This is a genomic window from Vibrio sp. Isolate24, assembly GCF_022398215.1.
Classification (GTDB): Bacteria; Pseudomonadota; Gammaproteobacteria; order Enterobacterales; family Vibrionaceae; genus Vibrio; species Vibrio coralliilyticus_A.
Genome location: NZ_JAKEUU010000001.1, coordinates 1,671,625 through 1,729,295, shown reverse-complemented (window position 1 = coordinate 1,729,295; position 57,671 = coordinate 1,671,625). Strand labels below are relative to the sequence as shown.

Below are 57,671 nucleotides of genomic sequence, written 5' to 3'. Positions count from 1 at the left end.
TATGCTCAGAACATTGTTGGTGAGGTTACGCTTCTCAACATTGCTGTTGATCCTACTCAACAAGGAAAAGGCTACGGTAAACAACTTATCGAGTCTTTCCTAACTATGTGTGAACAGCTCAATGCTGAAAGCGCTTGGTTAGAAGTAAGGGAAAGCAATACACGCGCGGCTAATTTGTACGAGGCGGTAGGTTTTAATGAGGTTGATCGCCGCGTTAATTACTACCCAACGACGACCGGAAAAGAAGATGCCATTATAATGAGCTACATCTTCTTTTAGATTATTTCTGTACCGCTTTGATGGTTGGAGAGCCTTCAACCGGATAGAAGTTTGCTTCAAATCGTGAAATCAATTCTGAGGCAGGAAGAGGCTTGTCGAATAAGTACCCCTGGAATTGATCACAACCGAGTTGTTTGAGGGTATTCAGCTCGTCGGCATCCTCAACCCCTTCTGCGATGACTTCAAGGTTGAGTCTCTGCGCTGTCATGATGATGGTGTCGACAATAGCTTGATCACTTTCATCCATGTGCAACTGAGTAACAAATGAGCGATCTATTTTTAGTACATCAACTGCAAGATGCTTTAGGTATCTCAATGAAGAGTAGCCCGTACCGAAGTCGTCGATGGAAATTTTGAGATTGTGTTGCTTAAGCTTACTCATCTTCTGAATCGCACTTTCGACGTTTTCAAGCAAAAGGTTCTCGGTAATTTCCAGTTCTATATGTTCTCCATCAATATCAGCTTGGGCAAGCACATCATGTATGTGTTCGACAAAACTGTTCTGCGAGAATTGCAGTGGGCTGATATTGATAGCAAGACGACGGAAAGTCTCTGGCAGGACTCCTTGTTTACGCCAGCGTGAGTATTGATAACACGCTTGTTCAATAATCCAGTTACCGATTTGTAAGATCTGTCCGGTTTCTTCAGCGATTGGCATAAATACCCCAGGAGGCAATACGCCTTTCTCTGGGTGGTTCCAACGGATCAATGCTTCGACCCCAATGATTTGTTGTTCGCCATTCACCTGAGGCTGGTAGTAAAGCTCTAACTGACCTTTGTTAAGCGCTTCATGGAGACCTTTTTCTATTTCTAAGAAAGATTCCACCTGAGCCTGCATCTCTGGCTCATAAAACATGTACTTGTTTCTTCCGGCAACTTTGGCTCGGTATAACGCGGTATCAGCCTGACGTAGCACATCAATGTTGGTGGTGCTGACAGAAGGAAATACAGAAATACCGACACTGGTTGTGCAATAGAGTAGGTGATCGTCAATGGAATAGGGATTAGAAATCAATGCCAGCAGCTGTTGAGCTGTTTCATGCGCTTTATCTGGGTGAATTGAGGGCATGAGAATAGCAAACTCATCGCCTCCGATACGGGCTGCGGTATAGTCATCAATTAGCCAAGCTTCGATACGTTTTGAGATCGCTTTGATAAGGTGGTCACCGATAGTGTGGCCTAACGAATCATTAATGGTTTTAAAGCGGTCTAAATCAAGATAAAACAAGACACCGGAAGTATTTGTTTGCTTGGCATGTTCGATCGCCTCTTCCAGCATTTGTAGCAATAAACTCCGGTTGGCCAACCCAGTTAACGAATCATAATAAGCCAATTGGTTCAGCTTAGCTTCTGCCGCTTCTCTGTCTTTCCACAGATTGTGGAACGTTTTCGCCAAGTGTCCGAGTTCATCATCACGATACAAATTCGGCATGGGAACTTCTGCGTTTTTGTCTTGAAGTGAGCGTACCCAATCGATCAAGGTGACCAGAGGTTTGGAAAGCTTCTGGTAGAAGAACAGCAGCAAAATGGTTGTTAGCAGAATGTTCCTGAATAAGTCAAAGAGAAGAATTTGGCTGGTTTTGGCAATAAAGTCTTTGGCAATATTGGCGCCATTCACAGAGAAACTCAATGTGCCGACCACCACGTGGGAATTTGGCTGGTGTAGCTCAGTTTTGTAAACGGGGGTTGTTGGTGTCAAATAATGAGAAAGCGCTTCGGTAAATGAGTTTTCAAGCGATACTCCCCTTTCCCGTTCGGTCAAAGTGTCGCCAAAGTCATCAACAATGGAGACTTTATAGATAGCACTGTCCATCATCAAGCTCGATGCTACTTGTTCGGCTAAAAGCTGATTTAAGTGATATGCAGCCTGGCTGGCATTGGAATAATTCTGTAATAGCTTAAATTGGTAGTGTGCTTCAATCCGCTTTTGTTCCTGATGAAGGTCCACCAAAATTTGATATAAGCTGAAAATGATCCCTAATATCACGGATACTAAAAAAACCGTTTTCGCTTGCCGGAATGCTAATGAGTTTATTTTCTTGCTCGTAGGCATAATTTTATATAGTTCCCTCTACTCCTTTAGTTATAGCCTAAATTTATTGATATTTTAATTTGTATCTTACTTAGATGTGAATTGTTAGGCTTTTATTCGCCTTTGTTGCTCCTAAAGGCAATATAAGCGAGAATACCGCGCAAAACCGAATCAATCTGCCAGCTTATCAGTCATGGTTATCTTGACGATACACTGGCGTTCAGATGAAGAAGATCTTTTGATGTCAAATACAGCATTTATCGGCGAAGTTTCCAAGCGCAGAACGTTCGCTATCATCTCGCACCCGGATGCGGGTAAGACCACCATTACTGAAAAAGTATTACTTTTCGGACGCGCAATTCAAACGGCAGGTACAGTAAAAGGCCGTGGCTCTGCTCAGCACGCGAAATCTGACTGGATGGAAATGGAAAAAGAGCGTGGTATCTCGGTCACCACCTCAGTGATGCAGTTCCCATACAACGAATGCCTAGTCAATCTATTGGATACACCGGGACACGAGGATTTCTCAGAAGATACTTACCGTACTTTAACGGCGGTTGACTCCTGCTTGATGGTGATCGACGCAGCGAAAGGTGTTGAGGATCGTACTCGCAAGTTAATGGAAGTGACCCGTCTGCGTGACACACCGATTGTAACGTTCATGAACAAACTTGACCGTGATATCCGTGATCCCATGGAGCTACTGGACGAAGTCGAAAGTGAGTTAAATATTTCCTGTGCACCGATTACTTGGCCTATTGGTTGTGGTAAAGAGTTTAAAGGTGTGTACCACATTCATCGTGATGAAACGATTCTCTACTCGACAGGCCAAGGCCACACCATTCAGGAGAAACTGGTTGTAAAAGGCTTAGATAACCCTGAACTTGATGAGGCGGTCGGTGCTGAGTTAGCGGATCAGCTACGTGAAGAGCTTGAGCTTGTGATTGGTGCATGCCCTGAGTTTGATCAGGAGTTGTTCCTTGCGGGTGAGCTTACGCCGATATACTTTGGTACGGCACTGGGTAACTTTGGGGTTGACCATATGCTGGATGGCTTGACGGAGTGGGCGCCAGCGCCGATGCCTCGCCAGGCGAATGAGCGTCAAGTCGAAGCGAATGAAGAAAAATTCTCTGGCTTTGTATTTAAGATTCAGGCCAACATGGATCCAAAACACCGTGACCGTATTGCTTTCATGCGTATTGTTTCTGGTACCTATACACAGGGTATGAAGATGAATCATGTGCGCCTTGGTAAGCAAATCAATATTTCTGATGCGGTTACCTTTATGGCCGGTGATCGCTCTCGTGCTGAAAATGCTTATGCGGGTGATATTATTGGTCTGCATAACCACGGTACCATCCAGATTGGCGATACTTTCACTCAAGGTGAAGCGCTCAAATTCTCCGGCATTCCTAACTTTGCCCCTGAGCTATTCCGTCGTATTCGTCTTAGAGATCCATTGAAGCAGAAGCAGTTGCTAAAAGGTTTGGTACAGTTATCTGAAGAGGGGGCGGTGCAAGTGTTCCGTCCGCTACAAAATAATGATCTTATCGTAGGTGCAGTCGGTGTGCTTCAGTTTGACGTCGTTGTTGCGCGTTTAAAAGCGGAGTACAACGTAGAAGCGATTTACGAAAGTGTTAACGTTGCAACTGCTCGTTGGGTCGAGTGTGAAGATGGCAAGAAGTTAGATGAGTTCCAGCGTAAGAACCAAGCCAATCTAGCACTGGATGGGGGCGATAACCTGACGTACATCGCGCCAACAATGGTCAACTTAAATCTGGCGAAAGAGCGTTTCCCAGATGTTGAGTTCCGAGCGACTCGCGAACACTGATCTTCGTCACCTTTGACGCGATAGCGGTGTTGACTGCGTAACCTCATCTTAGCTAGCGCCAAAGGACTTGGCAGATCTGATTACTCAATACCGCCTCTGTTTAAAGGCGGTATTTTTGTTTTTAGCAATGAGGATGCGCTTTTAACCGATCGAAAATAAAAGGGCTGATGCTCTCACATCAACCCTTTAGTGTTGTTAGCTTGTCGCTACTTTTTCTTCTTTGCGACTTTCTTTTTGCCTTTCGCGGTGGACGCTTTCTTGTCGTCTTTTTTCTTTTTCTTGAATGTAGGTTTCTTGTGCTTAGGGCGAAGCTCTTTAATGAAGCGCTCTTTGATCTCTTCTTTTACGTAGCGAGCCACGCGATCCATCATGGGTTGGTCGTGGGCCTCGACGAGTGAGATCGCATTGCCTTTCTTACCAGCACGAGCAGTTCGGCCGATGCGGTGAAGATAAACATCAGCGCTTCGTGGCATGTCGTAGTTGATAACATGGCTGACATCTGGCAGATCAATGCCTCGCGCCGCCACATCAGTGGCAAGAAGCACATTGACTGAGCCATCGCGGAATCGTGCAATGGCGTTGTTACGACGATCCTGTGGCATTTCACCTTGAATCCAGGCACATGGAATTTGGGCTTTTTCCAACTCTACGCGTAGCTCGGCTAATCGTTCCCGAGTTTTAAGGAAGACAATAGAACGCTCTGCTTGGTCATTGATGATTTTTTTCAGTAGCTCCAGTTTATGCGACATATCATCGGCACGGTGATACCACTGAGCAATCTTTTTACGCTCGCGACGAGAAGGTTCGGCATCTATCTCTGCGGGCTCTTTGAGTAGATCAGCGGTAAAACCTTCTACGCCTTTCCCTTCAAGTGTCGCAGAGAAAAGTAAGGTTTGTTTTCGCCAGCGACATTCAGAAGAAAGACGATCAACGGTCGGGCCAAAGCCCATGTCGAGCATGCGATCCGCTTCATCTAGGATCAACCATTCGATTGCTCGGCAGTCGAAACGTTCTGCTTCGATGTATTCCATCAAGCGTCCTGGGGTCGCAACCACGATATCTTGGGTTTTGGAGAGAATATCAGCGTGTTCCTGATACTGTACTCCACCTGTGATGGTGAAAATGTTTAGGCTGGTGTGTTTGGCGAGCTCACGAGCTTGGTCAGCGACTTGCATAGCTAATTCGCGAGTCGGAGTCAGGATCAGCACACGAGCAGGCCCCGGCTTACGACGAGGGAAGTCTTGCAAATATTGCAAAGCGGGCAAGACAAAAGCGGCCGTTTTACCTGTGCCAGTCGGCGCCGAAGCGAGAATGTCTCTGCCGTCCAAAGCTTGTGGAATGGCTTCAGCCTGGATCTGGGTTGGGCGGGTATAACCCATTTCTTCGATTGCAACGAGCAAGTTGTTATCTAGCTCTAGTTCAGCAAAATTTCTGATCACTCTGGTGTCTCCACAAGCTGGTAAGTGAGAACGATAAATTTAAGGGAACGTATTATAGAGGGTTCGGTGATAAGGATCACACCTTAATTTCTACATCTTCAAATAAAACGCTTTCGTCAATGCGATAAACTCGTCGCTGTAGCCATTATCATCTTGAATTATCAGTGTTTCTACCTTCGTATTTGATGGGTGTTGGCTAAGCTCAATCAGCAACCGGCTAACGGGTTTCTTCTCTGTGGTGTGTACCTCACATAAACTAGCTAGGTGCCAACTAAGTGTTTCCGCTAAGGAGATAAAAAGCCTCCCTTCCGTTTCAGGAAGTACAAACCAAGCTCGGCCGTCAGCGTTCAGTAACTTTTGGCATTGCTGAAGTAACGCTTCGTGGCTCAAGGTTAAGGTATGCCTTGCGGTCGCTCGTTGCTGATTTTGGGCATGCTCCCCTGAATTGAAATATGGAGGGTTACATACAATAGCGTCATAGCTTGTTCCGAATGGAAAGTTGAGCACGTTGCCTTCCAGTAATGTTAGTCGGGAAGACCAAGGAGAAGAGGTGAAATTGTCTTCAGCAGCTTGTAAGGCATGTTGGTCAATATCGATAGCATCAATAGTAGCGGATATATTTCTTTGCGCGCACATTAAGGCTAGTAAGCCTGTGCCTGTTCCAATATCTAAAATGGTATTCGCCTGTTTAATATCGCACCAAGCTCCGAGTAACACGCCATCAGTGCTGACTGGCATGCCTGAGTAACCACCAGAAATTTTAAACTGCTTGAATGAAAAGTCTTTCGTCTTGGTTTTTGTGTTTTTCATTTTATTCTGTGCGTGGTGAACAATTGAGTGATTCAGTCTATTGTTGGATATTTGTATGGTCTTTTGTTCTATTATTGTTGCATTTGTTTTATTTATTGATCCATATATTAAACTAATATTTCTTATTTTAATGGTCGATATAACTGGTTGTGAGTTGAAAGTATAAATTTATATGGCGTTTTTGGCCCTAGGGTTGCGGATGAGTGTGTGTTTCGTCATTATTCGCCTCCAAATTTATAGATTGGGTAGCCATCACGGACTACTCAGCATGCACAACATCAATCAAAAAGTTAAAGGGTCTCTTGTGAATCAGACTTTAAAATTAACAGATATTATCGCGGTAGGCTTTATGCTTTTCGCCTTCTTCTTAGGTGCGGGTAACATTATCTTCCCGCCACTGGCAGGACAACTTGCAGGTGAAAACCTTGTTCCTGCGATGACTGGTTTTCTTCTCACTGCGGTAGGTCTTCCTCTTATTACGATCGTTGCTATCGCCGTTGCAGGGGGATCTTGGGATCATCTCACCAAAGATTTACCTAAGCGTGTAGCAATGACCATAGCGGTACTGATTTTTATCATTATCGGTCCTGCATTTGCCGCGCCACGTACCGGTTTGGTGGCTTATGAAATGGCGGTGAAGCCATTTTTTGCTGATGCCGCACAACTTCATCTGACGGTTTTTTCCATCCTATTCTTTGTGGTTGCGATGTCTTTTGCTTGGTCTCAAGGCAAGCTGATTGATGTGATTGGAAAAATACTGACACCAGTACTTTTCCTAGGCCTAATTGTGCTTGCTGTCGCTGTGTTTATCGACCCTCAAGGAGAAATGATCGCAGCGCAAGGTGAATACCTTACGCACCCACTGCAAAAAGGTTTCCTTGAAGGTTACAACACCATGGATACCTTCGCCTCGCTGATGTTTGGCGGGCTTATCGTCGATGCACTTCGTCAAAAAGGGATTTCTGATCAAAAAGCGACCGCCAAATACCTGATCAGAGCCGCATGTGTTGCTGCTGCGGGTCTGGCTTTCGTATACGTATCTTTATTCTACCTAGGTGCAACCAGTGCGGCTGTGGCTGCTGGTGCAGACAATGGCGGTGTGATTCTTAGCGTGTACGTTCAATCTCTGTTTGGCCCGTATGGTCAAATTGTATTGTCAGTGATTGTGCTTCTTGCGTGTTTAACGACGGCTATCGGTATTATCTCAGCGTGTTCTGATTACTTTAGCTCGCTGACTCCAGTGTCTTACAAAGCTTGGGTTGTGGTTAACGGTGTGGCGTGTGCAGTCGTTGCCAATGTTGGTCTTTCCCAACTGATTGCCTTGTCTGTTCCTGTGCTATTTGCACTATACCCAGTGGCTATCGCTTTGGTCGCACTGACGTTTATTCGCAAGATGCTACCAAACCCACAAGTGGCTTACCGTGTCGTTATCCTTGTGTCACTGCTGTTTGCTCTGATTGATGCAGCAAAAGTCGCGGGTGTGGATGTGTCTGCGCTAAGTATGTTACCGCTGTTCGATATTGGCATGGGTTGGTTGCTGCCAACCATTGCTGCCATGATCTGCATGTTTTTCATTGGAAAATCAGCTCAATCAGAGCTAGCAGAAGAAGCAGCTTAAGTCGAAACGCACAATAGATAAAAATCCCCTGTCATGCCTCGTGTGACAGGGGATTTTTCGTTGAATCGTCGGTAGGTTGTAGTGCAAAAAATTCCTGTATCTTCATCACACTTTTCAGTACAATTCTCCGGTTAAATTCTACTCATAAATGTTGAGCAAACATGTTTGAAATCAATCCTATTAAAAACCGCCTTAAGGACGTGTCTGAGCGCACTAATGTCCTGAGGGGGTACCTTTGACTATGACGCCAAACAAGAGCGTCTAGAAGAAGTCAACGCAGAACTAGAACAACCGGATGTGTGGAACGAACCTGAGCGTGCGCAAGCGCTAGGCAAAGAGCGTTCTGCTCTAGAAGCGGTTGTGGAAACGATTGATCAACTTGAGCAAGGTGTGGAGGATGTTGATGGTCTTCTAGAGCTTGCGGTTGAAGAAGAAGATCAAGAAACCTTCGATGAAATTGAGCCAGAGCTTGCTGAGCTTGAAGCTAAGCTAGAAAAGCTCGAATTCCGTCGTATGTTCTCTGGCGACCATGATGCATCTGACTGCTACATTGATTTGCAGTCAGGCTCTGGTGGTACGGAAGCGCAAGACTGGACATCGATGATGCTACGTATGTACTTGCGTTGGGCTGAAGCAAAAGGCTTTAAGACGGAAGTGATCGAAGTCTCTGAAGGTGAAGTTGCTGGTCTCAAAGGTGCAACGGTTAAGATCTCCGGTGAGTACGCTTACGGTTGGCTACGTACGGAAACAGGTGTTCACCGCTTGGTTCGTAAATCGCCATTCGATTCAAGCGGTCGTCGTCATACATCGTTTGCTTCTGCGTTTATCTACCCAGAGATTGATGACAACATCGACATCGACATTAACCCTTCTGATCTACGTATTGACGTATACCGTGCATCCGGTGCGGGTGGTCAGCACGTTAACACCACGGAATCGGCGGTACGTATTACTCACGTTCCAACCAATACTGTGGTTCAGTGCCAGAATGACCGCTCTCAACACAAGAACAAAGATCAGGCAATGAAACAGCTTCGTGCGAAGCTATTTGAATTAGAGATTCAAAAGCAAAATGCAGAGAAGCAAGCCAATGAAGACGCTAAGTCGGACATTGGTTGGGGTAGCCAGATTCGTTCATACGTACTGGATGACTCGCGCATCAAAGATCTGCGTACTGGTGTTGAAAACCGTAACACTCAAGCGGTTCTTGACGGCGATCTAGACAAATTTATCGAAGCTAGCCTGAAATCAGGCCTGTAAGCTTTTCACCGAAAAACTATTTTCATAAAGAAAGACAGGATACATCAAAAATGACTGATGCTGTTCAAAACGACAATGTACAAGAAGAGAATAAGCTGATTGCAGAGCGCCGCGCTAAACTGGATCATATCCGTCAGAGCTGCAAAGCAAACGGCCACCCAAATGACTTCCGTCGTGAGCACCTAGCTGGCGATCTTCAAGCAGAATTCGGTGAAAAGACGAAAGAAGAGCTAGAAGAGCTAAACCATGTTGTGGCTATCGCTGGTCGTGTTATGGCTAAGCGTGGTCCTTTCCTAGCGATTCAAGAAACCTCTGGTCGTATCCAAGCCTACGCTGCAAAAGAGGTTCAAAAAGAGCTGAAAGAGAAGTACCAAGGTCTCGATATCGGTGACATCATCGGTGTGAAAGGTGCACTTCACAAGTCTGGTAAAGGCGACCTTTACGTGAACATGGAGTCTTACGAGCTGCTAACGAAAGCACTTCGTCCACTTCCAGAGAAATTCCACGGCCTGACTGACCAAGAGATGCGTTACCGTCAGCGTTACGTTGATCTGATTGTAAACGAAGAGTCTCGTAACGCATTTATCGTGCGCTCTAAACTTGTATCATCTATCCGTAACTTCATGAGCTCTAAAGGCTACCTTGAAGTGGAAACGCCAATGATGCACGTGATCCCTGGTGGTGCAACGGCTCGTCCATTCATCACTCACCACAACGCACTAGACATCGATATGTATCTACGTGTAGCACCGGAGCTTTACCTTAAGCGTCTGGTTGTCGGTGGTTTTGACCGCGTATTCGAGATCAACCGCAACTTCCGTAACGAAGGTCTTTCTCCTCGTCATAACCCAGAATTCACCATGATGGAATTCTACCAAGCATATGCTGACTACAAAGATCTAATGGATCTGACAGAAGAGATGTTAAGCACAGTTGCAATGGACGTTCTAGGTTCAACGTCTATGCCTTACGGTGATGAGACAGTTGAGTTTGGTGGTAAGTACGCTCGCATGAGCATGTTTGAAGCAATCAAGCACTACAACCCAGAGCATGCAGAAATCCAAGCGCTAACAGAACAAGACCTGACTAACCGTGACAAGATGGTTGCGATTGCTAAATCAGTACACGTGGAAGTTGAAACTTTCTGGACATGTGGTCAGCTTCTAGAAGAGATCTTTGGTGAGACTGCTGAGCCTCAGCTAATTCAACCAACCTTCATCACTGGTTACCCAGCGGATATTTCTCCTCTTGCCCGTCGTAGCGATGACAACCCATTCTTTACTGACCGTTTCGAGTTCTTCATTGGTGGTCGTGAAGTAGCGAATGGCTTCTCTGAGCTTAACGATGCAGAAGACCAAGATGCACGCTTTAAAGCACAGGTTGATGCGAAAGACGCTGGTGATGACGAAGCTATGTACTACGATGCGGACTACATCACAGCTCTTGAGCACGGTTTACCGCCAACGGCAGGTCAAGGTATCGGTATCGATCGTCTAGCGATGCTGTTTACTAACACGCACACCATCCGTGATGTAATTCTGTTTCCGGCGATGCGCCCACAAGCTTAATTGCTAGTGTAAAAACAGCGAAAAGGCCGATATCACAGAGGTGATATCGGCCTTTTTTATGACGTAAAGATCAGAGGTTTTTCACTTCCAGCCCAGCGAGCTGATGCCAGTAACCATTACATTGGCGGTTATCAATTTTCATTGGGCTTTGCCCAGATTCGTTAGCCCGAAAATGGTTTAATTCTGAAAGGGTTTCGATTCCAAGTGGACTAAGGCGAACGACATCGACTAGCCCGTGCATATTTGGCAAATCATTGATCAGGTTGTAGCAATATCCGGATTGAGTCTGAATGCCGTTGAGGTTAAACACTTGCTGTCCTTCCTGACTGCTCACCTTTATGCCTGTGGGGTATTTGATACAGCAGGTTTCGCAATCGTCTTTAGCTCGATTTTCAGCACGAGCGGTGAAGCAGCGTGCAGAGTAGGCCAGTGGCAAATAGCCATGGCTGAATACCTCGACTTCAAATTTACCTTTAATACCTATTTCATCACATTGGTTAAGTACATTACCTAACCATTCTCTAGATAGCTCGACTGGCATACACCAGCGCGTCATACCCTGTTTAAGAAATAGTTTCAGCGTGTGTGCGTTGTAGGTATTCACCGCAGGGCCGACGACAAACGGCACTTTGTGCTCTGCGGCCAGCTGGATGGCAGAGACATCGTTGGCTTCGATAGCGAATTCGCCATTATCAATGTACTTCTTCATGATGTTGACTTCACTAGGCGCTTCAAGCAACGCCATGGTAGACAGAACCACTTGCTTGCCGGATTGGTTGAGCGATCTTGCAATATCCATCCAATGTGCAGGTTTCATTTCTCGGCGTTTAGAGCAGACGCTCTCGCCAAGGTAAATGATGTCGGCGGAGCTGGATGCGGCTTGCAGATAAAAGGCTTCAACATCTTGCTTAGGCCAGAAGTAAAGCAGAGGGCCAAGGGCGTATTTCATCGTGTTTTCCTTACTGCCATTTACGGTGGTATGCACCGAGGGTGGTCTGAGTGCCTTCTGAGACGTTAGCCAGTGCAGCATCCCAGGCTGCTTCAACTTGATAAGCTTCTGGATTGGCTAAGTAGCGGTCGATAGCTGCACGCCAGGTGCGAGTCACTTGCTCGACATAAGCGGGGCTTCGTTGACGGCCCTCGATTTTTACAGAAGCCACATTTGCGGCAAACAAGTCTGGCAGCATGGAGAGTGTGTTCAAACTGGTTGGCTCTTCTAGTGTATGATAAGCCTGAGTTTGCTTGTCTAGCTCGGCGGTGAAACGCCCCTTACAAAGAGTAGGGTAGCCAGCATTTTCACCATCACTGTAGCGGTCGATAAGAATATCATTGAGCCGAGATTCTAGCCCTTGCTCAGTCTCCTGCCAACGAACAAATCTCGCAGGCGAGCAGGCGCCGACAGTATTGGGAGATTCGCCTGTCATATACGAAGAAAGGTAGCAGCGTCCTTCAGACATAATGCACAAGCTACCGAAGGCAAACACTTCCAGTTTGACATCTTGTGGAATAGTACGTGACAGCTGTTTGACTTGATGGATGGATAGTACGCGTGGCAGAACCACTCGCTTTACATTGAAATTACGCTTATAGAAATCGATGGCCGCGACATTGGTTGCAGATGCTTGTACTGACAAATGCAGTTCGAGATCCGGATATTTATTGGCGGCATAATCCAAAACGGCAATGTCAGCAATAATTAACGCATCAATACCACTTTGGGCAGCGCGATCGACGGCGTCAGTCCAACGCTCAAACCCGTCTGGATGAGCAAAGGTATTCAGCGCGACGTGAATTTTTTTCTTATGGTCATGAACATACTGAACCGCTTTGTCCAGTTTTTTACCTGTGAAGTTGAGCCCAGCGAAATGGCGTGCATTGGTATCGTCTTTGAAGCCGATATACACAGCGTCAGCACCACAATCGATGGCTGTTTTGAGAGCCGGTAAATTACCCGCAGGACAGAGGAGTTCCATTGTGCTTTCCTATCCGTTTATAACTGCTTTACGAAAATTGCTCCGCATTTTATGAAGGAACACGAGTGTCGAGTTTGATGTAAGGCAGGTTTAGGTAAGTTTCTGAGTCAAATACTCATTTAGAGTGAGTGACAATCAGTTTTTATGGCGACGATGTTGGGCAAACAGCTCTTCGACCTCTTGCTTAGGTTGAGGGCGATAAAAGTGGAAACCTTGGATTGAGTTACAATTGAGATTGGAAAGTAGAGTAGCTTGCTGCTGGGTTTCAACCCCTTCGGCCACTACGGTGAGATTAAGTGATTTGCCTAGGTTAATGATGTTCTCGATAACCGTGACTTGTTTAGGTAATGTATCGATGTCATTAATGAAGGCGCGGTCAATCTTAAGCTCATCTAACGGGAATCGAGCCAGATAAGACAGTGATGAGTAACCAGTACCAAAGTCATCGATAGATAAAGCAAAACCAAGTTTTTTGATTGCGTTAAGCATTTGCAATGTGTGTTCACTGTCACTCATTACCGCACTTTCGGTGAGCTCAAACGTGATGCAACTAGGGTCAAGCTCAGTGGTACGCAGTAGCTTCTCCATATAATCGATCAATTTCGGATTACCAAACTGCTCAGGTGATAAGTTAATCGCCACACGCCCCGGCAGAATACCTTGGAGTTTCCAGCGTTTTACAGTGTTGAAAACTTCTCGCATGACAACCCGGCCTAAGTGTTCAATAAGGCCGGCTCGCTCTGCGACAGGAATGAAAGCTCCAGGGCTGATATAGCCTTCGACGGGGTGTTTCCAACGGATAAGAGCTTCAGCACCGTTAATACTGAAGTCACGAGCGTTAACTTTAGGCTGATACCATACTTCTAAGCCATTTTGCTGTAAGGCTTTTTGCAGCTCAATTTCCAGCCATAAACGCATACGCGCTTCTTTGTTCATCTGATCATTAAATTTAATCAGGCGGTTACGGCCTCTGTCTTTGGCTTCGTACATCGCGGTATCGGCATTCTGCAGTAGAATACGGGCGTCATTGCCATCTCCAGGATAAGCGACGCTACCGATGGAACAGGCTAGACGCTTACTGAAATGGTGTAAATCAAATGGCTGGTTAATGAGAGAAATGATTCGTTCCGTAAGAATTTCCGCCATTCGATTATTTTCTGGCTCCGGCAGGATTAAGCCAAATTCATCACCGCCTAAATGTCCAATGACGGCGTGTTGCGGTAAAAGGCGTTTAAGACGTGATGACACTTCTTTGATCACTTTATCACCGATGTGATGACCTAAAGAATCATTAATGTTTTTGAAGTTATCAATATCCAAATAAAGCAGTAACAGTGGTGTTTCATTGTGAATGAACTGCTCTAAGCGTTTGGTAAAGCCAAAGCGATTGTATAGACCTGTGAGGGAGTCTATGTGAGCATCTTCAAGCGGCTTGTTGCTGAGCTGTTTAGGTGCTTCATTCGCATCTTGGATAAGGACCAGCTGTGAATTACTACCTAGAACCATTGCATTGTCAGCGTGCAAATGCACTCGGCGCTCGAAACCACACCTTGGTCCAGTCAGGCAAGTCAGAGGGTTTTTGGCAAGTGAATGGCTTAGTGATTGATTGAAGACAGTTTTGGTTTTTTCATCAACAAACAGGCGTGAAAGCTCTTCGCCTAGCAAATCCCTGCTGCTTTCGAAGCCCAACAACCGCACTGCTGCCGGGTTGGCGAAAATAATACAGTCTTCCTCAACGATCAAAAGGCCATCAGGCAGCAAAGTCGTCAGAGTAGAAAATTTACCTTCGGATTCTTCTAACGAACGAACAAGAATGTGTTTCTCTGAAGTATCTACAGCGTGAAAAACCACGTGTTCAATGTTGTTGTCGATTTCTACAGGGGTGAGGCTGAAATGTAGGCTGGTCTCGAGATCGATTTCATTGAGCGTAATTTCTGCTTCGAGAGATTCTCCTTTGAACGCTCGTTCATAATAAGGCTTGAGTTGATTATAAAAATGCTTACCCAGAGTTTGAGTATCGTTCATACCAACTAGCTCTTGATTGGATAGCCCCGCGATATCGCAATAGCGGCCATTAACCATGGCATAGTTATGTTGGTTATCTAAGATAGCGAAAAAAAACGGACTATTCGCCGTCATCTTCATGAACCAATGCTGTAGTTGTTGCGAAAGCATCAAAGGTATTACCGACTCTCCCAAGAGCAATACGAGTCACAGAGCTGTGAACTGAAGCGATATCAATAACTATAACTGTGATTGCCGCTAGATTAAAGGTTTAGGGGCATTAGACGAAATTTTGATACACAACAGGAATCGCTCCATCATCATCCATTATGATGAATTCCTTATTTACAAAGTAACGGATAACGCGCGTGATTAACAAGATTCGTACCCAACTAGTTCAAAATGCTGCATCAATTTTGCGATCTCCAGTCCACTTATTACCTAAAATTGTACAAAAAAAAGTCTTATTAGATGGGCTAAAGAGTGTGTTTAAAGAGGCCTTAGAGGATGGTGACTTTGAGTTCCTCCAAGGTAAGTGGTTGAAAGTTGAAGTAAAAGATATGAATCTGAGTTGGTATTTTAGCTATCAAAAGGACAAGTTGATTGTTGCGGATTCGCCGGTTCAAGAAGATGTAGCTTTTGGAGGAAATCTAAATGATCTGGTGTTAATCGCAGGAAGAAAGGAAGATCCGGATACATTATTTTTTCAGCGTCGGCTGTCTATAGAAGGTGATACTGAGCTGGGGTTAGAAGTAAAAAACCTGATGGACAGTGTCGATCTTGAACAACTGCCTAAAGCGATGCAAACGCTATTAAATCAGCTAGCAGACTTTGTGCAGAAAGGGTTACAATCGCCTATTGCACAAAGTGAGGTTATCAATGCTTATTCGAACTGAAGCCCCAGCGGATATTCTCGCCGTGGATAGACTGCTAAAATCTGCCTTTGAGACAGAAGCAGAAGCTGATTTAGTGATGCGATTAAGAGAAAACGGTCGAAGAACGTTGTCGCTGGTGGCCTGTAATGATGAAGGGGAAGTCGTTGGGCATGTTATGTTTAGCCCAGTGACTCTAAATCACGAAGAGTTGAGTTGGCAAGGGTTAGCACCGCTGGCGATAAAAGAGGGTTATCGACGCCAAGGTTTAGCGGCTGAGCTGGTAAAAGAAGGATTTGAGTCTCTGAGAGAGTTCGGCTATCCAGCTTGTGTGGTACTCGGTGAACCAGATTATTACTCGCGATTTGGTTTTGAAGCGAGTGAAAATTATGGCTTTCATTGCCAATGGGAAGTGCCTAAAGGTGCGTTTCAGGTGATAGAGTTATCGCAGGGTGAGTTTTTGGGCCGTAGTGGCTTGATTGAATACAGCCCAGAATTTTCAGCATTTTAGGCATAAAACCTAGGCGAATAACGAGAAAAGTATGACTTTTGTCCTTTTTTTGACCGCTTAGGCATCAAGTCGTCTTTTTTTGAAAAATTCTACTTGTCAGCGTAATAACGTTTCGCTAGTATTGCTCGGCCTTCGATAAGGAGGTCGCTAGCCTTGTTCAAAAACATCAAAAAGTTTTCGAGCGGCGCTGGCTCAACAATTTGGAACATAGGTGGAAATCATGTTTACAGTTCTACTTGTGATTTACCTGTTGGCAGCGGTTGGTGTAATCGGCCTCGTGCTGATTCAACAAGGTAAAGGCGCAGATATGGGAGCCTCATTCGGTGCAGGCGCATCAAACACAGTGTTTGGCGCAAGCGGCTCAGGTAACTTCCTAACCCGAATGACTGCAATTTTTGCAACAGTATTTTTCATCCTTAGCTTAGTGCTAGGTAACATGTCGACTCATAAAACTGAATCTCAGTGGGTTGACCCGACTCAAGGTCAAGTTATCCAACAAGCTGATGATGCTGCGAGTGAAGTTCCAGCCCCAACAGGTGACGAAATTCCTCAATAAGCTAAAGATTTAGCTGCCGAGATGGTGAAATTGGTAGACACGCTAGCATGAGGTGCTAGTGCCTTAGGTGTGAGGGTTCGAGTCCCTCTCTCGGCACCATTGTTTACAAACTTGTAAAACACCTTGGAGAGCGTATAATGCTCGACAAGTCGGACGCGGGGTGGAGCAGCTTGGTAGCTCGTCGGGCTCATAACCCGAAGGTCGTCGGTTCAAATCCGGCCCCCGCAACCAATCCTTTACTGGATGTGGACAAGTTTGCACAGTCGCTAATAGCAACTGTGAGTTAAGCAAACTTTAATTGCTTAACACATCAGGGTCCAGCATCAAAAAACCCCGACTTTCGGGGTTTTTTGTTATCTAAATTTCTGTATTGCAGAAATTTAGACATTGCTTGGAATTTAAATTGGGCTCTGAGCCCTTTTTTTGTTTCTGGAGTGGTTTAAATGACTGGTTTAGAAAGACAACTTACTGAAATGCTTGAAGCTCCAGTAGCAGCATCAGGTTATGAGTTAGTTGGATTAGAATTTATTCGCGCAGGCGAACATTCAACGCTACGTATCTTTATTGACCATGAAAATGGCATCACTGTGGATGACTGTGCAGAAGTTAGCCGTCAGGTTAGCGCAGTAATGGACGTTGAAGATCCAATCACCGTGGCTTACAACCTAGAAGTGTCTTCTCCAGGTTTAGAAAGACCACTTTTCAAAGCAGCACACTATGAACAATTTATTGGTCACGAGGTAAGCATCGTTTTGAAAATGGCTGTTGGCAACCGTCGTAAGTGGAAAGGTATTATCCACGCTATAGAAGGTGAAACAGTAACAGTTACTGTGGACGGCAACGCTGAAGAGTTTGCTTTGAGCAACATTTCAAAAGCTAACCTGATCCCTAAATTTTAATTAAGGTCTTAGAGGCTATTTAAAATGAGTAAAGAAATTTTAGCGGTAGCAGAAGCGGTATCGAACGAAAAAGGGGTACCTCGTGAGCGCATCTTTGAAGCCCTAGAGATTGCTTTAGCTACATCTACAAAGAAAAAGCACGAAATCGAAATCGATGTTCGTGTTGAAATTGACCGTAAGACCGGAGAGTTCGATACTTTCCGTCGTTGGTTGGTTGTTGAAGACGTTGAAAACCCAACAAAAGAAATTTCACTTGAAGCTGCACAGTTTGAAGATGAAACTATTGAGCTGGGTGCATATGTTGAAGACGAGATCGAATCCGTCACGTTTGACCGTATTACGACGCAAACTGCAAAGCAAGTAATTGTACAAAAAGTACGTGAAGCTGAGCGCGCACAGATCGTTGAGCAGTTCATCGACAATGAAGGTGAATTGGTTACTGGCGTAGTGAAAAAGGTTAATCGCGATACCATCGTTCTTGATCTAGGTAATAATGCTGAAGCGGTAATCTTACGTGATGACCAGCTTCCTCGTGAAAACCATCGTCCAGGTGACCGTGTTCGTGGTCTTCTTTATCGAGTAGCGCCAGAAGCGCGAGGTTTCCAACTATTCATCACGCGTTCTAAACCAGAGATGCTGGCAGAACTATTCCGTGTTGAAGTGCCGGAAATTGCAGAAGAGATCATTGAACTGAAAGCTGCAGCTCGTGATCCAGGTTCTCGTGCGAAGATCGCTGTGAAAACAAATGACAAACGTATTGACCCTGTTGGTGCGTGTGTAGGTATGCGTGGTGCACGTGTACAAGCGGTTTCTGGCGAGCTAGGTGGCGAGCGTATTGATATCGTGCTTTGGGATGATAACCCAGCTCAGTTCGTTATCAATGCAATGGCTCCGGCTGATGTGGCTTCTATCATTGTTGATGAAGATGCGCACGCAATGGACATCGCGGTTGAAGCGGATAACCTAGCACAAGCAATCGGCCGTAATGGTCAAAACGTCCGTTTGGCTTCTCAACTTACGGGTTGGGAACTGAACGTGATGACAGTTGAAGACCTACAGAAAAAACATGCTGAAGAGTCTCAAGCGTCGATCGAAAACTTCATGAAGTATCTAGATATCGAAGAAGATTTCGCTCAATTATTGGTTGAAGAAGGCTTTTCTACTCTGGAAGAAGTCGCTTACGTACCTGTAAACGAACTTCTTGAAGTGGATGGCCTAGACGAAGACTTAGTTGAAGAACTACGTAGTCGTGCTAAAGATGCCCTTACCACCCTAGCACTAGCTCAAGAAGAGTCTTTTGAAGGCTTAGAGCCAGCAGAAGATTTGCTTGGCCTTGAGGGGCTAGAGCGTGAGATGGCATTTAAACTAGCGGCTAAAGGTGTAGCAAAACTGGAAGACCTAGCAGACCAAGGTATTGATGACCTAGAAGGTATCGATGGCCTGACTGAAGAACGTGCGGGTGAGCTTATTATGGCAGCTCGTAACATCTGTTGGTTCGGCGAAGACGCATAATATTCAGCAAGGAGGAAGCGGCATGACACAAATTACTGTTAAAGCACTGAGTGAAGAAATTGGTACACCAGTTGACCGCTTATTAGAGCAACTTGCTGATGCTGGTATGACAAAAGCGAGTGCAGATCAGGTGACTGAAGAAGAGAAGCAAAAGCTTCTTACTCACCTGAAAAAAGAGCACGGTGATACTTCTGGTGAAGCTGAGCCAACTCGTTTAACTCTACAGCGTAAAACTCGCAGCACACTCAGCGTTAATGCTGGTGGCGGCAAGAGTAAGGATGTTCAAGTAGAAGTGCGCAAAAAGCGCACTTATGTGAAGCGCAGCACTATCGAAGACGACGCAAACCGCGAGGCTGAGGAAGCAGCAAAGCGTGAAGCTGAAGAGCTTGCGAAGCGTGAGGCTGAAGAGCTTGCAAAACGTGAAGCTGCAGAGAAAGCACAACGCGAGGCCGAAGAAAAAGCGAAGCGAGAAGCGGACGCAAAACGTGAAGCTGAAGAAAAAGCCAAACGCGTACAAGCTGATAAGGCTAAGAAAGACATGAATGCAACAAAAAGTGCAGAAGTGAACGCGCAAGCGAAACAAGAAGCTGACGAACTGAAACGTCGTCAGGAAGAAGAAGCACAGCGTAAAGCGGAACAAGAAGCAGCTAAGCTTGTTGAAGAAGCTCGTAAGCTGGCTGAAGAAAATGAAGCTCGCTGGAGTGAAGCGGAACAGAAGAAGAAAGAGCTAGAAAACTCTGACTACCATGTCACGACTTCATCTTATGCACGTGAAGCAGAAGATGCCGCTGACCGTCGTGAAGAAGGTGGCCGTCGTAAGAAGAAGAAGAAAGCTTCTGGCAACGATGAGCAAAACAACCGTGGTGGTCGTAACCAGCGTGGCGGTAAGGGCCGCAACAAAGGTAAACTGGCGAAACCTGCTTCAATGCAACAAGGCTTCGATAAGACAGCAACGGTTGCTAAAGCGGACGTTGTTATTGGTGAAACTATCGTGGTTTCTGAGCTGGCAAGCAAAATGTCAGTAAAAGGCACGGAAGTCATCAAAGTTATGATGAAGATGGGCGCTATGGCGACTATCAACCAGGTTATTGACCAAGAAACAGCGGCACTTGTTGCTGAAGAAATGGGCCATAAAGTTATCCTGCGCAAAGAGAATGAGCTTGAAGAAGCGGTATTGTCTGATCGTGATAACAACGCAGAAGCGGTTCCACGTGCACCAGTTGTGACTATCATGGGCCACGTTGACCATGGTAAGACATCGACACTAGACTACATTCGTAAAGCACACGTTGCTTCAGGTGAAGCGGGCGGTATTACACAGCACATCGGTGCGTACCACGTTGAAACTGAAAACGGTATGATCACTTTCCTTGATACTCCTGGACACGCGGCGTTTACCGCAATGCGTGCTCGTGGTGCTCAAGCGACAGATATCGTTGTTCTAGTAGTTGCAGCAGACGATGGCGTAATGCCACAAACCATCGAAGCAATCCAGCACGCGAAAGCGGCAGGTGTTCCTCTGATTGTTGCTGTGAACAAGATCGATAAAGAAGATGCGAACCCAGATAACGTGAAGAATGAGCTAGCTCAGTATGACGTTATTCCTGAAGAGTGGGGCGGTGAGAACATGTTTGTTCACATCTCTGCCAAGCAGGGTACCAACATTGATGGTCTACTAGAAACTATCCTTCTACAGTCTGAAGTTCTTGAGCTTACAGCGGTAGAAGAAGGCATGGCATCGGGTGTGGTTGTTGAATCTCGCTTAGATAAAGGTCGTGGTCCTGTTGCTACTGTACTGGTTCAGTCTGGTACGTTGAACAAAGGCGATATTATTCTTTGTGGTCAAGAATATGGCCGTGTTCGTGCAATGCGTGACGAGAATGGTCAAGAGATCTTTACTGCGGGTCCATCTATCCCTGTAGAAATCATCGGTCTGTCAGGTGTGCCAGCATCTGGTGACGAAGCAACCGTTGTACGTGACGAGCGTAAAGCGCGTGAAGTTGCTAACTACCGTCAAGGTAAGTTCCGCGATGTGAAACTAGCACGTCAACAGAAAGCCAAACTTGAGAACATGTTCTCTAACATGGCTGCTGGTGAAGTTGCTGAGCTTAACGTGGTACTTAAAGCTGACGTTCAGGGTTCGGTTGAAGCAATCGCAGATTCTCTAGTGAAACTTTCTACTGACGAAGTGAAAGTGAACATTGTGGGCTCTGGTGTAGGCGGTATCACGGAAACGGATGCCGTTCTAGCAGCCGCGTCGAATGCTATTATCCTAGGCTTTAACGTTCGTGCTGATGCGACCGCTCGTCGTGCTGTAGAGAACGAAAACCTTGATCTACGTTACTACTCAATCATTTACCAATTGATTGATGAAGTGAAACAAGCCATGGGTGGTATGCTTGCTCCAGAATTTAAGCAAGAGATCATTGGTCTTGCTGAAGTACGTGACGTGTTTAAGTCACCGAAACTGGGTGCTATCGCAGGTTGTATGGTTACGGAAGGCCTTATCAAACGTAACAACCCTATCCGCGTACTACGTGATAACGTTGTTATCTACGAAGGTGAGCTAGAGTCACTGCGTCGCTTTAAAGATGACGTTCAAGAAGTTAAGAACGGCTACGAATGTGGTATCGGCGTTAAGAACTACAATGATGTTCGCGTTGGTGACCAAATCGAAGTATTTGAAGTCGTTGAAGTGAAACGTACTCTAGACTAATTGACTATAATTACAGGCTTACTTATTGATAGTTAAGCCGTAATTGGTTGTTGAATACGCCATGGGGGGGTTGGAATTTATCCATCCCCCCATTCTTTCTAATAAGAGAAAAGATATGTCAAAAGAATTTAGCCGAACGCAGCGCGTTGCACAGCAGCTGCAAAAAGAACTTGCGATGATCCTTCAGCGTGAAGTTCGTGATTCTCGCTTAGGTATGGTGACCATTTCTGATGTAGAAGTGTCGCGTGACCTAGCTTATGCCAAAGTGTTTGTCACTTTCCTTTGTGTGGGCGAGCAAACACCAGAGTCTTGCCTAGAAGCACTACGTGAGCATGAAGTGCACATCCGCATGATGCTAGGTAAGCGTATCCGTTTACGCTTGACTCCTGAAATTCGCTTCCATTACGACAATACACTTGTCGAAGGTATGCGTATGTCTAATTTGGTCAGTGAAGTGATCAGTGAAGACAAACGAAAACAGCAAGATGCTGGTCGTGAAGATGAGAATTCGGAAGAAGGTAATGCGTAATGGCTCGTCGTCGTAAAGGTCGTCCAATTAATGGTGTTGTCCTTTTAGACAAGCCAACAGGTATTTCATCGAATGATGCTCTGCAGAAAGTAAAGCGCATCTATTTTGCTGAAAAAGCCGGACATACCGGCGCTCTGGATCCTCTCGCGACAGGCATGTTACCCATCTGCCTTGGTGAGGCAACCAAGTTCTCTCAATTTCTATTGGATTCAGATAAGCGTTATCGAGTGATCGCTAAACTGGGTGAACGAACTGACACCTCTGATTCCGATGGAGAAGTGGTTGAAACTCGTCCAGTTAATGTTTCATTAGAGCAACTTGAAAAGTGTATTGATAAGTTCCGAGGTGAATCTGATCAAGTCCCATCGATGTTTTCAGCATTGAAATACCAAGGGAAGCCACTTTACGAATATGCTCGTCAAGGTATTGAAGTACCTCGTGAATCGCGAAAAATCACTGTATACGAAATTATTCTGCATCGTTTTGAGGGTGATGAAGTTGAAATGGAGGTCCACTGCTCAAAAGGGACTTACATTCGTACTATCGTTGATGACCTCGGTGAAATGCTGGGATGTGGTGCCCACGTTACTATGCTACGTCGTACTGGGGTTGCGAAATATCCATATGGGAAGATGGTCACTTTAGAGCAGCTTAATGAACTTTTAGAGCAAGCGCATCGTGATGAAGTCGCGCCTAAAGAGTTGCTTGATCCTCTACTACTGCCAATGGACACTGCTGTTGAAGATTTACCTGAGGTGAACCTAAACGCTGAGCTAACAGATTTAGTGCAGCATGGTATGCCAGTACAAGTACTCGGTGCTCCAGAAGGGACTGCGCTGCGTATGACGTCTGGTGACGAGAAGCTTTTTATTGGTGTTGCTGAGGTTAATGATGATGGTAAAGTTGCGCCAAAGCGTTTAGTTGTCTTTCGTGGTGACGCTGAGTAATCACTAATTACGAGTACAAAAACCGAAGCTTAGTGCTTCGGTTTTTTATTGTGCAAAGAAACGCTTTACTCTATAAGGTTGCTGGCTTGAAGAGCTTCTCTCAGTTGTTCAGCACGTTTACGGTTCACGCCAAAGTCTGAATAGCCAACGCGAGACTCGGAACGAACAATCAACTGATTAGCCTCTATTTTTAGCTCTAAATCGTCCACAAAGCGCATGATCTTGGATGTGCACTCGATTCGCAGATAATTGCCTTCTTTCACCGCTGCCTTCGCGCCTGACAGTTCAAGTGCCACTTGCTCAATGACATCGATGTTTGCGGATTCGGTTAAGGTGAATGGTGCTAGGTTGTATTCTTCACGTGTGTCTTGGGTAGAAACGCAGTTTGGTTTGTCACCACAAGGTAATTGAGAACGATCCGTCATGGTTGTGACTCCTTGGCTACAAGCAGTTAAGCCGAGCAAAGTGATAGAAAGGAGAGCGGCTTTTTTCATTGTTTTATTCCTTATATTACGAACTTAATTATATGTAATAAAAGAAAAAAGGATCCAATTGTAGGATCCTTTTTGAGACGTTAGCTGGGATTAAACTTCAAGGTAATCGAGAATGCCTTCCGCCGCTTTTCGACCTTCATCAATCGCAGTGACGACTAAATCTGAGCCTCGTACCGCATCGCCACCCGCAAAGATCTTTTCGTTGCTGGTCTGGAATTGGAACTCTTGTTTCGCAGGAGCTTTGATACGCCCCCATTGATCCAACTCGACATCAAATGGTGCTAGCCAATCCATTTTGTGCGGCTGGAAACCAAACGCCATGATCACGACGTCTGCTGGTAGAACGTGCTCACTGCCTTCGACGGGTTCTGGACGTCGGCGGCCTGCATCATCAGGTTCACCAAGGGCAGTTTTCACCACTTTGACCCCTGAGACTTTGCCTGACGCATCCACTTCAATTCCTAAAGGCTGAAGGTTGAACATGAACTTCACGCCTTCTTCCTTGGCATTTTTCACCTCGCGACGAGAGCCTGGCATATTGGCTTCATCACGACGGTAAGCACATACAATGCTTGACGCGCCTTGGCGGATAGAGGTACGAACACAGTCCATCGCGGTATCACCACCACCGAGTACCACTACGCGTTGCTTTGCCATGTCGATAAAAGGTTGGTCGTGCTCCAAGCTCATGACCTTGTACGTATTTGAAATCAGGAATGGCAGAGCATCGTAAACGCCCGGTGCACCTTCATTTTCTAGTCCCGCACGCATGTACTTGTAAGTACCAACACCCAAAAAGACCGCATCGTACTCATCAAGTAGCTCTTGCATTTGCACATCTTTGCCTACTTCGATGTTCATCTTGAACTCCACACCCATCTCGGTGAAGACGCGACGGCGATTTTCCATCACGCCTTTTTCAAGCTTGAATGAAGGGATACCGAAGGTCAGTAGGCCTCCAATTTCAGGGTAGCGATCAAATACGACAGGTTTGACGCCATTGCGCACTAGGATATCAGCAGCGGCCAAGCCGGCTGGGCCTGCGCCAATGATGGCGACCTTTTTATCGGTCCATTCCACCTTCGACATATCTGGCTTCCAACCCATTTCGAAAGCTTTGTCGGTAATGTATTTTTCAATGTTACCTATAGTGACAGCGCCAAAGTCATCATTGAGAGTACAAGAGCCCTCACACAGGCGATCTTGTGGACAAACTCGACCACAAACTTCAGGCAAGCTGTTGGTTTGGTGGGACAGCTCAACAGCTTCAAGAATACGGCCTTCATTGGCAAGCTTTAGCCATTGTGGGATGTAGTTATGGACAGGGCACTTCCATTCACAGTAAGGGTTACCACAATCTAAGCAGCGATCCGCTTGTGCAGTCGCTTGTTGCTTGGTAAATGGCTCATAGATTTCAACGAACTCGATCTTCCGAACTTTGATAGGCTTCTTCGCAGGATCTACGCGTTGAACATCGATAAATTGATAAACGTTCTGACTCATGATTCAAACATCCTCCATGATTACTGGGCTTGAACGCGCAGTTCTGCGGCACTGCGACTCTGGTGACCAAGTAGCGTACGCAAATCCGCCGCTTGAGGCTTCACCAAGTAGAACTTTGGAATCCATTCATCAAAGTTCGCCAAGATATTTTCTGCGTGGCTAGAGCCAGTTTCTTCAAGATGCTCGGCAATTAGACCACGTAAGTGCTCTTGATGTATGTAGAGATCCGACAAAGAAATCGCTTCAACGGATTCATTGTTCACGCGACCTTGGAAGTCTTGGTTTTCATCCAAGACATAAGCAAAACCGCCCGTCATACCTGCGCCAAAGTTCACACCGGTCGCGCCAAGAATGGCAACAATACCTCCGGTCATGTACTCACAAGCGTTATCGCCAGCGCCTTCAATGACGGCAATCGTACCTGAGTTACGTACGCCGAAACGCTCACCGGCTTTACCTGCGGCAAACAACTTACCGCCAGTTGCCCCGTACAGACAGGTGTTACCAATGATGGTCGCCTCATTACACTTAAATGCAGTGCCAAGGTGAGGTTTGATAACTACCTTACCGCCAGCCATGCCTTTACCTACGTAGTCGTTTGCATCACCAGTGAGGTAAAGCTCTGCGCCACCCGCGTTCCAAACGCCAAATGACTGACCTGCAGTACCATCTAAGTGCAGTTTGATTGGCGTTGCCGCCATACCTTGATTGCCGTAGCGCTGAGCGATTTCACCGGATAGGCGAGCACCCACAGAACGGTCGGTGTTGATCACGTTGTAGAAGAAGCTAGCAGATTGACGTTTCTCAACCGCTTGCAGCGCATCTTCAATGATCTTGTTGTTTAGCTCTGCTTTATCAAATGGTGTGTTTGGCTGTGTCCAGTAAAGAGGGTGTCCTTCTGGAGAGACTGGTGCCTCAAGGATATTCGACAAATCCAGCTTGGTTTGTTTTGCTGTCAGACCTTCAACGGTTTCCAACAAATCGGTACGACCAATCAAGTCAGTCAGCTTTTCAACGCCAAGTTCAGCAAGTAATCCGCGCACTTCGTCCGCCAGACCGATGAAGTAGTTCATCACCATTTCCGGCAGGCCTTTGAAGTACTCTTTACGCAATGTCTCGTCTTGAGTTGCAACTCCTGTGGCACAGTTGTTGAGGTGACAAATACGTAGGAACTTACAACCCATTGCCACCATTGGCGCAGTACCAAAACCGAAGCTTTCCGCACCGAGAATCGCCGCTTTCACCACGTCTAGCCCCGTTTTTAGACCGCCATCTACTTGTAGACGGATCTTATGGCGTAGACCATTGGCAACCAGTGCTTGTTGTGTCTCTGCCAGTCCCAATTCCCAAGGGCTACCTGCGTATTTCACTGAAGTTAATGGACTTGCTGCGGTACCGCCGTCGTAACCCGAGATGGTAATAAGATCAGCGTAAGCTTTCGCGACACCTGTTGCGATGGTGCCAACGCCTGGTTCAGAAACTAATTTCACCGAAACCAGCGCATTTGGATTGACCTGTTTTAGGTCGAAGATAAGCTGAGCTAAATCTTCAATCGAATAAATATCATGGTGCGGAGGAGGGGAGATCAGAGTCACCCCTTGTACCGAATAACGCAGTTTCGCGATTTCTGCGGTGACTTTGTGTCCCGGTAACTGGCCACCTTCACCCGGCTTCGCCCCCTGTGCCACCTTAATTTGCAGTACATCTGCATTGGTAAGGTAGTGAGGCGTTACACCAAATCGCCCAGAAGCAATCTGCTTGATACGTGAGTTACGCTCTGTACCGAAGCGACGTGGATCTTCACCACCTTCACCAGAGTTAGAGTAGCCACCGAGACGGTTCATCGCTGTTGCAAGTGCTTCGTGCGCTTCTGGGCTAAGTGCGCCAATGGACATCGCCGCAGAATCAAAGCGTTTGAAGAGCTCAGTGCTAGGTTCGATTTGCTCAAGTGGTAGCGGTGAGTCTGATTTTTTCAGCGCCATTAAGTCACGCAGCATGGCAACAGGGCGTTGGTTCACCTGCTTAGCAAAGCTCTGATAATCGTTACTTTCACCTGATTTCACCGCAGTTTGCAGTGTGCCAACCACGTCTGGGTTGTAGGCGTGATATTCACCACCGTGGACATATTTCAATAAGCCACCATGCTCGATGGCTTTTCGTTTCGCCCAAGCTTTACGAGAAAGGTTGTACAAGTCTTGTTGGAAGTCGTCGAAGTTCGCGCCTTCAATACGAGTCGTCACGCCTTTAAAGCATAAGTCGACCACTTCTTGGCTTAAGCCAACCGCTTCAAATAGTTGTGAGCAGCGGTAAGAGGCGATGGTAGAAATCCCCATTTTCGACATGATCTTGTACAGACCTTTGTTGATGCCGTATTGGTAGTTTTGCATCACATCGCGATAGTCTTTTTCTAGCGCTTTATCATCAATCAGCTTACCTAGCGCTTCATAAGCAAGGTATGGGTAAATAGCAGTGGCACCAAAGCCAAGCAAGACGGCAAATTGGTGTGGGTCACGTGCAGTGGCTGTCTCAACAACAATGTTGGCATCACAACGTAAGTTGGCATCAATCAAGCGAGTTTGAACCGCACCGACTGCCATTGCTGCAGGAATTGGTAGCTTGCCTTTGACTAAAGCGCGATCCGAAAGCACCACTAGCACAGTGCCTTCACGTACGACCTGTTCGGCTTGCTCACACAGATCATCAATGGCTTGTTTAAGATCTTTCTGTTGTGGATCGTAGTTGATATCGAGAATGGTATTACGGTAGTGATCATCACCAAGCTCGAGTAACTGCTGCATGTCTGAGTAAAGTAATACTGGTGAATCGAAGGTCACTCGGTAGGCGTGGCCATCGGTTTCACAGAAGACGTTCATCTCCTGACCAATACTGGTCGCCAGTGACATAACGTGTTTTTCACGCAATGGATCGATTGGCGGGTTGGTTACCTGAGCGAACTTTTGGCGGAAGTAATCCGTTACCAAGCGCTCTTTAGACGATAAGACGGCCATCGGGGTGTCATCACCCATTGAACCGACCGCTTCTTGTCCCATATCACCAAGGACACGCAGTACTTGATCGACTTCTTCATTGCTCATGGCAAATTGCTTTTGATAAGTCTTGAGTAAGTCTTCATCAAAGCTGCGCTCACCCACTTGGTCTTCAGGTAGCTGAGCAAAAGGAGTGAGTTTGCGAACGTTGTTTTCCATCCATTCGCGATAAGGGTGACGAGATTTCAGATCGTTATCAATTTCGCTCGATTGCCAAAGCTTACCTTTTCTAGTGTCGATAACCAGTAGTTCACCTGGACCAACACGGCCTTTCTCGGCAACTTCATCTGGAGCGTAATCCCAAATCCCCACCTCAGAAGCCAGAGTGATCAACTTGTCTTTGGTAATCACATAGCGTGCAGGACGCAGACCATTTCGATCTAGGTTACAGGCAGCGTAACGGCCATCGGACAGTACGATACCTGCCGGGCCATCCCATGGTTCCATATGTTTGGAGTTGAAGTCGTAAAACGCTCGCAGATCCGGATCCATATCTGGGTGGTTTTGCCATGCTGGTGGCACAAGCATGCGCATCGCACGGAAAATATCCATACCACCAGCTAAAAAGAGATCCAGCATATTATCTAGGCTGGAAGAATCTGAACCTGTCTCGTTCACAAATGGCGCCGCAGTTTGTAAGTCAGGTAGCAGTGGTGATGAGAACTTGTAAGCCCGAGCACGAGCCCATTGGCGGTTACCTTCGATAGTGTTGATCTCACCATTGTGAGCAAGGTAGCGGAATGGTTGAGCCAGCGGCCAACGAGGTTGAGTATTAGTTGAAAAACGTTGGTGGAACAGGCAGATAGCGGATTCCATGCGTAGATCAGCAAGATCAAGATAGAAGCGCGGTAAGTCCGCCGGCATGCACAAGCCTTTGTAGACCAGAACTTGTGTTGACAAGCTACAGATGTAGAAATCTGGATCTTCGGTGATTTGTTTCTCGATTCGACGACGTGCGATGTAGAGGCGACGTTCAATGTCACGCTCGCGCCAACCTGCCGGAGCAGAGATAAAGACTTGCTGAATGTTTGGAAGTGAATCGGCGGCTATTGGGCCGAGTACTTCTGAATTGGTTGGTACTTCACGCCAACCCGCAACAGTTAACGTCTCTTGTGCGAGTTCTTTGTTGACGATGTCCTTGGCAAGTTGGGCTTTGACCGGGTCTTGATTGAAGAAAAGCATCCCTACGGCATATTGCTTGCCAAGGTTAAAGCCACTTTCTTCAGCGATAAGGCGTAAATAGGAATCGGGCTTTTGTAATAGAAGGCCACAACCATCACCGGTTTTACCATCAGCGGCGATACCACCACGATGAGTCATGCGATCTAATGCCGAAATTGCCGTACGAACCAGTTTGTGACTTGGTTGCCCATCCATGTGCGCAATCAGACCAAATCCACAGTTGTCTTTCTCAAGACTAGGATCATATAAAGCCATTGCAATTCTCCCTTTGCTTCTCTGTCTTCTAGACAGAACTACCAACATGATAAGGGTTGGTATATATGACTAACTATGCTTTTAATTTGTTGAATTTTGCATAAATAAACACAAAATCTTCTTTATTATTTTACAAAATAAGATGAATTCATTTTCATCGACTTCACAACGTATAGCTTATGATAGAAAAGGTCAAGTTTTTGGTGATTTATCACGCCAATGTTCTATTTACCACTTAATAATCTGAAAACTTCTTTCTTATCATATAGATATATTTTTCATTGTTACACTATTTTAACAATTGAATCTGGCTTAAATAAAAAAGACCAGCACATTGTGCTGGCCAGAATGGAAAGTTTGGAAGGATTGATTAGCTATTTATTTAATACCCAGAATCATTCATTATTGGTTAGTTCTGGGGATTATTTGGTTTACGCAGACAGCATCAGTGAATCCGCTTTTGCTTCTAGGTTTGTGCCACCCATTAGGTAATCATCGATAGCACGGGCACATTCGCGACCTTCGTTGATACAACGAACCACCAAAGATTGGCCTGTTCGCATATCTCCAGCAGCAAATACACCTTCTTGGTTGGTAGCAAAATCTTGAGTTGCTACGTTACCACGATCATCTAGCGCGATATCCAGTTGAGCAAGTACGCCTGTTGGTTCTGGGTGTAGGAAGCCCATCGCTAGAAATGCCATATCACACGGGATAACACGCTCGCTGCCTTCTACTTCTTTAAAGCTTGGACGCTCGCCAGGCTTCGCATCTTGCCAAACGATATCAGCTAGACGAAGGCCAGTGACTTCACCTTTGTCATTGCCAATGAACTCTTTGGTTAGGATGTTCCAGTGACGATCAACGCCTTCTTCATGAGACGTCGAAGTACGCAAGATCATTGGGTACTGTGGCCATGGCATATTAGCAGGGCGTTTTTCTGGTGGAATCGGCATGATTTCAACCTGAGTGATGCTTGCTGCGCCGTGACGGTTTGATGTACCCACACAGTCTGAACCAGTATCACCACCACCGATAACCACAACATGTTTACCCGCAGCGTGAATTTCTTCCGTTTTCAGGTCCATGTTATTGGCGCGACGGTTGTTTTGACCTAGGAATTCCATCGCGAAGTGAACGCCTTTTAGTTCACGACCCGGAACGGGCAAATCACGTGGAACGGTTGAGCCACCAGTTAGTAGAACCACATCGAACTCTTGACGCAGTTGCTGAGCATTTACATCAACACCAACGTGTTGGTTTACTTTAAACTCAACGCCAGCTTCTGCCATGAGGTTGATCTTACGATCAATCACGTCCATACCCAGTTTGAAATCTGGAATACCAAAACGTAGCAGACCGCCTACTTTCTCGTCTCGCTCGAAGACGGTCACAGTATGACCTGCGCTGTTTAGCTGCTCAGCAGCCGCAAGACCAGCAGGGCCCGAACCGATGATCGCAACGGTTTTGCCTGTGCGAGAACGTGGTGTTTTTGGTTTAGCGTATCCTTCACGATACGCCGTTTCTACGATGGTTTTCTCGATATTACAGATAGTGATTGGGTCTTGGTTGATGCCAAGTACACAAGCACTTTCACATGGAGCAGGGCAAACACGACCAGTGAACTCTGGGAAGTTATTGGTTGAGCTTAGAATGTTCCATGCTTCTTCCCAGCTATCACGATAAACCGCATCGTTAAATTCTGGGATGATGTTACCGATAGGGCAGCCGTTATGACAAAACGGCACACCACAATCCATACAACGAGCAGCTTGAGTATTGATCTTGTCACCAAACTCCTCGTTCAGAACGAACTCTTTGTTGTTCTTGATGCGTTCAGCTGGGTCGATCTTCTGTGGTAGTTCACGACCATGCTCTAAAAATCCAGTAGGCTTACCCATTATACGGCCTCCACTTGAGTTTCGTTTCCTTGAGACTGTGCTTCAGCTTTACGCTTTTGAAGAACCGCTTTGTAGTCACGCGGCATTACCTTAACCATAGAGGCTAGGCTTGCTTCAAAGTTGTCTAGGAAAGACTGAGCGACTTCACTTCCTGTGAATTGAACATGCTTAGTTAGCATGTCGAGTAAGAGATCTCTGTCTTCTTGCTCGATTGGATCTAGGTCTACTAGCTCTGGGTTCAGCTTTGACTCAAAGTCACCTGATTTATCCCATACGTAAGCCACGCCGCCACTCATACCTGCGGCAAAGTTACGACCTGTTGAACCAAGGATGATGGCTGCACCGCCAGTCATGTATTCACAACCGTGGTCACCGACGCCTTCTACTACGACTTTCGCGCCTGAGTTACGAACACAGAAACGTTCACCAGCCATACCGCGAATGAAAGACTCACCCGAAGTTGCACCGTAGAAACACACGTTACCAACTACGATGTTGTCTTCCGCGACAATGCTCGATTTCGCGTCTGGGTAGAGCACTAAGGTACCGCCAGACAGACCTTTACCCCAGTAGTCGTTAGCATCACCTTCCACTTCGAACTTCACACCCTTAGCTAGGAATGCGCCGAATGACTGACCCGCAGAACCGTTGAACTTCACGTTCATTGGCTGAGGTAGACCAGCATCTTTGTACACTTTCGAGATTTCGTTCGACAACATGGTACCTGCAGAGCGGTCCGTGTTGACGATAGGGAATTCGGCATTTACCGCTTCGCCTTTCTCGAGAGCAGGAATCGCTGCTTGAATCAGCTTGCGGTCTAGTACTTCTTCTAGATTGTGGTTCTGCTGAGCTTGGTTGAATACGCCATCGGCTTCGCGAGCTTGCTCCACGTGCAGAACAGGAGATAGATCTAGGTTCTTGTATTTCCAGTGAGATACATCTTGGCGAATCTTCAGCTTCTGACCTTGACCGACCATCTCATCGATAGTGCGGAAGCCAAGTTCAGCCATGATTTCACGCAGACCTTGTGCCATGTATTGGAAGAAGGTTACTACGTCTTCTACGCGACCATCAAAGCGCTCACGAAGCGTCTTGTTTTGAGTCGCGATACCGACAGGACAAGTGTTCTTATGACACTTACGCATCATGATACAACCTTCAACCACCAATGCTGCGGTTGCCACGCCCCATTCTTCTGCACCAAGTAGTGTTGCGACTGCAAGGTCGCGAGGTGTCTTCATCTGACCATCCGCTTGAACCACGATACGGTTACGCAGACCGTTCTTCAGTAGCGTTTGGTGTGTTTCTGCCAAACCAAGTTCCCAAGGTAGACCTGTATGACGGATTGAAGACATTGGTGATGCACCAGTACCACCGTCGAAACCTGCGATTAGTACAACGTCCGCTTTCGCTTTCGCTACACCAGAAGCGATCGTACCTACGCCTGCTTCCGATACCAGTTTCACGTTTACGCGGCCCGCGCGGTTCGCGTTCTTCAAGTCGTAGATCAGCTGAGCCAAATCTTCGATTGAGTAGATATCGTGGTGTGGCGGTGGAGAGATAAGACCGACGCCCGGAGTTGAGTGACGCGTTGCACCGATCCAGTCGTCTACTTTATCGCCTGGTAGCTGACCACCTTCACCTGGTTTCGCACCTTGAGCCATCTTGATTTGTAGCTCATCAGCGTTGGTTAGGTAGTAAGAGGTTACGCCGAAACGACCTGAAGCCACCTGCTTGATTGCAGAGCGTTCCCAGTCGCCGTTTTCTTTGCGTTCGAAACGCATTGGGTCTTCACCGCCCTCTCCAGAGTTCGACTTCGCGCCAAGACGGTTCATCGCCACCGCCAGCGTTGAGTGCGCTTCATAAGAGATTGAACCGAATGACATTGCACCAGTCGCAAAGCGTTTTACGATGCTTTCAATTGGTTCAACTTCATCGATAGAGATAGAGCCCGCAGGGTTCTTGATGAATTCAAGTTGGCTACGTAGTGTTACCGCATTGTCACCTTGCTTATCTACCGCTGTTGCGTACTGCTTGAACTGCTCGTAATCTTTGTTGCGAGTCGATTGTTGCAGCAGAGAAATCGTTTCTGGGTTGAATAGGTGCTTCTCACCACGCTGTTTCCATTGGTAAACACCACCAACATCCAGCATTTGAATTGGGATTTCGCGTTGTGGGTAACCGATGCGATGACGGATCAGCACTTCTTTGGCGATATCATCAAGGGTGAGACCTTGGATACGAGAAACCGTACCTGTGAAGTATTTGTCTACAACAGACTTATGGATACCCAAGGCTTCGAAGATTTGCGCACCATGGTATGACTGTAGCGTAGAAATACCCATCTTCGAGAAGATCTTCAGAAGACCGCCATTGATCGCTTTACGGTAGTTGTTGAACAGATCGCGAGGGTTCGCTTCTGGATCCAACTTCTTCGTACGTTGAAGTTCAATGATGGTTTCAATCACTAGGTAAGGGTTAACCGCATTCGCACCGTAACCAAGTAGCGTTGCAAAGTGGTGCGTTTCACGCGCGTCACCGGTTTCAACCACGATGTCACACTTCGCACGTAGGCCTTTGCGGATCAAGTGGTGGTGAACTGCGCCCACTGCCAGCATTGCTGGGATCGCCGCGTGGTTTGAGTTCACTGCACGGTCAGTGAGTAGGATGATTGAGTAACCATCGATAACCGCGTCTTCTGCGTATTGGCAGATACGTTTTAGTGCGCGCTCAAGCTTGCCTTGATCTTCATTGGCTTGGAACACGATATCCAGTGTCTTCGCTTGTAGGTGCTCGTTATCGATCGCACGCAATTTCTCAAGCTCAGAGTTCGCCAGAACAGGCGATTCCAATTCAACTTTCTGACAGTGAAGTGGTGTTTCAGTCAGAAGGTTTTGGTCTTTACCCAAGTAAGTGTTCAGCGACATAACCATACGCTCACGGATCGGGTCGATCGGTGGGTTGGTCACCTGTGCGAACAGTTGCTTGAAGTAGTTTGAAAGGTGCTGAGACTGATGAGAGAGAACCGCAAGAGGCCAGTCGGCACCCATTGCTGACAATGGTTCTTTTGCCTCATTCGCCATTGGAACGATGATTTCGTTCACTTCTTCAGTGCTCACACCGAAAGCTTGCTGACGATGCAGCAAACGTTCTGGAGAAGGTTGGCTGAACTGGTTGCTCGCATCTGGCAGCTTCTTCAAGCTCAGTAGGTTTTCTTCTACCCACTTCTCGTAAGGCTGCGCTGTTGCGATGGTGTCTTTCACTTCTTCATCAGAGATGATGCGACCTTGCTCTAGGTCTGCAACGAAGATACGACCTGGTTGTAGACGACCGCGGAACTCTACGTTCTCTGGCTCAATATCCACAACACCGGATTCTGATGCCATTACTAGGAAGTTGTCTTTGGTCACAGTGTAGCGAGAAGGGCGCAGACCGTTACGGTCTAGTGTCGCACCAACTTGAACACCATCAGTAAAACATACTGAAGCTGGACCATCCCATGGTTCCATGATGTTCGCGTGGTACTGATAGAACGCGCGACGTTTAGGATCCATGTTTTTGTTTTCTTGCCATGCTTCCGGGATCAACATCATCAATGCGTGTGGCAGGCTGCGACCAGAGAGAACTAGGAGCTCAAGTGCCATGTCAAAGTTAGATGAATCCGAGCTGCCTTCCTGACAGATTGGAAGAAGCATGTCGATTTCAGCCTGAGTAAACAGGTCTGATTCTAGGATTGCTTCACGGGCTTTCATCCAGTTCAAGTTACCGCGAACTGTATTGATTTCACCGTTGTGGGCAATGTAACGGAAAGGCTGTGCAAGACGCCATTTCGGGAAGGTATTAGTAGAGAAACGAGAGTGTACCAGTGCCAGTGCGGTCACCATGGTCGGGTTTTGTAGATCAAGGAAGTACTGAGGTACTTGCTCGGTCGTTAACTGACCTTTGTACACCAATGTCTTGTAAGACATTGAGTTAATGTAGAAGTCGTCACCAATGTTCGACACGCTTTCTAGGCAAACTCGTACTGTGTAGTTACGAAGTACATACAGTTTGCGCTCTAGCTCTTCCGGTGTGATGCCAGGGCCACCAGAGATAAACACATGCTCAAACTGAGGCTCTGTGCTTAGTGGGTCAGCACCGATCATTGAGTTGTCGGTTGGCAATGCACGGTAGCCGATAACTTCAAGGTCTAGGCGCTGTGCGTTGCGTTCTAGAATATCTCGGCATTGTTCGCGTTTGTATTCGTCCTTCGGGAAAAGAACGACACCGACACCATACTTTTCAAACGAAGGCAGTTTAATGCCTAACTTAACGGCTTCTTCTAATAGGAATTCATGAGGTTTTTGTAGCAAGATACCTGCACCGTCACCGCTGCATGGATCACAACCTTGACCACCACGGTGCTCCATACGAGCCAGCATATCCAATGCTTGAGTCACAACTTCATGAGATTTACGGTTTTTCAGGTGAGCAACAAAACCGATGCCACAAGCGTCATGCTCCAGCTCAGGAGTATACAGACCTTGCGAATTTTGCTCTCTATCTACCATAGATACATCCTTCCAGTTTAATAGGCGCAAATGAGCTAGTCGAAACCAGTTTTGCGTCCAGTCCTTTATTTTTTATGATTCGAAGTCTTCCGAAGTTGGCGACTTTGATTCCATTCCGTATCTCGCAGGAAAAATATTGCGAGAAAAACAATCCTTGGTGTAATCCATGTTTTTTGTATCACTATTTAGTGATTTATATAGGTGGGAGTTGGAAAACACCGACGTTTTAGTAAATGATTGTGTAATTAAATACACAAATAAAACTAAAATCTGAAATTATCCTACAATTTTGTCCAGCTTAATTGCAATCAAAATTCGAGGAAGTCGAGTAGTTTTTCAGGTCCTGTTATTGTATTTATGTTTAACTTTTGCTTAACAATTGCTTTTTGTGCTTAATTTTATGCATTTTTATTGATTTTAGATAAAGCTTATCTGTTTTAAATCTTTAAATTCTGACCTGTTAATTTTTCATTGTTGTAATTTAATTACACAAATCGAAATGATAGTTATTCCTATTTGGTGTGTAAGAGAAATATGCAGCTACATGAGATGGTCAATACGATTGGGCAAGATCTACAGCGACGATATGGAGAGAAGGTCCATAAACTGACACTGCATGGCGGTTTCAGTTGCCCAAATAGAGATGGCACGATAGGCAGAGGTGGATGTACATTCTGCAATGTTGCTTCATTTGCTGATGAAAAAAGCCAGATTAAGAGTATTGGTGAGCAACTGAATGATCGTGCCAATGAAGTTCGCAGAGCGAAGAAGTACTTAGCGTATTTTCAAGCTTACACCAGCACCTATGCAGAAGTGCAAGTGCTGAAAAATATGTATGAGCAGGCCTTGAAAACAGCCGACATCGTTGGGCTTTGTGTCGGGACAAGGCCTGATTGTGTACCAGATGCCGTGTTAGAGCTTTTGTCTGGTTATGCTCAACAAGGTTATGAAATTTGGTTGGAGCTGGGCCTGCAAACTGCTAATAATGAGACTCTGAAACGTATTAATCGTGGTCATGACTTCGAGTGTTACGCTGAAATTACTCACCGTGCGCGGGCTATGGGCATTAAAGTGTGCACTCACCTGATCGTTGGCCTACCAAAGGAGACTCATGAGGACAATCTGAGCACGCTGAGTAAAGTGCTAGAGGTAGGGACCGATGGTATTAAGCTTCATAGTCTGCATATTGTTGAAGGTAGTACTATGGCTAAAGCTTGGAAAGCGGGCAGATTGGATGCGCTATCATTAGAACAATACGTTGAAACCGCAAGTGCGATGATTCGGATGACACCTCCAGAGGTTGTCTTTCATCGAGTGTCGTCTGCGGCCCGTCGACCTACTTTGCTTGCACCTTTGTGGTGTGAGAATCGTTGGCTAGCGATGACAGAGCTTGAACAGACACTTCAACGTGATGGTGCACAAGGTTCATTAATTAATCAGCCGTTTGTATATATAAAACCATTAATAAATACAGAAAAATCAGCAATAAGCTGATATCTTTTGTAACCTTAGTATTAGGTTGCAGATGGACATAGAGTATTAGAATGGAGCAGGTACTTTACTGGCTATGGGATGTTTCCCGTGGACATGGTTTTAGCCTTGTCGTCATCCTGCTCTTTGTTATTTTATCCTCAGTGCTCTATTCGCGATTGCAAAAGCATATCGAGTTGCTGTTTCAGGATACCCCCACAGCCTTGATTCTCGTCGAGGCTCAGTCAGGAAAGTTGCTTCTATCCAATAAGAGTGCCATGCAGTTGCTTGCTATTCGACGCATGGGGAAATCGTTTCTTCTACCTGATACTGTTTCACGAGAATTCTTACTATCGACAATTAACCAGTTTGCAGGAAATGGATTTAAGAGTTTTCCCATTGAATGGAGTGTTTCGAGAAATACGCGTATTAAAGTAGAGATGACTGGGCGTAAGACTGTCTATCGAGGACGTGCATCTTGGTTACTCTATTTATCACCGCACCAAGCTTCTCACGAGGAAATGGCACGTGAGATTCAATCTCTTTCCATCGCCAAAAGTGCGTTAAATAACCTTTCAGAACTGGTGTTTATCAAGAATAACCAAGGTGAGTTGATTTTTACTAATCGAGCATTTGAACGTTTTTGGGATGGACGTGAACTGGAAGGCAGCGCTGATATTAAAGGTGTCGTTAAAGGGCGAGCGAATAAACGGCGCTGGACTGCAGACTGCGATGGGCGAAGTTGCCTCCTCGAAACCTATCAGAATATCTTGCTTTCCTCTACGGGAGAAAAAATGGGCAGCATAGGTATCAGCCATGACGTAACGGACTGGCATAATATGCAGCAAAGCCTTCGTGATGAGATGGATAAACGTCGCGATACTGAAGTGGCTTTGGCGCAACGCGATACCATTTTACAGAATATTCTTGAGTCTAGCCCAGATGCTATCGGTATCTTTAACGAGAACATGGTCTACCAAGCCTGTAACCTACCTTTTGTACGCGCCCTCGGCATTTCTGAGGTGGATGAGCTCATTGGTAAGCGGCTTCAAGATATCATCCCAGATGATGTCTATAGCCGTTTGTCTGAAACGGATAAGAAGGTTTTATATGAAGGGAAATCATTACGTTACATCGATAAAGCGATCAATAGTAATGGAGAGTTTACTTGGTATGATGTCGTGAAATCGCCGTTTCGTGATCCCGCTTCTGGCACTAATGGTGTATTGATCATGGCGAGAGATGTCTCGGATCGTTATCTTGCGGCACAAAAACTGGAAGAGGCCAATCAAGAGCTAGAGAGGTTGAGTTTTCTTGACAGCTTGACGCAAATTTCCAATCGACGTCGATTTGATGAGCAACTCGCTATTTTATGGCCTTTACATATTCGAGAGCGTCAGCCGCTGAGCGTTCTCCTGTGTGATATCGATTATTTCAAAGGCTTCAATGATTATTACGGTCACCAAGCTGGTGATGACGCTCTGATTCGAGTGGCTGAGGTGTTTAAATCAGTGCTATCTCGAAATAGTGATTGTGTGGCTCGATATGGCGGGGAAGAGTTTGGATTCATTTTGCCTAACACAACCGTTGAAGGTGCGTGGCAGATTGCTGAAAAAATCCACCAAGAGGTGAAACGGTTGGGGCTAGAACATGCAGCCTCTGAAGTCTCTTCGAGCCTGACCGTAAGTATCGGGGTTGCCACGCTTGTCCCTAATCCTATGGATAACAGAGAAAGCTTGATTGCGTTGGCAGACAGTGCCCTGTATCAGGCGAAAGCAAACGGGCGTAATCAAACTTGTGTCCATCACACATCAGAAAATTAACTTCTCCAGATTTTAGGTTCTCTTAGCCGTGGGTAGTGAAAACAGGTAGTATTTACCTAGTCTTATCGTACGGAGCGCCCAATGAAACCTATAAAGAATCTCGCTCAGTATTATGTCGATCTTCTGGTCAAGCTTGGCATTTTGCGTTTCTCTATTTTACTCGCTTTAGCGCTGGTTGCCTTGGCTGTTGTGGTTCAGGTTGGCATCACCTTAGTGTTGAGCGGACATGTGGATGACATTGATATTGTTCGCTCAGTGTTTTTTGGTCTGCTAATCACGCCTTGGGCTGTGTATTTCTTATCTGTGGTCGTCGACCAACTTGAAGAGTCACGCCAGCGTTTATCAAAGCTCGTATCTAAGCTCAAAGATATGCGTTCTCGAGATCAAGAACTGAACCATAAGTTACAGCAGAATATTGCTAAGCTGAATCAGGAAATTGAAGAGCGGATTAAAGCTGAGGAAGCCCGTGAAGAAGCGATGAAAGATCTCGAAAACGAAGTCTACCAACGTGAGCGTACGCAACTGGAGTTGGCGGAAAGAACCGCACTTCTACGTTCATTTATTGATGCGTCTCCGGATCTTATTTATTACCGCAATGCTGAAGGGGTATTTTCCGGTTGTAACCGTGCCATGGAAGAGCTAACGGGTAAAAAAGAAAATCAGCTGGTGGGGCTCACCCCTTGGGATGTCTACAGCAAAGAAGTGGCTCAACAGATTGTTGATACGGACGAAAAGGTGTTTGCGGATAACCAAGCCTTGACTTACGAGCAGTGGCTGGAATACCCAGACGGCCGTAAAAATTACTTTGAGCTACGCAAAGTCCCTTTTTATAGCAAGGATGGCCGCCATCTTGGGTTAGTCGGTTTCGGGCGTGATATTACTGAGCGAAAACGTCACGAAGAATCATTGAAGAAAGCCAGCCGAGATAAGACGACTTTCATTTCAACCATCAGTCATGAGCTACGTACCCCACTAAACGGCATCGTTGGTTTGAGCCGTATGTTGCTTGATACGCCATTAACGGATGAGCAACGAAACCATATGCAGACCATCAATGTCAGTGCGATTACCCTAGGTAATATTTTCAACGACATTATTGATATGGATAAGTTTGACCGTCGCAAGTTAGAGCTGTTCCCATCTCCACTGAACTTTGAGGAATTTGTGGCTGAAATGGAGAGTATTTCTGCCCTCATGGCCTCTCAAAAAGGTTTACGTTTTGATCTAGAGCGTTTAAGCGAACTTCCAACAGCAATAGAAGTCGATGCAACCCGTTTGCGACAGGTACTGTGGAACCTGATCAGTAATGCTATGAAGTTCACCAAAGAGGGGGGTGTTGTGATGACCGTCGATGCTGAAGTCGATGGTGAACTTGCCAATATCACCATGGAAATTGAGGATAGTGGTATTGGTATTCCGGAATCTGAGCTTGAGAAGATCTTTGCGATGTACTACCAGGTTAAATCCGGTAAGGATAACCTTCACGCAGTTGGCACAGGCATTGGTTTAGCGGTATCTAAACAACTCATTAAAATGATGGATGGAGATATTACCGTCAGTAGTGAGGAAGGGTTTGGCAGTACTTTTACGGTGACCATACGTGTTCCTCTTTCTGCTCACGAGCAGCCACTTGAAAGCGATCCAATGGAGCGTAAAGAGCTCAATATCTTTATGGTCGAAGATATTGAACTCAATATTACTGTAGCGCGTTCGCTCCTAGAGAGTATGGGGCATGAGGTTAGTGTGGCCATGACCGGACAGGATGCGATTGAGATGTTTGATCCGGAAATTTATGATCTGGCGTTCTTGGATATCCAACTTCCAGATATGACAGGTTTTGATGTTGCTGATTTTTATCGTAAAACCTATAAAGATTTGCCGCCATTGGTCGCCCTTACTGCTAATGTACTGAAGAACAAAAATGAATACTTGGAAAAGGGCATGGACGATGCGATCAGCAAGCCTCTATCCGTGACGGCTGTTCAGGAAGTTATCGCGAAATTTACCTCCGATGAAGAGTATCAACAGCCACTGACGATTGAAGAGCCAGTTGTGGCGGAAAGTAACGACTTATACAGCCGGGTGTTGGATTTGGAGATGCTGGAGTCTTATGTCGGTATAGTGGGCTCTCAACCGGTACTGGATAGTATCGAGATGTTTGAAAATATGATGCCAGAGTATGTCGAAGTGCTTAATTCTAATATGACGGCGAAACACCAAGACGGTATTGTTTCTGAAGCCCATAAGATTAAAGGTGCGGCTGGTTCTATTGGTCTTAAACATATTCAGAAAGTCGCACAAAAAGCTCAGTCTCCTGATTTGCCAGCATGGTGGGAAAACATAGATGATTGGGTTGAAGAAATAAAAAATGAATATCAGAATGATATTCAAACTCTCAAAGAGTGGTTGGCTCAAAGGTGATAACAATGAAAAAATATGCAGTAGTGGTGTTGGGAGCTGTGCTGCTAGCTGGCTGTGCATCGACTCCAGTGGGTTGGGAGCAGGATGAACAGGTTGCTATTGAAGGGGCTACGGTTCGGCTAAAAAGTAATTTATGGCTAAACAAAATGCCTACCTTAGGAGAAGTTCAGGACCAAACGCTCCATGGCGCGCTCTACCTAGAATCGGATAAAATACTACCTGCCACTTTGGAAGTGGACAGTATTTCTATTAAGCAAGGTGAAGAAAGTTGGGTTATCGATGGTGATTTACTGGATTTACGTACTCACAATCAAAGCCGTTGGGAAGTGGCATTTGTGTGGCAATTCGCGGTAGAGACAGAAAAACCAGTCGATGTCGCCTTAATGCTTAAGAATGGTGACAAGGTCGAGTGGCTGGTAGAAAAAGATGTTGTGATAGATACGGTGTACTAGTTTTTGAGATAGGCAAGAACTAAAAAAGGTTGATGTGAAAGCATCAACCTTTTTACTTTTCCGTGTTAGCTGTTAGCTGTTAGCTGTTAGCTGTTAGCTGTTAGCTGTTAGCTGTTAGCTGTTAGCTGGAGCTTCTTTCAGACCAGCATTGATATCTAGGATATCTTGCTCGCTTAACGTACCGACTGCTTGACGAAGCTGTAGCACGCTGAGAATGTAATCGTAACGTGCGTTCGATAAGTTCTTATTGGCATCGTACAAGTTACGAGTTGAATCAAGAACATCGACAATGGTACGTGTACCGACATCAAAGCCCGCTTCAGTGGCTTCTAACGCTGAACGTGCTGAAACTACGGTCTGTTCATAAGCGCGTAGCGCACCAATCGAAGCACTGATGTTGTTATTAAAGGCACGAACGTCTTTCACCACACTGCGGTAAGTCGCTTCTAAATCTTGGCTTGCCGCTACGTAATCAAATTCCGCTTGCTTAGTCAGAGAGGTTGTTGAGCCACCGCTATAAATTGGCACAGACAGATTTAGCCCGACATTGAAATTGTCCGAGTCATAATCACTTGAACTGGATGTACTGTTCTTTTGTTCGGCCAATGTATAGCCGCCATCTAAAGTCAATGAAGGAAGGTGGCCTGAGCTCTGCAGAGAAATATTATCTTTAGCGATGTCTTGGGCGATGCGTGAAGAAAGTAAGTTTAAGTTCTTCTCTTGGGCCTCTTTAACTAGAGAGTCTACTGGCGATTGAGTCTTGGTCGCAGAGAAACGGTCAATGTCTAATACATTGAGATCATCATGCTCTATGCCCGTGATTTCGCGTAAACCTTCGTAGCTGTTGATCAGACTGTTTTCGGCCAGCACTTCATCTGCTAAAACAGTATCGTACTGTGCTTGTGCATCATGGACGTCTGTAATCGCAGAAAGTCCTACTTCAAAACGCTGTTTGGTTTGTTCTAGTTGACGACCCACAGCCGCTTTCTCTGCTTGGACAAAAGCTAAGTTATCTTGTGCTCTTAACACTTCAAAATAGGCGGTAGCGACGCGAAGAATAAGATCTTGCTGAGCAGCCGCATAGGTTGCATCGGCCTGGCGTGCCGTTTTCTCCGCTGTATCTAGAGTGAGCCAGCTAGAACGTTTATACAACTCTTGAGTAAAACCTAGTTTAGCTGTCCAAGTATCCTTGTCATTGTCTGCGTCATTGTACTCACCGCGATCAAAGTCGTAGCTTGCTGTCAGATCAACTTGAGGGAGCAAAGTGGCACGGCTAGAAGTCACCGCTTCAAATGCAGAGTCGCGGGTAGCAGCTGCGCTAAGTAATGTTGGGTCGTTTTCTTTTGCTTGATTGTAAATTTCCGTCAGTGTGTCAGCAAAAGCGTTGGTGCTTAAGCTGCCAAGTGCTGCACTGATAAATAGTGGAAGCAGTTTTTTCATAGGTCCTATTCCTGCCAAAATATGAAAAAGGTGACTGAGCGAGAGTTTAACTCATACTGATGCTAATTCACGCAAAACTTTGCAAATTTTTACACTTAACTATCCACCTGTGCAATATACTCGATTCGCAGATTTAACTCAGAATATAAAAATTGTATAAAAAGTTGAGCCATGTCCTTGGAAGTTAAGCTTCTGTCTGAGTAAACTATAAGATTCACTCACTGAGGTGCCAAATGCAACTATCTGATAGTCAACAAAGTGAATTTACTCCACAAGATGTAGAAATCATCTCAAAAGAGACACTATTTAAGGGCTTTTTTAGGATGATTAAGTATCGCTTTCGACATAAGTTGTTTGAAGGTGGCTGGAGTGAGGTTATTGAGCGTGAAATGTTCGAGCGAGGGCACGCTGCGGCATTACTGCCTTATGATCCAGTAACGGATCAGGTTGTATTGATTGAACAGATTCGTGTCGGTGCGCTGGAACATGATCACCCTTGGCAATTTGAAATTGTGGCGGGGGTGATTGATACCAATGAATCTTCAGAGCAGGTAGTGCGTCGCGAAGCGGTTGAGGAAGCGGGGATCTCCGTTGACGATGTAACCAAGGTGACGTCTTATTACCCTTCTTCTGGTGGTTGCTCCGAGAAACTGGATGTTTACGTTGGGAAAGTGGATGCATCCACCGCTCAAGGCGTTCATGGTTTAGACTATGAAGGTGAGGATATTCGAGTTCATGTGGTCAGTCGTGAGACCGCCTATCAATGGGTCACAAACGGAAAATTTGAAAATGGCGCTTCGATTATTGCACTGCAATGGTTGCAGCTGAATTACCAAACGCTAAGAGAACAATGGCACAAGTAGCAGTAAAAAAGCCGTATCACGTTGATTTATCAGAATTGATGCGGACTTATGAAACCAATTACGCCAAATTAAATGCTTTGCTTCCAAGTAGAGCAAAGGTTGGTAATGTGCGCTGCTATCAGGCTGCTAACATGACATATCAAATTCAAGTGGTCGAAGTCACAAAGTACACAACTTTGGTCGATATTTGTCAAAGTGATGATATCCCGGTGTTTCCATTGCCAAAAATGTCTGTCAGGCTCTACCACGATGCTCGCGTAGCAGAGGTGTGTGAGTGTGAGCATTTAAAACGAGTGAATGCTCGATACGAATACCCCAATGACAAAATGGTTCAGCAAGATGAAAAAGTGCAACTGAACCGTTTTTTGGGTGATTGGTTATCTTTTTGTTTAAGGCATGGTATTAGCCGGACGCCGCTCAATATTTAGGTTTTAGTTTTGAAAGTAACGTCGAGCTCATCAGATGGTCGCATCAGGCTGCTTCAAATTACAGATACTCATCTGTTTGAAGCAGCAGATGGAAGCCTATTGAGTGTGAATACAGGTGACAGCTTTAAGGCTGTCGTTGAAGCTATTGTCGAAGAAAATCCTGCCTATGACGCTGTTTTGGCGACAGGGGATATTTCACAGGATCATAGCGAAGCGTCATATCATCGTTTTGAGCAAGGTATTGTACCGCTCAAGAAAACCTGTTTTTGGCTCCCTGGCAATCATGATTTTAAACCGAGCATGACCTCGGTGATTCCTTCTCCACAGATTCAGCAAATTGAGCATGTACTGCTTGGTGAAACATGGCAGATGATTATGCTTGACTCTCAAGTCGTGGGAGTGCCTCATGGTCGTTTGAGCGATAAGCAATTTGCACTGCTGGAAGAAAAATTAGTTCAGTATCCAGAACGTCACGCTTTGATCCTATTGCATCACCATCCCATGCTTGTGGGCAGTGCTTGGTTAGACCAACATTCTTTGAAAGATTCAGAGGATTTTTGGCAATTGGTCGATCAGCATAATAATGTCAAAGCGGTCTTGTGTGGCCATGTGCACCAAGACATGAATGTGATGAGAAATGAAGTGCGGGTAATGGCCACGCCTTCAACCTGTGTACAATTTAAACCCAACTCAGATGACTTTGCTTTGGATAACCAGTCTCCGGGGTGGCGTGAATTATTGCTCCACGATGATGGAAATGTGACTACCGAAGTGAAACGTCTACCCGCAGGTAGGTTCCAACCTGACTTTAACTCAACGGGTTATTAACCTTGAACTCACCTGATTAAGGACCATTATGCAACCTTCATTACTGCTTTATATTCATGGTTTTAACAGTTCTCCTTTGTCTCATAAAGTTAATGTTATGAAGGAGTATTGCCAGCAATATCGTCCTGATATTAAGGTTGTTGTTCCTCAATTACCTTGTTTTCCCAAGCAAGCTGCAGAATGTTTGCTGGACATTATTGAAACGCACCTTAACGATTATCAAATTGGCTTGGTGGGCAGTTCTCTGGGTGGGTATATGTCCATGTGGCTTAATGCTCAATTTGGTTTTAGAGCAGTGGTGGTTAACCCTGCGGTGAAACCTTATGAGTTACTTTCTGACTATTTAGGCGAGCAGGAAAACCCCTACACACAGCAACGCTATGTTTTAAAAGACACCCATATTGATGAATTAAAAGTGTTGGATACGCCGGTCATCAAACAACCGGAAGATTTCTGGCTTTTACAACAAACAGCAGACGAGGTGTTGGATTATCGTCAGGCGGTTGAAAAGTTTAGCGGAGCTAAACAAACCGTTGAACAGGGAGGAGATCATAGTTTTGTCGACTTTGAACGCTACCCTAAGCATATCATTGAGTTTCTCCAGCTATAGGCTCATTGAGGGAAAAGTCATAATTTTAGTGGTTACTTAGTTATCTCACTTGACATCATTCCCTCTCTTCCAGACTATGTTTCCCTTGTACTGAGCTGGATGTGAAACGACGAGAGTTTGGTCGTTTTTGCTACTTTTTAGACTAATTAATAAAAAGAACAAAAGCTTACCTGCTCAGTAACCCATTTATTTTCTATAACGATATTCCGTATTATGACTGAACAATATAATGCTGGGGCCATTGAGGTTCTTAATGGTTTGGAGCCAGTACGTCGCCGACCAGGGATGTATACGGATACAGCGCGCCCTAACCACTTGGGACAAGAAGTCATCGACAACAGTGTCGATGAAGCGCTAGCCGGACACGCTTCAAAAGTTCAAGTAATTCTGCATGCCGATCAATCACTCGAAGTGATCGATGATGGCCGAGGCATGCCTGTTGATATTCACCCGGAAGAGAAAGTCTCCGGCGTTGAACTTATTCTGTGTAAACTCCACGCGGGTGGTAAGTTTTCCAATAAAAACTATCAATTCTCTGGTGGTCTTCACGGTGTAGGTATTTCGGTTGTAAATGCCTTATCAAAACGTGTGGAAGTAACGGTACGTCGTGAAGGACAAGTGTATGAAATTGCATTTGAGCACGGCGATAAAGTGTCTGACTTAACGGTCACTGGCACTTGTGGACGTCGTAACAAAGGTACCAGTGTTCACTTCTGGCCTGATGCTGAATATTTTGATTCTGCCAATTTCTCCGTCACTCGTTTGGTGAATAACTTACGAGCTAAAGCGGTACTTTGCCCAGGGTTAGAAATCACTTTCTCTGATAAAGTGAACGGCAACGAACACAAATGGCTGTACGAAGATGGACTGAAAGACTATCTAACAGAAGGTGTGAAAGGTTATACCGTCTTGCCTGAAGAGCCGTTTACTGGAGAATTCTCTGCGGAGACCGAGGCGGCTAATTGGGCGGTGATTTGGCAGCCGGAAGGTGGTGAGATGATCACCGAAAGTTACGTAAACCTGATCCCGACAGCTCAAGGCGGCACCCACGTAAATGGATTGCGCCAAGGCTTGCTTGATGCGATGCGAGAGTTTTGTGAGTTCCGTAACCTGCTTCCTCGTGGTGTTAAGCTCACGGGGGACGATGTCTTTGACCGCTGTTCCTACGTATTGTCGGTTAAGATGCAAGACCCTCAATTTGCCGGTCAAACCAAAGAACGTCTGTCTTCGCGTCAAACCGCTGCCTTTGTTTCTGGCGTGGTAAAGGATGCGTTTAGCTTATGGCTGAATGAGAAGCCGCAACTGGCTGAACAGCTGGCAGAAGTTTGTATTGCCAATGCACATCGCCGAATGCGTGCAAGTAAAAAAGTGGTACGTAAAAAAGTGGCTTCAGGGCCAGCCTTGCCGGGTAAATTAACGGACTGCTCAGTACAAGATCTAAACCGTACCGAAATCTTCTTTGTCGAGGGTGACTCGGCTGGTGGTTCAGCGAAGCAGGCTCGCGATCGAGAGTTTCAGGCTGTCATGCCGCTTCGCGGTAAAATTCTTAATACTTGGGAAGTGTCTGCTGACCAAGTATTAGCCTCTCAAGAAGTCCATGATATTTCGGTTGCGCTGGGTATTGACCCAGACAGTGATAACCTTGAAAGCTTACGTTACGGCAAGATCTGTATCTTGGCCGATGCCGACTCCGATGGACTACATATTGCAACATTGCTCTGTGCATTGTTTACCCGCCACTTCAGAGCTCTGGTAGAAGCGGGTCATATCTATGTGGCTATGCCACCACTCTATCGTATTGATTGTGGTAAAGAAGTCTTTTATGCCCTTGATGATGATGAGAAAGAAGGCATCTTAGAACGTTTGTCGAAGAAAAAAGCTAAGATCAATGTCCAGCGATTCAAAGGTTTGGGTGAAATGAATCCACTTCAGCTACGTGAAACGACTATGGATCCAAATACTCGCCGCTTGGTTCAGCTCACGATTGATGACTCTCAGGCAACCATGGAAATGATGGATATGCTACTTGGTAAGAAACGTGCTGATGATCGCCGTTCTTGGCTACAAAACAACGGGGATTTGGCAGAGGTTTAACGAATGTCTACGGAAATTACATACGATGGCGTTGAACAGTTGCCAATGCGCAAGTTCACTGAAGACGCTTATCTCAATTACTCGATGTACGTCATCATGGATCGCGCCTTGCCATACATTGGTGATGGCTTAAAGCCGGTTCAGCGACGAATCATTTATGCGATGTCAGAGCTGGGGCTCTCGGCAGCAGCAAAATACAAAAAATCCGCGCGCACGGTTGGCGATGTGTTGGGTAAATACCACCCTCACGGCGACTCCGCATGTTATGAAGCTATGGTGTTAATGGCTCAGCCGTTCTCTTATCGTTACCCATTGGTTGACGGTCAAGGTAACTGGGGTGCGCCGGATGATCCTAAATCATTCGCTGCGATGCGTTATACCGAAGCGAAATTGTCCAAGTTTGCAGAAGTTCTGCTTGGTGAACTTGGACAAGGAACCGTTGAATGGCAGCCGAACTTTGACGGTACGATGAAAGAGCCGCAAATGCTGCCAGCGCGACTGCCACATATTCTACTCAATGGCGTTACGGGTATCGCAGTAGGGATGGCGACCGATATTCCGCCACATAATGTGCGTGAAATTGCTGATGCCACTATCCATCTGATCGATCATCCTAAGTCCGAACTGTCAGATGTGATGAACTTTGTTCAGGGGCCGGATTACCCAACGGAAGCTGAGATTATCTCGCCAAAAGCTGAGCTGGAAAAAATCTACCGCACTGGTCGCGGCAGTATCAAAATGCGCGCAGTATGGCATAAAGAAGGCAGTGATATTGTTATCACGGCACTGCCACATCAGGTATCGGGTGCCAAGTTACTTGAGCAAATTGCTAGCCAAATGCGAGCCAAGAAACTGCCAATGGTCGATGACCTACGTGACGAATCGGATCACGAAAACCCGACGCGTATTGTTGTGGTTCCTCGCTCAAATCGTATCGACTGTGATCAGTTGATGAACCACCTGTTTGCGTCGACGGATCTTGAAAAAAACTTCCGCGTTAATCTCAACATGATTGGCTTGGATAACCGTCCTCAGGTGAAAGGTCTGGTTCAGATCTTATCAGAGTGGATTGAGTTCCGCCGTGCGACCGTTCGCCGCCGTTTGCAGCATCGCTTGGATAAGGTCCTTGCACGTTTGCACATTTTAGAAGGTTTGTTGGTTGCTTACCTTAATTTGGATGAAGTGATAGAGATCATCCGTACGGAAGATGATCCCAAAGCAGTGCTGATGGCACGCTTCGGTATTACGGATATTCAGGCGGATGCGATTCTTGATACCAAACTTCGTCACCTTGCCAAGCTGGAAGAGATGAAGATCCGTGGTGAGCAGGAAGAGCTAGAAAAAGAACGCGAAAAGCTTGAACAGCTTCTAGGCTCTGAGCGTCGTCTGAATACGCTATTAAAGAAAGAAATCAAAGCGGATGCGGAAAAATACGGTGATGATCGCCGCTCTCCTCTTGTTGAGCGTGCGGAAGCCAAAGCCTTGACTGAGCGCGATCTTGTTCCGAGCGAACCTATTACCGTTGTGCTTTCAGACAAAGGGTGGATCCGCCACGCGAAAGGTCATGATGTTGATGCTGAAGGACTGAATTACAAATCGGGTGATAAGTACTTAGCCCATGCTCGCGGTAAGAGTAATCAACAAGCCGTCTTCTTAGGCAGTGATGGTCGAAGCTACTCGTTAGAGTCACACTCATTGCCTTCAGCGAGAAGCCAAGGTGAGCCTATCACGGGACGTCTGAACATTAATGCAGGGACTAACATTCGCCATGTGGTGATGGGGGAAGAAGACCAGTTATGGTTGGTCGGTTCTGATGCCGGTTATGGCTTTGTGTGTAAAGGAAGTGATTTACTGTCGAAAAACCGTAGTGGTAAAGCACTAGTCACGTTGCCTCAAAATGCTGAGGTCTTGAGCCCGGATGCGATCCGTAGCCTGGACCAAGATGAGATTTTGGCTATTACCAATCAAGGGCGAATGTTGTTATTCCCTATCAAGGATTTACCTCAGTTAGGCAAAGGTAAGGGTAATAAGATTATCAATATCCCGGCAGCTAAAGCCAAAGAGCGGGAAGAAGTGGTTTCTCATCTGATGTCGTTACCTCAAGGGGCATCGGTGACGCTCTATGCCGGTAAACGTAAACTGGGCTTGAAGCCAAACGACCTGGATAATTTCCGCGGTGAGCGTGGTCGTCGAGGTAGTTTGCTACCGAGAGGTTTACAGCGGGTAACCCGTATTGAAGTTGAAACTTCTACCACAGAAGAAGACAGCGAATAAAGTAAAATCCCATGCTATCGAGCATGGGATTTTTCTATCTAGGTTTTTAAATTTCTCGGGTATCTTCTGCGATCGTCACGCTAAGTGTTTGCTCTTTGCCCTTACGTAGGATGAGCACATCGACGGTTGTCCCCGGCCTCAACTCAGTGACAATATCCATTACGCTCTGGCGACCATTGATTTTTTGTCCATCAATTTTGAGAATAATATCCTGAGCCTGAAATCCTGCATCGGCGCCAGGTCCGTTAGGATCGACGCCTAACACGATAATACCCCCTAAATGTTCATTACCTAGTAAGCGGGAAGTGACGGAGTTGATGTCCTGACCATCAATACCGATATAACCTCGGATCACGCGACCATCGGCTATGATTTTTTGCATGATTTTATTGGCAAGAGCATAAGGGATAGCAAAAGAAATGCCGTAAGTTTCCAGTTCTGTTGCTTGCTGAAAGGAGGCTGTGTTGATACCAACCAGTTCACCTCGTGTGTTAACCAGTGCCCCACCAGAGTTGCCTTCATTGATGGCAGCATCAGTCTGAATAAAGGCTTGTCGTCCGCCGGCACTGATGGAAGAGCGACCAGTTGCGGAAATAATGCCGAAAGTGGTTGTTTGGCCGAGGTTGTATGGGTTACCGATGGCGAGTACGACATCACCAACGGTTGGGGAATAGTTTGGATTGAGTGGTATGACAGGAAGATTACTACCTTCTACACGTAAAACCGCAATATCGGTTCGCTTATCAGTACCGACCAATTGAGCGGCAGCGACGCGCCCATCTTGCAGTGCTACTACCACCTGATCGGCTTGAGCAACAACATGATAGTTAGTGATGATATAGCCTTTGTCGCTAACAATAACCCCAGAACCCAGCCCCTGAGTCAATAGCTTCGAACGATCATCCTCTTTGTACTTTCGGCTGTAAATGTTCACAACAGCAGGCGCAGCCTTATGTACTGCACTGTTAAATGAGATTTCTTGCGCCGAAGTAATACTGATTTCATCGCTCAGTGTCTGAGGGAGGATAGTAGAGCGTAGAGAAGGGATCGCCAATAGTAATAATGCTGCTGTTGCCAGCCCTAAACCTATTGAACGCAATAAGAATTGCAGCATATCTTCCTAACCACTCTAAATATCAGACAAGTGGCGAAAGGATAGCATTAGATGAGAAAATAATAAAAGGACGGCAGGAGATCCTACCGTCCTTTGACATTGAGCGTCCGTTTTTAACGTACGACTAAATAAATAGTCCGTTCGCCACGTTGAATGTTCAGAGCCAATACACTTGGTTGCTTCTCAAGGACTTGTCTAAACTCAGCAAGGTTTTTGACTCGTTTACGGTTTACACCAATAATGATGTCACCTTTCGCGAGCTGATATGCCTCAGCTTTTGAGCCTTTCTCTACGCCAGCGACTTTAATGCCTTGTACAGGATCGCTTGAGGTTGTATTGGTGAGTTCTGCACCAGAAAGACCGTCATGAAGTTTGTCGGCTGAGGCTTTGACATTTTGCTGCTCACCTAATGTCACATCAAAGTTTTCCTTCTTACCATCGCGGACCACTCCGAGCGAGATTTGTTTGCCTGCACCAAGTGTTGCAACTTTTGCGCGCAGTTCACTGAATGAATGAATGCTTTTGCCGTTGACGGATACAATGACATCACCCGCTTTGAGCCCTGCTTTATCTGCTGCACTGTCAGGCACCACTTGACTAACAAAAGCCCCTTTACTGGACTCATAGCCGAGTGCATCAGCAAGCTCTGAAGTAATTTCTCCACCTTGAACACCTAACATTCCGCGTTTAACTTCACCAAACTCAAGGATTTGTGCTGTTAGGTTGTTCATCATATTTGATGGAATGGCAAACCCAATACCAACATTACCGCCATTTGGTCCCAAAATAGCAGTATTGATACCAATCAACTCACCATTTAGGTTCACCAAAGCACCACCAGAGTTACCACTATTGATAGCGGCATCGGTTTGAATGAAGTTCTCGAAATTTTCAATGTTCAGGCCGCTGCGTCCTAATGCGGAAACAATACCGGAGGTGACCGTTTGTCCAAGACCGAATGGATTACCGATCGCAACAGCAAAGTCACCGACCCGCAAGGCATCCGAATCTGCAATCTGAATTTCCGTGAGATTCTTGGCTTTTTCTAACTGCAGAAGCGCTACATCTGACATTTGGTCGCCGCCCACTAATTCAGCGTCATACTCTCTGCCATCGTGTAGCTTAACGCGAATTTTTTCAGCACCATTGATGACGTGATAGTTAGTCACGATGTAGCCTTTATCGGCGTTGATGATGACACCCGATCCAAGACCTCTAAATGGACGTTCCTGTAATTGCTCGGTTGGAAACTCTGGGCCGAAAAAGAAACGGAATTGTTCAGGGATGCGCTGCTTCGAGACTTGGGTACCTTCCACAGAGATGCTGACGACAGCAGGGGTAACCTTTTCCAACATTGGAGCCAAACTTGGCAATTGCTCTCCATCTACTGAAAGCGGCAGGGCAGCAGTGGCTGGTATGGGGGTGATGATTGAACTTAAGCTTAAAGATAGGACGGTTAAAGCAAGCAAAGGTTTTTTCATCTGATAACTCCTCGTTAAGTTAAGGCCTGAGATTTAATATTTGGTTAAAAAATAAGAAATCAATCGACGCTTATTGGAGTTTAAGACTAAAAAACCTTTATAAAGTTCAGCAAGTGAACAAATAGAGCTAAGAGGCTTTTGCTGTAACCACTTGTTCTGAGTTAAGAACTTCCTTTTTCTCTTCGGTCAGCATGCCTGTTGCGCCAGAGGCGTAATCTTTAGGTGCTTCATTGAGAATTAATGGTTGTTCAACTTCAGCTTGCATTTCTACTTTCGTTTGCTCTGCTACTTTTTTGTTGAATGGGTTATCCTGAATTGGAATATTTGGTAGCAATTCAGAAGATGTTTTGGTCATGTGCTGATAAAGCTTAGTGTATTCTTTGCCTAAAGAATCCAGCATTTCTGCAGTTTGGGCAAAATGATCGGCAAGATCTTGCTTTTGCTGCTCCAGCTCAAATTTAGCGTTATCTAAATCTTTTTGAATGGTCTTCTGTTTGTTATATCCCGGAGTGGTGATACGCGAGATGATGATTCCTAAAACAGCGCCTACAAGCAAACCTACAAGGGCATAAATCCAAGGCATATTCGCTCCTTATCATTGTTATTTAACATGTTTTTTACCGGTTGGTTACACATGTTCACCGGACATGTTACTATGAGAATTCGAGACGATAAAGAAAAATGCATGTGCTCTGCATAGCAGTTTCAATCCTTCTATAGCACGTGAGTGAAGCGATGACCCCATTAGAGATCTATACAAAAGATGTAAAAGAGCATGGCTTTCAACAAGATGAAGCCCAACTTCAAGCCGTGAAAGCTCTGGATAATCTCTACCATGAATTTGTTCAATATATAAATACCCCTGTTGAGCCTGTCACCGGATGGAAAAGCTGGTTTGGCAAAAAAACACCTCAACCTATTGCTCCTAAAGGATTGTATTTTTGGGGGGGCGTAGGGCGTGGAAAAACCTACTTAATGGATACTTTTTTTGAAGCCCTTCCCTGCGACAAAAAAATGCGTGTCCACTTCCACCGATTTATGTATCGAGTGCATGACGAGTTGAATGCGCTTGGAGATATCAATGATCCATTGGAGCAGGTGGCTGATATCTTTAAGGCAGAAGCGGAAATCATATGTTTTGATGAGTTTTTCGTATCAGATATTACCGATGCAATGATTTTGGGGACTTTGTTTCAGGCTTTATTCAAGCGTGGTGTGATTTTAGTCGCCACATCCAATATTCCACCACAGGACTTGTATCGCAATGGCTTACAAAGAGCTCGTTTTTTGCCTGCGATTGATTTGATTCAGTCAAACTGTTTAGTGCTTAATGTTGATAGTGGCATTGACTACAGATTGAGAACGCTTGAACAAGCGGAAATTTATCATTTTCCTTTGGATGCTCAGGCCAATACCAATCTCTGTCATTACTTTGAACAATTGGTTGGTGAGCATAAGCAAGGTGCGAAAAGCATTGAAATCAATCATCGTCAGATAGAGGTATTGAATTCGTACGAAGGGGTGCTGCATGCTACCTTTGAGCAGTTGTGCCAGTCAGCCCGGAGTCAAAATGATTATATAGAGCTGTCACGTATCTACCACACCGTACTATTAGCCGACGTCCAGCAAATGGGAAAGTCTATTGATGATGCGGCTCGTCGTTTTATTGCTTTAGTGGATGAATTCTATGAGCGTCATGTCAAATTAATTATCTCAGCAGCAGTTCCGTTAGAAGAGCTATATACCCAAGGACAATTGGAATTTGAATTTAAACGCTGTCAGTCTCGACTTATTGAAATGCAAAGCCATGATTATCTGGCGAAAGAGCATTTAGCATAAGGGGTTTGATGTTTCTATAAGGGAAGAAAAAAATTGATTTTTTTGCCTAAAAAGAGGTGATTTTTTCAACTGACTTCTCTATAATCCTGCGACCCACCGTTACTGCAGACCAGATCCTTACAGATCTAGGGTCGAGAGTGCCAACCACTCGAAGGGGTGATGAATGGGCTCTTAGTCAGTGGGAGCAATGCTCCTTAAGTGTAAATTTTAATAAACGGGTTATTATTAGCATGAAAACTTTCGTTGCTAAACCAGAAACTGTAAAACGCGACTGGTACGTTGTAGACGCTGAAGGTAAAACTCTTGGTCGTCTAGCAAGTGAAATTGCATCTCGCCTACGTGGCAAACATAAAGCTGAATACACTCCACACGTTGACACTGGTGATTACATCATCGTTGTAAACGCGGAGAAAGTTACTGTAACTGGTAACAAAGCTAAAGGTAAAATTTACTACCGTCACACTGAATTCCCTGGCGGCCTAAAATCAATCAGCTTCGAGAAGCTAATTGATCGTAAGCCAGAGATGGCGCTTGAGCTAGCGGTTAAAGGTATGCTACCACGTGGTCCTCTAGGCCGTGCTATGTACCGTAAGCTGAAAGTTTACGCGGGCGCTGAGCACAACCATGTTGCTCAACAACCACAAGTACTAGACATCTAATCGGGGATTTCGAAAATGGCAGAGAATCAATACTACGGCACTGGCCGTCGCAAAAGCTCAGCTGCACGTGTTTTCATTAAACCAGGCAGCGGCAACATCGTAATCAACAAGCGTAGTCTTGATGAGTACTTTGGTCGTCCAACTTCTCGTATGGTTGTTAAACAGCCTCTAGAGCTAGTTGAACTAACTGAAAAATTAGACCTATACGTTACTGTTAAAGGTGGCGGTATTTCAGGTCAAGCAGGTGCTATCCGTCACGGTATCACTCGCGCACTAATGGAATACGATGAGTCTCTACGTCCTACTCTACGTGCAGCTGGTTACGTTACTCGTGACGCTCGTTGCGTTGAACGTAAGAAAGTTGGTCTACGTAAAGCACGTCGTCGTCCACAGTTCTCTAAGCGTTAATCTTTTTTCGAAAAGATTGGCCTTCGGTGTTTTCACCGGATTGTGGTCCCAAAAGCCTGGCTTCATGCCAGGCTTTTTGTTTTTCTGCACAAAAAAATCCCTTCTCTCAGACCAGTTTCGAGAACTTTTATATTACTTATTCCCCTTTTGTGACCTCATAGGCGATTTACTTCACGATTGTTACAAAAAGGTAGCTTTATCTTGTCAAAAAGTAGGGTTTTATTTATCATTTGCCATCAAATAAATACAACTAAATTCGTATTTTGTTAGCCATGCTCTTTAAGCGGAATAACAATAATCCAAAAGGAGCAAATGGGAGAATGTTTGGATGAGCAATGCGCCTTTAAATAACGGTCGCAGACGTTTCTTGACAGCAACAACGGCGGTTGTTGGTGGTCTCGGAGCAGCTGCTGTCGCCGTTCCTTTTATTAAATCTTGGAACCCAAGTGAGAAAGCAAAAGCTGCGGGTGCCCCTGTTGAAGTTGACATAGGTAAACTTGAAGAAGGGCAGATGGTTCGTGTTGAGTGGCGTGGTAAACCTGTCTGGGTTGTCCGCCGAGCACAATCTGTCGTAGATGCGCTGAAAAATATTGACGGTCAACTTCGTGATCCAGCGTCAGGCGAAGAGCAACAGCCAACTTATGCTCAAAACGCCTACCGTTCTATCAAGCCTGAGTACTTTGTCGCTGTAGGTATCTGTACCCACCTAGGGTGTTCGCCGACTTATTTACCGGACAGTTTTAGCGAACAAGTTCAAGGTGTTAAATCAGGTTTCTTCTGCCCTTGTCACGGTTCCAAGTTTGATATGGCTGGCCGCGTATTCCAAGGTGTACCAGCCCCACTAAACTTGGTTGTTCCAAAGCACATGTATCTCAGTGATACTAAGATTATCATCGGTGTTGACGAAGAAGGGGAGGCATAATGCAAGCTCTACTTGATTGGGTAGAAAAACGTCTACCCGCAATGAATGCGTATAAGAAACACCTTTCTGAGTACCCGATGCCAAAGAACTTTAACTTTTGGTATCTTTTTGGCTCTCTAGCAATGCTGGTATTGGTTAACCAGATTCTGACAGGTATCTGGCTGACAATGAACTACGTCCCATCTGGCGATGGCGCGTTTGCTTCAATCGAATACATCATGCGTGACGTAGAGTACGGCTGGCTACTGCGTTACATG

General features: G+C 45.7%; 43 protein-coding genes and 2 tRNA genes (2 of these 45 only partly in view). 30 read left to right on the top strand and 15 right to left on the bottom strand.

Features of this window, described 5'->3' with window-relative positions:
* A protein-coding gene (gene rimI, locus L1D23_RS07660) for a ribosomal protein S18-alanine N-acetyltransferase (protein ID WP_239865189.1) crosses the window boundary here: on the top strand, positions 1-279 show its 3' portion. It extends 162 nt beyond the left edge of the window; only the last 279 of its 441 coding nucleotides appear in the window; the start codon falls outside the window, past its left edge; it ends in the stop codon at positions 277-279.
* Between the two features lies 1 nt (position 280).
* On the opposite strand, the gene L1D23_RS07655 is transcribed toward rimI, so the two are convergent.
* Complete coding sequence (locus tag L1D23_RS07655; RefSeq protein ID WP_239865186.1) at positions 281-2,332, bottom strand: EAL domain-containing protein; 2,052 nt, start codon at positions 2,330-2,332, stop codon at positions 281-283.
* A gap of 220 nt (positions 2,333-2,552) precedes the next feature.
* On the opposite strand from L1D23_RS07655, the gene prfC reads away from it, so the two are divergent.
* A complete protein-coding gene (gene prfC, locus L1D23_RS07650; protein WP_239865184.1) occupies positions 2,553-4,142 on the top strand; it encodes a peptide chain release factor 3 in 1,590 nt (529 codons plus the stop codon).
* A gap of 206 nt (positions 4,143-4,348) precedes the next feature.
* Here prfC and srmB read toward each other — a convergent pair whose 3' ends face one another.
* Together srmB and L1D23_RS07640 are read right to left on the bottom strand one after the other, a co-directional pair.
* A complete protein-coding gene (srmB, locus tag L1D23_RS07645) occupies positions 4,349-5,581 on the bottom strand; it encodes an ATP-dependent RNA helicase SrmB (protein ID WP_239837760.1) in 1,233 nt (410 codons plus the stop codon).
* 90 nt (positions 5,582-5,671) lie between these two features.
* Positions 5,672-6,391, bottom strand: a complete 720-nt coding sequence (locus L1D23_RS07640) for a methyltransferase (RefSeq protein ID WP_239865182.1) — start codon at positions 6,389-6,391, stop codon at positions 5,672-5,674.
* Positions 6,392-6,695: 304 nt separating this feature from the next.
* On the opposite strand from L1D23_RS07640, the gene brnQ reads away from it, so the two are divergent.
* The 3 genes from brnQ to lysS all read left to right on the top strand — a co-directional run bounded on the left by brnQ (position 6,696) and on the right by lysS (position 10,837).
* Positions 6,696-8,009, top strand: a complete 1,314-nt coding sequence (gene brnQ / locus L1D23_RS07635) for a branched-chain amino acid transport system II carrier protein (protein ID WP_239865181.1) — start codon at positions 6,696-6,698, stop codon at positions 8,007-8,009.
* Positions 8,010-8,170: 161 nt separating this feature from the next.
* A protein-coding gene (gene prfB, locus L1D23_RS07630; protein WP_126575070.1) for a peptide chain release factor 2 occupies positions 8,171-9,269 on the top strand; the annotation gives its coding sequence in 2 pieces (ribosomal slippage) (positions 8,171-8,245 and positions 8,247-9,269; 1,098 coding nt in all).
* A gap of 50 nt (positions 9,270-9,319) precedes the next feature.
* The gene (lysS, locus tag L1D23_RS07625; RefSeq protein ID WP_239865179.1) at positions 9,320-10,837 is read left to right on the top strand and encodes a lysine--tRNA ligase; all 1,518 of its coding nucleotides are present in this window, start codon (positions 9,320-9,322) and stop codon (positions 10,835-10,837) included.
* Between the two features lie 70 nt (positions 10,838-10,907).
* Here the strand turns inward: lysS and L1D23_RS07620 are convergent, their stop codons facing one another.
* From L1D23_RS07620 to L1D23_RS07610, 3 genes are all read right to left on the bottom strand, one after another.
* Positions 10,908-11,786, bottom strand: a complete 879-nt coding sequence (locus L1D23_RS07620; RefSeq protein ID WP_239865177.1) for a U32 family peptidase — start codon at positions 11,784-11,786, stop codon at positions 10,908-10,910.
* A gap of 10 nt (positions 11,787-11,796) precedes the next feature.
* The gene (locus L1D23_RS07615) at positions 11,797-12,810 is read right to left on the bottom strand and encodes a peptidase U32 family protein (RefSeq protein ID WP_239865175.1); all 1,014 of its coding nucleotides are present in this window, start codon (positions 12,808-12,810) and stop codon (positions 11,797-11,799) included.
* A 135-nt stretch (positions 12,811-12,945) separates the two neighbouring features.
* Complete coding sequence (locus L1D23_RS07610; RefSeq protein ID WP_239865173.1) at positions 12,946-14,985, bottom strand: bifunctional diguanylate cyclase/phosphodiesterase; 2,040 nt, start codon at positions 14,983-14,985, stop codon at positions 12,946-12,948.
* A 197-nt stretch (positions 14,986-15,182) separates the two neighbouring features.
* On the opposite strand from L1D23_RS07610, the gene L1D23_RS07605 reads away from it, so the two are divergent.
* From L1D23_RS07605 to truB, 10 genes are all read left to right on the top strand, one after another.
* Positions 15,183-15,710: an SCP2 domain-containing protein gene (locus tag L1D23_RS07605; protein WP_239865171.1), complete on the top strand. Its 528-nt coding sequence runs from the start codon at positions 15,183-15,185 to the stop codon at positions 15,708-15,710.
* Positions 15,694-16,197, top strand: a complete 504-nt coding sequence (locus L1D23_RS07600; RefSeq protein ID WP_239837752.1) for an N-acetyltransferase — start codon at positions 15,694-15,696, stop codon at positions 16,195-16,197. The genes L1D23_RS07605 and L1D23_RS07600 overlap by 17 nt, the downstream gene beginning before the upstream one ends.
* A 220-nt stretch (positions 16,198-16,417) precedes the next feature.
* Positions 16,418-16,753, top strand: coding sequence for a preprotein translocase subunit SecG (secG, locus tag L1D23_RS07595; protein ID WP_006958051.1), 336 nt, complete (start codon positions 16,418-16,420; stop codon positions 16,751-16,753).
* Positions 16,754-16,768: 15 nt separating this feature from the next.
* A tRNA-Leu gene (locus L1D23_RS07590) sits at positions 16,769-16,852 on the top strand.
* Between the two features lie 55 nt (positions 16,853-16,907).
* A tRNA-Met gene (locus L1D23_RS07585) sits at positions 16,908-16,984 on the top strand.
* Positions 16,985-17,196: 212 nt separating this feature from the next.
* On the top strand, positions 17,197-17,652 hold the full coding sequence (gene rimP / locus L1D23_RS07580) for a ribosome maturation factor RimP (protein WP_239865169.1): 456 nt from the start codon (positions 17,197-17,199) through the stop codon (positions 17,650-17,652).
* A gap of 24 nt (positions 17,653-17,676) precedes the next feature.
* On the top strand, positions 17,677-19,164 hold the full coding sequence (gene nusA / locus L1D23_RS07575; RefSeq protein WP_239865167.1) for a transcription termination factor NusA: 1,488 nt from the start codon (positions 17,677-17,679) through the stop codon (positions 19,162-19,164).
* A 22-nt stretch (positions 19,165-19,186) separates the two neighbouring features.
* Positions 19,187-21,880: a translation initiation factor IF-2 gene (gene infB / locus L1D23_RS07570; RefSeq protein ID WP_239865166.1), complete on the top strand. Its 2,694-nt coding sequence runs from the start codon at positions 19,187-19,189 to the stop codon at positions 21,878-21,880.
* 115 nt (positions 21,881-21,995) lie between these two features.
* The gene (gene rbfA / locus L1D23_RS07565) at positions 21,996-22,409 is read left to right on the top strand and encodes a 30S ribosome-binding factor RbfA (protein ID WP_239837748.1); all 414 of its coding nucleotides are present in this window, start codon (positions 21,996-21,998) and stop codon (positions 22,407-22,409) included.
* Complete coding sequence (gene truB / locus L1D23_RS07560) at positions 22,409-23,356, top strand: tRNA pseudouridine(55) synthase TruB (protein ID WP_239865164.1); 948 nt, start codon at positions 22,409-22,411, stop codon at positions 23,354-23,356. Before rbfA ends, truB begins: the two co-directional genes overlap by 1 nt.
* 65 nt (positions 23,357-23,421) lie before the next feature.
* Here truB and L1D23_RS07555 read toward each other — a convergent pair whose 3' ends face one another.
* The 5 genes from L1D23_RS07555 to gltB (L1D23_RS07535) all read right to left on the bottom strand — a co-directional run bounded on the left by L1D23_RS07555 (position 23,422) and on the right by gltB (L1D23_RS07535) (position 36,288).
* The gene (locus tag L1D23_RS07555) at positions 23,422-23,850 is read right to left on the bottom strand and encodes a DUF1499 domain-containing protein (RefSeq protein ID WP_239865162.1); all 429 of its coding nucleotides are present in this window, start codon (positions 23,848-23,850) and stop codon (positions 23,422-23,424) included.
* A gap of 90 nt (positions 23,851-23,940) precedes the next feature.
* Positions 23,941-25,353: an FAD-dependent oxidoreductase gene (locus L1D23_RS07550; RefSeq protein ID WP_239865160.1), complete on the bottom strand. Its 1,413-nt coding sequence runs from the start codon at positions 25,351-25,353 to the stop codon at positions 23,941-23,943.
* A 20-nt stretch (positions 25,354-25,373) separates the two neighbouring features.
* Positions 25,374-29,837: a glutamate synthase large subunit gene (gene gltB / locus L1D23_RS07545; RefSeq protein WP_239865158.1), complete on the bottom strand. Its 4,464-nt coding sequence runs from the start codon at positions 29,835-29,837 to the stop codon at positions 25,374-25,376.
* Between the two features lie 431 nt (positions 29,838-30,268).
* Positions 30,269-31,738 (bottom strand): glutamate synthase subunit beta, encoded by a 1,470-nt coding sequence (locus tag L1D23_RS07540; protein WP_239865156.1) that lies wholly within the window; start codon positions 31,736-31,738, stop codon positions 30,269-30,271.
* On the bottom strand, positions 31,738-36,288 hold the full coding sequence (gene gltB, locus L1D23_RS07535; RefSeq protein WP_239865154.1) for a glutamate synthase large subunit: 4,551 nt from the start codon (positions 36,286-36,288) through the stop codon (positions 31,738-31,740). The genes L1D23_RS07540 and gltB (L1D23_RS07535) overlap by 1 nt, the downstream gene beginning before the upstream one ends.
* Positions 36,289-36,822: 534 nt before the next feature.
* On the opposite strand from gltB (L1D23_RS07535), the gene L1D23_RS07530 reads away from it, so the two are divergent.
* The 4 genes from L1D23_RS07530 (at position 36,823) to L1D23_RS07515 (ending at position 42,454) form a co-directional block, all read left to right on the top strand.
* Positions 36,823-37,782 (top strand): TIGR01212 family radical SAM protein, encoded by a 960-nt coding sequence (locus tag L1D23_RS07530; protein ID WP_239865152.1) that lies wholly within the window; start codon positions 36,823-36,825, stop codon positions 37,780-37,782.
* Between the two features lie 50 nt (positions 37,783-37,832).
* Positions 37,833-39,581, top strand: coding sequence for a diguanylate cyclase (locus L1D23_RS07525; RefSeq protein WP_239865150.1), 1,749 nt, complete (start codon positions 37,833-37,835; stop codon positions 39,579-39,581).
* A gap of 81 nt (positions 39,582-39,662) precedes the next feature.
* Entirely contained in the window at positions 39,663-42,002 is a 2,340-nt protein-coding gene (gene arcB / locus L1D23_RS07520) for an aerobic respiration two-component sensor histidine kinase ArcB (protein WP_239865148.1), read from the top strand.
* A 5-nt stretch (positions 42,003-42,007) separates the two neighbouring features.
* Entirely contained in the window at positions 42,008-42,454 is a 447-nt protein-coding gene (locus tag L1D23_RS07515) for a hypothetical protein (protein ID WP_239865147.1), read from the top strand.
* Positions 42,455-42,568: 114 nt separating this feature from the next.
* Here the strand turns inward: L1D23_RS07515 and tolC are convergent, their stop codons facing one another.
* The gene (gene tolC, locus L1D23_RS07510; RefSeq protein WP_239865146.1) at positions 42,569-43,894 is read right to left on the bottom strand and encodes an outer membrane channel protein TolC; all 1,326 of its coding nucleotides are present in this window, start codon (positions 43,892-43,894) and stop codon (positions 42,569-42,571) included.
* Positions 43,895-44,127: 233 nt separating this feature from the next.
* On the opposite strand from tolC, the gene nudF reads away from it, so the two are divergent.
* The 6 genes from nudF to parC all read left to right on the top strand — a co-directional run bounded on the left by nudF (position 44,128) and on the right by parC (position 50,991).
* Entirely contained in the window at positions 44,128-44,757 is a 630-nt protein-coding gene (gene nudF, locus L1D23_RS07505; RefSeq protein ID WP_239837736.1) for an ADP-ribose diphosphatase, read from the top strand.
* Positions 44,745-45,185 carry a DUF1249 family protein gene (locus L1D23_RS07500; RefSeq protein ID WP_239837735.1) on the top strand — a complete coding sequence of 147 codons (441 nt, stop codon included), beginning with the start codon at positions 44,745-44,747 and terminating at the stop codon, positions 45,183-45,185. Before nudF ends, L1D23_RS07500 begins: the two co-directional genes overlap by 13 nt.
* Before the next feature lie 9 nt (positions 45,186-45,194).
* Complete coding sequence (gene cpdA, locus L1D23_RS07495; protein WP_239837734.1) at positions 45,195-46,013, top strand: 3',5'-cyclic-AMP phosphodiesterase; 819 nt, start codon at positions 45,195-45,197, stop codon at positions 46,011-46,013.
* A 28-nt stretch (positions 46,014-46,041) separates the two neighbouring features.
* Entirely contained in the window at positions 46,042-46,623 is a 582-nt protein-coding gene (gene yqiA, locus L1D23_RS07490) for an esterase YqiA (RefSeq protein ID WP_239865145.1), read from the top strand.
* A 213-nt stretch (positions 46,624-46,836) separates the two neighbouring features.
* Positions 46,837-48,717: a DNA topoisomerase IV subunit B gene (gene parE, locus L1D23_RS07485; protein WP_239865144.1), complete on the top strand. Its 1,881-nt coding sequence runs from the start codon at positions 46,837-46,839 to the stop codon at positions 48,715-48,717.
* 3 nt (positions 48,718-48,720) lie between these two features.
* A complete protein-coding gene (gene parC / locus L1D23_RS07480; RefSeq protein ID WP_239865143.1) occupies positions 48,721-50,991 on the top strand; it encodes a DNA topoisomerase IV subunit A in 2,271 nt (756 codons plus the stop codon).
* Positions 50,992-51,037: 46 nt separating this feature from the next.
* Here parC and degS read toward each other — a convergent pair whose 3' ends face one another.
* The 3 genes from degS to zapG form a co-directional block, all read right to left on the bottom strand.
* On the bottom strand, positions 51,038-52,105 hold the full coding sequence (gene degS / locus L1D23_RS07475) for an outer membrane-stress sensor serine endopeptidase DegS (protein WP_239865142.1): 1,068 nt from the start codon (positions 52,103-52,105) through the stop codon (positions 51,038-51,040).
* 113 nt (positions 52,106-52,218) lie between these two features.
* On the bottom strand, positions 52,219-53,586 hold the full coding sequence (locus L1D23_RS07470) for a DegQ family serine endoprotease (RefSeq protein ID WP_239865141.1): 1,368 nt from the start codon (positions 53,584-53,586) through the stop codon (positions 52,219-52,221).
* A 127-nt stretch (positions 53,587-53,713) separates the two neighbouring features.
* On the bottom strand, positions 53,714-54,169 hold the full coding sequence (gene zapG, locus L1D23_RS07465) for a Z-ring associated protein ZapG (RefSeq protein WP_239837728.1): 456 nt from the start codon (positions 54,167-54,169) through the stop codon (positions 53,714-53,716).
* A gap of 152 nt (positions 54,170-54,321) precedes the next feature.
* On the opposite strand from zapG, the gene zapE reads away from it, so the two are divergent.
* The 5 genes from zapE to L1D23_RS07440 all read left to right on the top strand — a co-directional run.
* The gene (gene zapE, locus L1D23_RS07460; protein WP_239865139.1) at positions 54,322-55,425 is read left to right on the top strand and encodes a cell division protein ZapE; all 1,104 of its coding nucleotides are present in this window, start codon (positions 54,322-54,324) and stop codon (positions 55,423-55,425) included.
* 230 nt (positions 55,426-55,655) lie between these two features.
* The gene (rplM, locus tag L1D23_RS07455) at positions 55,656-56,084 is read left to right on the top strand and encodes a 50S ribosomal protein L13 (protein WP_006877363.1); all 429 of its coding nucleotides are present in this window, start codon (positions 55,656-55,658) and stop codon (positions 56,082-56,084) included.
* A gap of 15 nt (positions 56,085-56,099) precedes the next feature.
* Positions 56,100-56,492 carry a 30S ribosomal protein S9 gene (gene rpsI / locus L1D23_RS07450; protein ID WP_005436094.1) on the top strand — a complete coding sequence of 131 codons (393 nt, stop codon included), beginning with the start codon at positions 56,100-56,102 and terminating at the stop codon, positions 56,490-56,492.
* 328 nt (positions 56,493-56,820) lie between these two features.
* Positions 56,821-57,414, top strand: coding sequence for a ubiquinol-cytochrome c reductase iron-sulfur subunit (gene petA, locus L1D23_RS07445; RefSeq protein ID WP_239837726.1), 594 nt, complete (start codon positions 56,821-56,823; stop codon positions 57,412-57,414).
* Positions 57,414-57,671, top strand: the 5' portion of a protein-coding gene (locus L1D23_RS07440) for a cytochrome bc complex cytochrome b subunit (protein WP_239865137.1). The gene runs 1,008 nt beyond the window's last position; the window shows 258 of its 1,266 coding nt (coding positions 1-258); it begins with the start codon at positions 57,414-57,416; its stop codon lies beyond the right edge, outside the window. The genes petA and L1D23_RS07440 overlap by 1 nt, the downstream gene beginning before the upstream one ends.

Excerpts from the sequence above, each read along its gene's own strand:
- gltB (WP_239865158.1), bottom strand. The coding sequence starts at position 29,837 with ATGGCTTTATATGATCCTAGTCTTGAGAAAGACAACTGTGGATTTGGT.
- L1D23_RS07555 (WP_239865162.1), bottom strand. The coding sequence starts at position 23,850 with ATGAAAAAAGCCGCTCTCCTTTCTATCACTTTGCTCGGCTTAACTGCT.
- truB (WP_239865164.1), top strand. The coding sequence starts at position 22,409 with ATGGCTCGTCGTCGTAAAGGTCGTCCAATTAATGGTGTTGTCCTTTTA.
- L1D23_RS07620 (WP_239865177.1), bottom strand. The coding sequence starts at position 11,786 with ATGAAATACGCCCTTGGCCCTCTGCTTTACTTCTGGCCTAAGCAAGAT.
- L1D23_RS07615 (WP_239865175.1), bottom strand. The coding sequence starts at position 12,810 with ATGGAACTCCTCTGTCCTGCGGGTAATTTACCGGCTCTCAAAACAGCC.
- lysS (WP_239865179.1), top strand. The coding sequence starts at position 9,320 with ATGACTGATGCTGTTCAAAACGACAATGTACAAGAAGAGAATAAGCTG.
- L1D23_RS07550 (WP_239865160.1), bottom strand. The coding sequence starts at position 25,353 with ATGAGTCAGAACGTTTATCAATTTATCGATGTTCAACGCGTAGATCCT.
- infB (WP_239865166.1), top strand. The coding sequence starts at position 19,187 with ATGACACAAATTACTGTTAAAGCACTGAGTGAAGAAATTGGTACACCA.
- arcB (WP_239865148.1), top strand. The coding sequence starts at position 39,663 with ATGAAACCTATAAAGAATCTCGCTCAGTATTATGTCGATCTTCTGGTC.
- nusA (WP_239865167.1), top strand. The coding sequence starts at position 17,677 with ATGAGTAAAGAAATTTTAGCGGTAGCAGAAGCGGTATCGAACGAAAAA.
- L1D23_RS07655 (WP_239865186.1), bottom strand. The coding sequence starts at position 2,332 with ATGCCTACGAGCAAGAAAATAAACTCATTAGCATTCCGGCAAGCGAAA.
- tolC (WP_239865146.1), bottom strand. The coding sequence starts at position 43,894 with ATGAAAAAACTGCTTCCACTATTTATCAGTGCAGCACTTGGCAGCTTA.
- gltB (WP_239865154.1), bottom strand. The coding sequence starts at position 36,288 with ATGGTAGATAGAGAGCAAAATTCGCAAGGTCTGTATACTCCTGAGCTG.
- L1D23_RS07470 (WP_239865141.1), bottom strand. The coding sequence starts at position 53,586 with ATGAAAAAACCTTTGCTTGCTTTAACCGTCCTATCTTTAAGCTTAAGT.
- nudF (WP_239837736.1), top strand. The coding sequence starts at position 44,128 with ATGCAACTATCTGATAGTCAACAAAGTGAATTTACTCCACAAGATGTA.
- degS (WP_239865142.1), bottom strand. The coding sequence starts at position 52,105 with ATGCTGCAATTCTTATTGCGTTCAATAGGTTTAGGGCTGGCAACAGCA.
- L1D23_RS07515 (WP_239865147.1), top strand. The coding sequence starts at position 42,008 with ATGAAAAAATATGCAGTAGTGGTGTTGGGAGCTGTGCTGCTAGCTGGC.
- L1D23_RS07640 (WP_239865182.1), bottom strand. The coding sequence starts at position 6,391 with ATGAAAAACACAAAAACCAAGACGAAAGACTTTTCATTCAAGCAGTTT.
- L1D23_RS07500 (WP_239837735.1), top strand. The coding sequence starts at position 44,745 with ATGGCACAAGTAGCAGTAAAAAAGCCGTATCACGTTGATTTATCAGAA.
- rimP (WP_239865169.1), top strand. The coding sequence starts at position 17,197 with ATGACTGGTTTAGAAAGACAACTTACTGAAATGCTTGAAGCTCCAGTA.
- rplM (WP_006877363.1), top strand. The coding sequence starts at position 55,656 with ATGAAAACTTTCGTTGCTAAACCAGAAACTGTAAAACGCGACTGGTAC.
- parE (WP_239865144.1), top strand. The coding sequence starts at position 46,837 with ATGACTGAACAATATAATGCTGGGGCCATTGAGGTTCTTAATGGTTTG.
- L1D23_RS07600 (WP_239837752.1), top strand. The coding sequence starts at position 15,694 with ATGCTTATTCGAACTGAAGCCCCAGCGGATATTCTCGCCGTGGATAGA.
- L1D23_RS07540 (WP_239865156.1), bottom strand. The coding sequence starts at position 31,738 with ATGGGTAAGCCTACTGGATTTTTAGAGCATGGTCGTGAACTACCACAG.
- parC (WP_239865143.1), top strand. The coding sequence starts at position 48,721 with ATGTCTACGGAAATTACATACGATGGCGTTGAACAGTTGCCAATGCGC.
- L1D23_RS07525 (WP_239865150.1), top strand. The coding sequence starts at position 37,833 with ATGGAGCAGGTACTTTACTGGCTATGGGATGTTTCCCGTGGACATGGT.
- prfC (WP_239865184.1), top strand. The coding sequence starts at position 2,553 with ATGTCAAATACAGCATTTATCGGCGAAGTTTCCAAGCGCAGAACGTTC.
- yqiA (WP_239865145.1), top strand. The coding sequence starts at position 46,042 with ATGCAACCTTCATTACTGCTTTATATTCATGGTTTTAACAGTTCTCCT.
- petA (WP_239837726.1), top strand. The coding sequence starts at position 56,821 with ATGAGCAATGCGCCTTTAAATAACGGTCGCAGACGTTTCTTGACAGCA.
- rbfA (WP_239837748.1), top strand. The coding sequence starts at position 21,996 with ATGTCAAAAGAATTTAGCCGAACGCAGCGCGTTGCACAGCAGCTGCAA.
- secG (WP_006958051.1), top strand. The coding sequence starts at position 16,418 with ATGTTTACAGTTCTACTTGTGATTTACCTGTTGGCAGCGGTTGGTGTA.
- L1D23_RS07610 (WP_239865173.1), bottom strand. The coding sequence starts at position 14,985 with ATGCTTTCGCAACAACTACAGCATTGGTTCATGAAGATGACGGCGAAT.
- zapG (WP_239837728.1), bottom strand. The coding sequence starts at position 54,169 with ATGCCTTGGATTTATGCCCTTGTAGGTTTGCTTGTAGGCGCTGTTTTA.
- rpsI (WP_005436094.1), top strand. The coding sequence starts at position 56,100 with ATGGCAGAGAATCAATACTACGGCACTGGCCGTCGCAAAAGCTCAGCT.
- zapE (WP_239865139.1), top strand. The coding sequence starts at position 54,322 with ATGACCCCATTAGAGATCTATACAAAAGATGTAAAAGAGCATGGCTTT.
- L1D23_RS07530 (WP_239865152.1), top strand. The coding sequence starts at position 36,823 with ATGCAGCTACATGAGATGGTCAATACGATTGGGCAAGATCTACAGCGA.